This window comes from Arthrobacter sp. AOP36-A1-22 (assembly GCF_052377615.1).
Lineage (GTDB): Bacteria > Actinomycetota > Actinomycetes > Actinomycetales > Micrococcaceae > Arthrobacter_H.
In genome coordinates, this window is the sequence record NZ_JBQSWX010000008.1 from 56409 (window position 1) to 111562 (window position 55154).

General features: G+C 66.9%; 57 protein-coding genes (2 of these 57 cut by a window edge). 29 read left to right on the forward strand and 28 right to left on the reverse strand.

All coding sequences use genetic code 11. The annotated features are described in order from the left end of the window. The 3 genes from ACT3S2_RS06905 to ACT3S2_RS06915 form a co-directional block, all read right to left on the reverse strand. Positions 1–347: the 5' portion of a BRCT domain-containing protein gene (locus tag ACT3S2_RS06905; protein WP_444554552.1), read on the reverse strand. Its footprint begins 340 nt before the window's first position; only the first 347 of its 687 coding nucleotides appear in the window; the start codon lies at positions 345–347; its stop codon lies off the left edge, out of view. Between the two features lie 36 nt (positions 348–383). Continuing rightward, the gene (locus tag ACT3S2_RS06910) at positions 384–1316 is read right to left on the reverse strand and encodes an NAD(P)-dependent oxidoreductase (RefSeq protein ID WP_444554553.1); all 933 of its coding nucleotides are present in this window, start codon (positions 1314–1316) and stop codon (positions 384–386) included. Between the two features lie 114 nt (positions 1317–1430). Beyond that, positions 1431–2039 carry a phosphatase PAP2 family protein gene (locus tag ACT3S2_RS06915; protein ID WP_444554554.1) on the reverse strand — a complete coding sequence of 203 codons (609 nt, stop codon included), beginning with the start codon at positions 2037–2039 and terminating at the stop codon, positions 1431–1433. A 120-nt stretch (positions 2040–2159) separates the two neighbouring features. On the opposite strand from ACT3S2_RS06915, the gene ACT3S2_RS06920 reads away from it, so the two are divergent. Then, entirely contained in the window at positions 2160–2477 is a 318-nt protein-coding gene (locus tag ACT3S2_RS06920) for an XRE family transcriptional regulator (protein WP_444554555.1), read from the forward strand. A gap of 129 nt (positions 2478–2606) precedes the next feature. Here ACT3S2_RS06920 and aceB read toward each other — a convergent pair whose 3' ends face one another. Then, positions 2607–4244: a malate synthase A gene (aceB, locus tag ACT3S2_RS06925; RefSeq protein WP_444554556.1), complete on the reverse strand. Its 1638-nt coding sequence runs from the start codon at positions 4242–4244 to the stop codon at positions 2607–2609. 78 nt (positions 4245–4322) lie between these two features. Further along, the gene (gene aceA, locus ACT3S2_RS06930) at positions 4323–5627 is read right to left on the reverse strand and encodes an isocitrate lyase (protein WP_444554557.1); all 1305 of its coding nucleotides are present in this window, start codon (positions 5625–5627) and stop codon (positions 4323–4325) included. A 151-nt stretch (positions 5628–5778) separates the two neighbouring features. On the opposite strand from aceA, the gene ACT3S2_RS06935 reads away from it, so the two are divergent. Continuing rightward, positions 5779–7302 (forward strand): helix-turn-helix domain-containing protein, encoded by a 1524-nt coding sequence (locus ACT3S2_RS06935; protein ID WP_444554563.1) that lies wholly within the window; start codon positions 5779–5781, stop codon positions 7300–7302. Positions 7303–7390: 88 nt separating this feature from the next. Here ACT3S2_RS06935 and ACT3S2_RS06940 read toward each other — a convergent pair whose 3' ends face one another. Continuing rightward, positions 7391–8815 (reverse strand): nucleobase:cation symporter-2 family protein, encoded by a 1425-nt coding sequence (locus tag ACT3S2_RS06940; protein WP_444554558.1) that lies wholly within the window; start codon positions 8813–8815, stop codon positions 7391–7393. Between the two features lie 463 nt (positions 8816–9278). On the opposite strand from ACT3S2_RS06940, the gene ACT3S2_RS06945 reads away from it, so the two are divergent. Together ACT3S2_RS06945 and ACT3S2_RS06950 are read left to right on the forward strand one after the other, a co-directional pair. Further along, the gene (locus tag ACT3S2_RS06945; RefSeq protein WP_444554559.1) at positions 9279–10535 is read left to right on the forward strand and encodes an NAD(P)/FAD-dependent oxidoreductase; all 1257 of its coding nucleotides are present in this window, start codon (positions 9279–9281) and stop codon (positions 10533–10535) included. A 140-nt stretch (positions 10536–10675) separates the two neighbouring features. Then, complete coding sequence (locus ACT3S2_RS06950) at positions 10676–10891, forward strand: PLDc N-terminal domain-containing protein (RefSeq protein WP_443382036.1); 216 nt, start codon at positions 10676–10678, stop codon at positions 10889–10891. Between the two features lie 16 nt (positions 10892–10907). On the opposite strand, the gene ACT3S2_RS06955 is transcribed toward ACT3S2_RS06950, so the two are convergent. Beyond that, on the reverse strand, positions 10908–11420 hold the full coding sequence (locus ACT3S2_RS06955; protein WP_444554560.1) for a metallophosphoesterase family protein: 513 nt from the start codon (positions 11418–11420) through the stop codon (positions 10908–10910). A gap of 149 nt (positions 11421–11569) precedes the next feature. Between ACT3S2_RS06955 and ACT3S2_RS06960 the strand changes: the two genes are divergently transcribed. Together ACT3S2_RS06960 and ACT3S2_RS06965 are read left to right on the forward strand one after the other, a co-directional pair. After that, complete coding sequence (locus tag ACT3S2_RS06960) at positions 11570–12160, forward strand: TetR/AcrR family transcriptional regulator (RefSeq protein WP_443382040.1); 591 nt, start codon at positions 11570–11572, stop codon at positions 12158–12160. Between the two features lie 95 nt (positions 12161–12255). Then, a complete protein-coding gene (locus ACT3S2_RS06965; RefSeq protein WP_443382042.1) occupies positions 12256–13203 on the forward strand; it encodes an AraC-like ligand-binding domain-containing protein in 948 nt (315 codons plus the stop codon). Positions 13204–13297: 94 nt separating this feature from the next. Here ACT3S2_RS06965 and ACT3S2_RS06970 read toward each other — a convergent pair whose 3' ends face one another. Together ACT3S2_RS06970 and ACT3S2_RS06975 are read right to left on the reverse strand one after the other, a co-directional pair. Next, positions 13298–14644 (reverse strand): NAD(P)/FAD-dependent oxidoreductase, encoded by a 1347-nt coding sequence (locus ACT3S2_RS06970; protein WP_443382044.1) that lies wholly within the window; start codon positions 14642–14644, stop codon positions 13298–13300. Positions 14645–14891: 247 nt separating this feature from the next. Further along, the gene (locus ACT3S2_RS06975) at positions 14892–15881 is read right to left on the reverse strand and encodes a TIGR00730 family Rossman fold protein (RefSeq protein WP_444554134.1); all 990 of its coding nucleotides are present in this window, start codon (positions 15879–15881) and stop codon (positions 14892–14894) included. 145 nt (positions 15882–16026) lie between these two features. On the opposite strand from ACT3S2_RS06975, the gene ACT3S2_RS06980 reads away from it, so the two are divergent. Both ACT3S2_RS06980 and ACT3S2_RS06985 read left to right on the forward strand, forming a co-directional pair. Further along, positions 16027–17529: an APC family permease gene (locus ACT3S2_RS06980; protein WP_443382048.1), complete on the forward strand. Its 1503-nt coding sequence runs from the start codon at positions 16027–16029 to the stop codon at positions 17527–17529. 95 nt (positions 17530–17624) lie between these two features. Beyond that, positions 17625–17879, forward strand: coding sequence for a hypothetical protein (locus ACT3S2_RS06985; RefSeq protein WP_444554133.1), 255 nt, complete (start codon positions 17625–17627; stop codon positions 17877–17879). A 96-nt stretch (positions 17880–17975) separates the two neighbouring features. Here ACT3S2_RS06985 and ACT3S2_RS06990 read toward each other — a convergent pair whose 3' ends face one another. After that, complete coding sequence (locus ACT3S2_RS06990) at positions 17976–20564, reverse strand: ATP-dependent Clp protease ATP-binding subunit (protein ID WP_444554132.1); 2589 nt, start codon at positions 20562–20564, stop codon at positions 17976–17978. 185 nt (positions 20565–20749) lie between these two features. Between ACT3S2_RS06990 and ACT3S2_RS06995 the strand changes: the two genes are divergently transcribed. Together ACT3S2_RS06995 and ACT3S2_RS07000 are read left to right on the forward strand one after the other, a co-directional pair. Next, positions 20750–21130, forward strand: a complete 381-nt coding sequence (locus tag ACT3S2_RS06995) for a YidH family protein (protein WP_443382054.1) — start codon at positions 20750–20752, stop codon at positions 21128–21130. Positions 21131–21138: 8 nt separating this feature from the next. Continuing rightward, a complete protein-coding gene (locus ACT3S2_RS07000) occupies positions 21139–21471 on the forward strand; it encodes a DUF202 domain-containing protein (RefSeq protein WP_443382056.1) in 333 nt (110 codons plus the stop codon). Here the strand turns inward: ACT3S2_RS07000 and ACT3S2_RS07005 are convergent. Together ACT3S2_RS07005 and ACT3S2_RS07010 are read right to left on the reverse strand one after the other, a co-directional pair. Further along, positions 21461–22939 carry an aldehyde dehydrogenase gene (locus ACT3S2_RS07005; protein ID WP_444561452.1) on the reverse strand — a complete coding sequence of 493 codons (1479 nt, stop codon included), beginning with the start codon at positions 22937–22939 and terminating at the stop codon, positions 21461–21463. The two genes, ACT3S2_RS07000 and ACT3S2_RS07005, sit on opposite strands and share 11 nt — an antisense overlap. Positions 22940–23005: 66 nt before the next feature. Further along, entirely contained in the window at positions 23006–23824 is an 819-nt protein-coding gene (locus tag ACT3S2_RS07010) for an MOSC domain-containing protein (protein WP_443382060.1), read from the reverse strand. Positions 23825–23863: 39 nt separating this feature from the next. Here ACT3S2_RS07010 and ACT3S2_RS07015 point away from each other — a divergent pair, with 39 nt between their 5' ends. Both ACT3S2_RS07015 and ACT3S2_RS07020 read left to right on the forward strand, forming a co-directional pair. Further along, a complete protein-coding gene (locus ACT3S2_RS07015) occupies positions 23864–24868 on the forward strand; it encodes a YdcF family protein (protein WP_443382062.1) in 1005 nt (334 codons plus the stop codon). A gap of 92 nt (positions 24869–24960) precedes the next feature. Then, complete coding sequence (locus ACT3S2_RS07020; protein WP_444554131.1) at positions 24961–26205, forward strand: glycoside hydrolase family 3 N-terminal domain-containing protein; 1245 nt, start codon at positions 24961–24963, stop codon at positions 26203–26205. On the opposite strand, the gene ACT3S2_RS07025 is transcribed toward ACT3S2_RS07020, so the two are convergent. The 3 genes from ACT3S2_RS07025 to ACT3S2_RS07035 are packed head-to-tail and all read right to left on the reverse strand — an operon-like array spanning position 26189 to position 28753. After that, complete coding sequence (locus ACT3S2_RS07025; RefSeq protein WP_444554130.1) at positions 26189–27433, reverse strand: alpha-hydroxy acid oxidase; 1245 nt, start codon at positions 27431–27433, stop codon at positions 26189–26191. The genes ACT3S2_RS07020 and ACT3S2_RS07025 overlap by 17 nt on opposite strands. Before the next feature lie 18 nt (positions 27434–27451). Continuing rightward, positions 27452–28501, reverse strand: coding sequence for a glucose 1-dehydrogenase (locus ACT3S2_RS07030; RefSeq protein WP_443382068.1), 1050 nt, complete (start codon positions 28499–28501; stop codon positions 27452–27454). Positions 28502–28546: 45 nt separating this feature from the next. Beyond that, a complete protein-coding gene (locus ACT3S2_RS07035; RefSeq protein ID WP_443382070.1) occupies positions 28547–28753 on the reverse strand; it encodes a hypothetical protein in 207 nt (68 codons plus the stop codon). A 208-nt stretch (positions 28754–28961) separates the two neighbouring features. Here ACT3S2_RS07035 and ACT3S2_RS07040 point away from each other — a divergent pair, with 208 nt between their 5' ends. Together ACT3S2_RS07040 and ACT3S2_RS07045 are read left to right on the forward strand one after the other, a co-directional pair. Then, positions 28962–30230, forward strand: a complete 1269-nt coding sequence (locus tag ACT3S2_RS07040) for a glycerophosphodiester phosphodiesterase family protein (protein ID WP_444554129.1) — start codon at positions 28962–28964, stop codon at positions 30228–30230. A gap of 109 nt (positions 30231–30339) precedes the next feature. Next, the gene (locus tag ACT3S2_RS07045) at positions 30340–30891 is read left to right on the forward strand and encodes a dihydrofolate reductase family protein (protein WP_443382074.1); all 552 of its coding nucleotides are present in this window, start codon (positions 30340–30342) and stop codon (positions 30889–30891) included. Positions 30892–30911: 20 nt separating this feature from the next. On the opposite strand, the gene ACT3S2_RS07050 is transcribed toward ACT3S2_RS07045, so the two are convergent. Then, complete coding sequence (locus ACT3S2_RS07050) at positions 30912–31685, reverse strand: VOC family protein (RefSeq protein WP_443382076.1); 774 nt, start codon at positions 31683–31685, stop codon at positions 30912–30914. Positions 31686–31715: 30 nt separating this feature from the next. On the opposite strand from ACT3S2_RS07050, the gene ACT3S2_RS07055 reads away from it, so the two are divergent. Genes ACT3S2_RS07055 through ACT3S2_RS07065 form a run of 3 tightly spaced genes read left to right on the forward strand, consistent with a single transcriptional unit; the run spans position 31716 to position 34115 of the window. Next, a complete protein-coding gene (locus ACT3S2_RS07055; RefSeq protein WP_443382078.1) occupies positions 31716–32498 on the forward strand; it encodes a CG0192-related protein in 783 nt (260 codons plus the stop codon). A 48-nt stretch (positions 32499–32546) separates the two neighbouring features. Beyond that, positions 32547–33626, forward strand: coding sequence for an NYN domain-containing protein (locus tag ACT3S2_RS07060; RefSeq protein ID WP_444554128.1), 1080 nt, complete (start codon positions 32547–32549; stop codon positions 33624–33626). 48 nt (positions 33627–33674) lie between these two features. Next, positions 33675–34115, forward strand: a complete 441-nt coding sequence (locus ACT3S2_RS07065) for a hypothetical protein (RefSeq protein WP_444554127.1) — start codon at positions 33675–33677, stop codon at positions 34113–34115. Between the two features lie 6 nt (positions 34116–34121). Here ACT3S2_RS07065 and ACT3S2_RS07070 read toward each other — a convergent pair whose 3' ends face one another. Beyond that, complete coding sequence (locus ACT3S2_RS07070; RefSeq protein WP_444554126.1) at positions 34122–35213, reverse strand: alpha/beta hydrolase; 1092 nt, start codon at positions 35211–35213, stop codon at positions 34122–34124. A gap of 61 nt (positions 35214–35274) precedes the next feature. Here ACT3S2_RS07070 and ACT3S2_RS07075 point away from each other — a divergent pair, with 61 nt between their 5' ends. Then, complete coding sequence (locus ACT3S2_RS07075; RefSeq protein WP_444554125.1) at positions 35275–37095, forward strand: gamma-glutamyltransferase family protein; 1821 nt, start codon at positions 35275–35277, stop codon at positions 37093–37095. Between the two features lie 74 nt (positions 37096–37169). On the opposite strand, the gene ACT3S2_RS07080 is transcribed toward ACT3S2_RS07075, so the two are convergent. Next, complete coding sequence (locus ACT3S2_RS07080; RefSeq protein ID WP_443382088.1) at positions 37170–37595, reverse strand: hypothetical protein; 426 nt, start codon at positions 37593–37595, stop codon at positions 37170–37172. Between the two features lie 91 nt (positions 37596–37686). Here ACT3S2_RS07080 and ACT3S2_RS07085 point away from each other — a divergent pair, with 91 nt between their 5' ends. Further along, a complete protein-coding gene (locus tag ACT3S2_RS07085) occupies positions 37687–38352 on the forward strand; it encodes a helix-turn-helix transcriptional regulator (RefSeq protein WP_443382090.1) in 666 nt (221 codons plus the stop codon). Positions 38353–38364: 12 nt separating this feature from the next. Here the strand turns inward: ACT3S2_RS07085 and ACT3S2_RS07090 are convergent, their stop codons facing one another. Then, a complete protein-coding gene (locus ACT3S2_RS07090) occupies positions 38365–38802 on the reverse strand; it encodes a hypothetical protein (protein ID WP_444554124.1) in 438 nt (145 codons plus the stop codon). Between the two features lie 239 nt (positions 38803–39041). On the opposite strand from ACT3S2_RS07090, the gene ACT3S2_RS07095 reads away from it, so the two are divergent. From ACT3S2_RS07095 to ACT3S2_RS07105, 3 genes are all read left to right on the forward strand, one after another. Then, a complete protein-coding gene (locus ACT3S2_RS07095; protein WP_444554123.1) occupies positions 39042–40565 on the forward strand; it encodes a sialidase family protein in 1524 nt (507 codons plus the stop codon). A gap of 99 nt (positions 40566–40664) precedes the next feature. Then, positions 40665–41306 (forward strand): hypothetical protein, encoded by a 642-nt coding sequence (locus ACT3S2_RS07100; RefSeq protein WP_444554122.1) that lies wholly within the window; start codon positions 40665–40667, stop codon positions 41304–41306. Then, the gene (locus ACT3S2_RS07105; RefSeq protein WP_444554121.1) at positions 41257–41562 is read left to right on the forward strand and encodes a hypothetical protein; all 306 of its coding nucleotides are present in this window, start codon (positions 41257–41259) and stop codon (positions 41560–41562) included. Before ACT3S2_RS07100 ends, ACT3S2_RS07105 begins: the two co-directional genes overlap by 50 nt. Before the next feature lie 22 nt (positions 41563–41584). Here the strand turns inward: ACT3S2_RS07105 and ACT3S2_RS07110 are convergent, their stop codons facing one another. The 4 genes from ACT3S2_RS07110 to ACT3S2_RS07125 are packed head-to-tail and all read right to left on the reverse strand — an operon-like array spanning position 41585 to position 45465. Continuing rightward, a complete protein-coding gene (locus ACT3S2_RS07110; RefSeq protein ID WP_444554120.1) occupies positions 41585–42505 on the reverse strand; it encodes a macrolide 2'-phosphotransferase in 921 nt (306 codons plus the stop codon). Positions 42506–42518: 13 nt separating this feature from the next. Further along, a complete protein-coding gene (locus ACT3S2_RS07115; RefSeq protein WP_443382120.1) occupies positions 42519–43157 on the reverse strand; it encodes a LutC/YkgG family protein in 639 nt (212 codons plus the stop codon). After that, a complete protein-coding gene (locus ACT3S2_RS07120; RefSeq protein ID WP_444561453.1) occupies positions 43157–44668 on the reverse strand; it encodes a lactate utilization protein B in 1512 nt (503 codons plus the stop codon). The genes ACT3S2_RS07115 and ACT3S2_RS07120 overlap by 1 nt, the downstream gene beginning before the upstream one ends. After that, the gene (locus ACT3S2_RS07125; protein WP_444554118.1) at positions 44665–45465 is read right to left on the reverse strand and encodes a (Fe-S)-binding protein; all 801 of its coding nucleotides are present in this window, start codon (positions 45463–45465) and stop codon (positions 44665–44667) included. Before ACT3S2_RS07125 ends, ACT3S2_RS07120 begins: the two co-directional genes overlap by 4 nt. 124 nt (positions 45466–45589) lie before the next feature. Between ACT3S2_RS07125 and ACT3S2_RS07130 the strand changes: the two genes are divergently transcribed. Next, positions 45590–46333: a FadR/GntR family transcriptional regulator gene (locus ACT3S2_RS07130; protein ID WP_444554117.1), complete on the forward strand. Its 744-nt coding sequence runs from the start codon at positions 45590–45592 to the stop codon at positions 46331–46333. A 39-nt stretch (positions 46334–46372) separates the two neighbouring features. On the opposite strand, the gene ACT3S2_RS07135 is transcribed toward ACT3S2_RS07130, so the two are convergent. Together ACT3S2_RS07135 and ACT3S2_RS07140 are read right to left on the reverse strand one after the other, a co-directional pair. Further along, the gene (locus tag ACT3S2_RS07135; RefSeq protein ID WP_444554116.1) at positions 46373–47023 is read right to left on the reverse strand and encodes a response regulator; all 651 of its coding nucleotides are present in this window, start codon (positions 47021–47023) and stop codon (positions 46373–46375) included. Further along, entirely contained in the window at positions 47020–48168 is a 1149-nt protein-coding gene (locus ACT3S2_RS07140) for a sensor histidine kinase (protein WP_444554115.1), read from the reverse strand. Before ACT3S2_RS07140 ends, ACT3S2_RS07135 begins: the two co-directional genes overlap by 4 nt. 219 nt (positions 48169–48387) lie before the next feature. Between ACT3S2_RS07140 and ACT3S2_RS07145 the strand changes: the two genes are divergently transcribed. The 3 genes from ACT3S2_RS07145 to ACT3S2_RS07155 all read left to right on the forward strand — a co-directional run bounded on the left by ACT3S2_RS07145 (position 48388) and on the right by ACT3S2_RS07155 (position 51010). After that, positions 48388–48807 carry a DUF6326 family protein gene (locus tag ACT3S2_RS07145; protein ID WP_444561454.1) on the forward strand — a complete coding sequence of 140 codons (420 nt, stop codon included), beginning with the start codon at positions 48388–48390 and terminating at the stop codon, positions 48805–48807. 132 nt (positions 48808–48939) lie between these two features. Further along, entirely contained in the window at positions 48940–49161 is a 222-nt protein-coding gene (locus ACT3S2_RS07150) for a hypothetical protein (RefSeq protein WP_444554113.1), read from the forward strand. Positions 49162–49822: 661 nt separating this feature from the next. Continuing rightward, positions 49823–51010: a hypothetical protein gene (locus ACT3S2_RS07155; protein WP_443382114.1), complete on the forward strand. Its 1188-nt coding sequence runs from the start codon at positions 49823–49825 to the stop codon at positions 51008–51010. 144 nt (positions 51011–51154) lie between these two features. Here ACT3S2_RS07155 and ACT3S2_RS07160 read toward each other — a convergent pair whose 3' ends face one another. After that, positions 51155–51901: a relaxase/mobilization nuclease domain-containing protein gene (locus ACT3S2_RS07160; RefSeq protein WP_444554112.1), complete on the reverse strand. Its 747-nt coding sequence runs from the start codon at positions 51899–51901 to the stop codon at positions 51155–51157. 280 nt (positions 51902–52181) lie between these two features. Beyond that, complete coding sequence (locus tag ACT3S2_RS07165; RefSeq protein WP_443383026.1) at positions 52182–52322, reverse strand: hypothetical protein; 141 nt, start codon at positions 52320–52322, stop codon at positions 52182–52184. Between the two features lie 44 nt (positions 52323–52366). On the opposite strand from ACT3S2_RS07165, the gene ACT3S2_RS07170 reads away from it, so the two are divergent. After that, on the forward strand, positions 52367–52546 hold the full coding sequence (locus ACT3S2_RS07170; RefSeq protein ID WP_443383029.1) for a hypothetical protein: 180 nt from the start codon (positions 52367–52369) through the stop codon (positions 52544–52546). Between the two features lie 13 nt (positions 52547–52559). On the opposite strand, the gene ACT3S2_RS07175 is transcribed toward ACT3S2_RS07170, so the two are convergent. Further along, positions 52560–53012, reverse strand: coding sequence for a hypothetical protein (locus tag ACT3S2_RS07175; RefSeq protein ID WP_443383032.1), 453 nt, complete (start codon positions 53010–53012; stop codon positions 52560–52562). Positions 53013–53301: 289 nt separating this feature from the next. On the opposite strand from ACT3S2_RS07175, the gene ACT3S2_RS07180 reads away from it, so the two are divergent. Both ACT3S2_RS07180 and ACT3S2_RS07185 read left to right on the forward strand, forming a co-directional pair. Then, positions 53302–54939 (forward strand): peptide ABC transporter substrate-binding protein, encoded by a 1638-nt coding sequence (locus ACT3S2_RS07180; protein WP_443383035.1) that lies wholly within the window; start codon positions 53302–53304, stop codon positions 54937–54939. 147 nt (positions 54940–55086) lie between these two features. Next, positions 55087–55154, forward strand: partial view of an ABC transporter permease gene (locus tag ACT3S2_RS07185; RefSeq protein WP_443383038.1) — the 5' portion only. Its footprint extends 859 nt past the window's final position; the window shows 68 of its 927 coding nt (coding positions 1–68); the start codon lies at positions 55087–55089; the stop codon falls past the right edge of the window.

A 55154-nucleotide genomic window follows, 5' to 3' on the forward strand; every position in this document is an offset into this window, starting at 1 on the left:
GCGAGCTTCACGGCGGGAAGATCACGTTTGGCATTCGGGGGCAGGTCGTCCAGCGAGGCCGGGGCCGAGAGCTCGGGGGCCTCCGCCGTGGCCGGGAGGACCCCGCCGAGGAAGCGTTGAACGAAGTCGTGCTCGCCGATGACGGGGATGCCGTAGTCGCGGGCCTTGCGCGACTTGGTTGAATCCACGTCGGGGTCCCCGGCCACCAGCAGGGCGGTCTTCTTCGAGACCCCGGGACCCACGAGGTAGCCGGCGTCCGTGACTGCCTGGGCGAGATCGTTCTTATCGAGTGCTTCCAGGGAGGTGAAGACGACCTGGTCGCCGGGCTTGAGCGTGATGTTCTCCATGGTTCCCCAGAGTACCGGGCGGGGACCGTCGAGGGGCTACCCGGCCCCCGGTCCGGCCACGAGGTGGATCGGGGCCCGGCCCTGCGCCAGACGCTGGACCTGCTCCACGGCGCCCTCGGTGGACAGGCGGATGAATTCGTTGGTGTTCCCGGCCATATGCGGGGTCAGCAGGCAGCCGGGGGCCTCCCAGAGCCGGTGGCCGGCCGGGAGCGGTTCCGGGTCGACGACATCCAGGGCGGCCCGTAGCCGTCCGGACTGCAACTCGGCGACCAGTGCCTCGGTGTCCACGACCGCGCCGCGACCGATGTTCACCAGCAGGGCCCCGTCGGCCATGGCGGCCAGGAAGGCGCCATCCACGAGCCGTTCGGTGCCCGCCGCGTGGGGCAGGGTGACGATGACGACGTCGGCCCGGGGCAGGAGCCCGGGCAGCTCCTGGACCCCGTGGACGTGGACCCCGCTCTCGGTGGTGCGTTCCCGGCGGGCCACGGGGAGCACGGCTGCCGGACGGAAGGGCGCCAACCGGGCGGCCACTTCCCGGCCCACCCCGCCATGGCCCAGGAGGACGACCACCGAACCATGCAGGGACGTGGTCCACAGCGGTGTCCAGTCGTGGCGGTGCTGTTGGGTGGCGGCGACCGGCAGATCGCGCAGTGCCGCCAGGGTCAGGGCGAGCCCGTGTTCGGCGGTGGCATCCTCGACGGCGCCCCGCGAATTGCTCAGCGTGGCCCCGGGCGGCAGATGGTCCAGGACCCATTCGTAGCCGATGGACAGCAGATGGACGTGGCGCAGGCCGGGGATGCTGTTCACCCGGGAACGGTGGGCCTGGACGCGGGGACGCTCGGTGATCAGGACATCGGCTGCCGGGGCCGGGGAGGCCTCGGAATCGATATGCCAGATGATGGCTTCGATCCCCGGACCGCTGATGGCGTGGGCCAACGCGGGGGAAGGGACCAGAACACGAAGTGCCATGGGTGCTCCGTTCGCAGGTGTCGGGGGCGGGCCTGGGCCCTCGCCGGTGGTCCCCGCCATCCTATAAGCGGTCGACGGGCAGGAACCGCGGGAGCCCCTGGCCGGACGAGCGGTTCAGGGCAGGGCCAGCCCGCCGGCGAACACGATGCAGCCCACCAGCGCACCGGCGAGCACCTGGCCCGGGGTATGCCGTCGCAGCTCCAGACGCGACCAGCCGACCAGCAAGGTCAGGAAGAGGGCGGCGGCCGCACCCCAGTCCGGGTCGGAGAAGACCTCGAGCCAGATGAAGGCGGCGACCGCCGTATGCACGGAGATCTTCCACCGCAGGTTCACCACCAGGCAGATCAGCAGTCCGGCCAGGATCAACCCCAGCGCGCTGAAGACCGCCGCCGGGGCCCGCAGCAGCACCAACGCGCCGCCACCGATCAGCAGGGATGCCCCGGCGAGGACGAACACGGGCCGGCGCTGCGACCGCTCACGGACATGCAGATCGGTGACCCGGCCCCGATGCTTCATCCACACCACGCCCAGCCAGGGCAGTCCCGTGGTGAAGACCAGGGCCACGATGGCCTGCAGCCAGGTGGTGTCCGGACTCCGCAGCGGCAGCACCAGCAGGTAGGCGCTGACCAGGACCACGGGGGAGAGGAGGGTGGTGACGGTCCGGGCCGCCGGCGATCCCCGGCGAGGGGCCGTGTCGACGTCGTTCCCCGGATCGATGTCCATCGGTTTGCTCCCCGCCGTCTCCACTCATCCGGGCCCTCCGGAACCGGTATCCAGCCTACTGGTGCACCCGTCCCGGTCGGGTCGCCTGACTTCGCGCGCGAAGACTGGGATGATCAAGGCATGAAGAACCCATCAACATTCATACCCGCCGATCTGGCCCGGGCCGCCCGCGCCATCACCCAGGTCTCGAGCAAGGTCATTGGTCGGGCCGCCGGACTGGAGAAACAGCAGATCCGGGCCTTCGAAAAAGGCAACCACGATCTGACCGTCGAGCAGAACGCCATGCTGCGCCACGCCCTGGAACAGTACGGCGCCGTCTTCGTCGAGGAGGACGAGGATGCCGGCCGCGGGGTCCGCCGCAAATACAACGCCTCCAAGGTCCGCCGGCTGGAGACCTGGGAGGGCGAGGGCGGCCCCGCCTACGAGGACGACATCTAGACCCCGACCTCAAAAAGACGACGGACCCCGGCAGCTCTGCCAGATGGGGTCCGTCGTGGTGTGGGGGCCGACCGCCCCGGCCCGGGATCCAATGGAGGAAGAACCCCCGGCGGGGCGGTCGGTGGCTGGTCAGGCGTCGATCATCTGCCGCGCCTTGGACTGGCAGAGGAACCGCGTGTAGGACGGCACGGTCAGGAAGGCCGGGTAGTCATCCTGCAGGGCACACTCATCGAAGATCTCCCGGGCATCGGCGAACCGGTCCCCCTCGAAGCGTTCCATCTTCGCGTACTCCTCCTCCACGATCTCCTCGACGAACTCGGCGGTGATCAGCTCACCGTCGTCGGTCACCGCACCCTGGTGGATCCACTGCCAGATCTGCGAGCGGGAGATCTCGGCGGTGGAGGCGTCCTCCATCATGTTCTTCAGGACCACGGCCCCGTTGCCCCGCAACCAGGACTCGATGTAGCGCAGCCCGATGACCACGTTCATCCGGACCCCGCCCTCGGTGATCAGCCCCGGGGTTCCGGCGATGTCCAGCAAGGCCCGGTCATCGACGGCGACGTCTTCGCGCAGACGGTCGATCTGGTTCGGTTTTCCGCCCATCTCCCGATCGAAGATCCGCTGCACCACCGGGACCAGATCCGGGTGGGCCACCCAGGCGCCGTCGAAACCGTCGGCGGCTTCGCGGGATTTCTCGACCCCGACGGTCTCGAAGGCCACCGCGTTGGCGGCCTCGTCGCGCCGGTTCGGGATGAAGGCGCTCATGGAACCGATGGCCGTGGCCCCGCGGCGGTGGCAGGCCCGCACCAGCTGTTCGGTGAAGGACCGCATGAAGGGGGCGGTCATGGTCACCATCGCCCGGTCCGGCAGCACGAACCGCGGTCCGCGGGTGCGGAAGTTCTTGATCACTGAGAAGATGTAGTCCCACCGGCCGGCGTTCAGGCCCGCGGAGTGCTCCCGCAGTTCGTAGAGGATCTCCTCGAGTTCGAAGGCCGCGGTGATGGTCTCGATGAAGACCGTGGCGCGGATGGTCCCCCGGGGGATGTCCAGCAACTCCTGGGCCCTGATGAACACGTCGTTCCAGAGGCGGGCCTCCAGATGGTTCTCGATCTTGGGCAGGTAGAAGTAGGGGCCACGTCCGCCGGAGATCAACCGCTGCGCGTTGTGGAAGAAGTAGAGGCCGAAGTCGACCAGCGCCCCCGAGGTGGACTTGCCGCCGATGGTCAGGTGCCGCTCGGGCAGGTGCCAGCCGCGCGGCCGGACCATGATGGTCGGCAGCTCGGTCAGCGTCCGTCCGGTGACCGTGTACTCCTGGCCCTCCTCGGAGGTGAAGTCGAGGTCGTTCTCGAGCGCGGCCCGCAGGGTCAGCTGCCCGTTGATGACGTTCTGCCAGGTGGGGGTGGTGCAGTCCTCCAGATCCGCCAGCCAGACGTTGGCACCGGAGTTCAGCGCGTTGACGGCCATCTTGCGTTCCGGCGGTCCGGTGATCTCCACCCGGCGGTCCTCCAGGCCGGGGGCGATGGGGGCGACCGTCCAGGAGTCGTCTTCACGGATGGGCCGGGTCTCTTCCAGGAAGTGCGGATCCTGGCCGCCGGCGATCTCGCGGCGGCGCGTTTCGCGCAGGGCCAGCAGTTCCTTCCGGCGCGGCTCGAACTCGTGATGCAGCTGCGCCAGGAAGTCCATGGCCCGGGGGGTGAGGATCTGCTCCTGGCCGCGGACCGGCGAAGCATTCGGCGTGGTGCCGTTCAGGGTGATGGGGTCGTTCATGGCGGATCTCCTTAAAAATGGTGGGGGACGACGCCGGTGCCCGGGTGGGTGGGCCCCGGCACCGGCGTCGTGTGGTGCCTAGTGGAACTGGCCGGCTTCGGTGGATCCCACCAGAGCCAGGGTGGATGCTTCGGGGTTCAGGGTCGTGGCGATCTGGTCGAAGTAGCCGGTGCCGACCTCGCGCTGGTGCTTGGTGGCGGTGTAGCCGGCGGCCTCGGAGGCGAATTCGCGTTCCTGGAGTTCGACGTAGGCGCTCATGCCGTTCCGGGCGTAGCCGGAGGCCAGATCGAACATCGAGTGGTTCAGGGCGTGGAACCCGGCCAGGGTGATGAACTGGAAGGTGAATCCCATGGCGCCGAGTTCGCGCTGGAACTTGGCGATCGTGGCGTCGTCGAGGTGCTTCTTCCAGTTGAAGGACGGCGAGCAGTTGTATGCGAGCATCTGGTCGGGGTGTTCGGCCTTGACTGCTTCGGCGAACTTCTTGGCCATCTCCAGGTCAGGGGTCCCGGTCTCCATCCAGATGAGGTCGGAATAGGGGGCGTAGGCCTTGGCCCGGGCGATGCAGGGTTCGATCCCGTTGCGGACCTTGTAGAAGCCTTCGGCGGTGCGCTCGCCGGTGACGAACTGCGCGTCACGCTCATCGACGTCGGAGGTGATCAGGGTGGCGGCCTCGGCATCGGTGCGGGCGATGATCACGCTGGGGGTATCGGAAACGTCGGCGGCCAGGCGGGCGGCATTGAGGGTGCGGATGTGCTGGCCGGTGGGGATGAGGACCTTGCCGCCGAGGTGGCCGCACTTCTTCTCCGAGGCGAGCTGGTCTTCCCAGTGCACCCCCGAGGCGCCGGCGGTGATCATCGACTTCATCAGTTCGTAGGCGTTCAACGGGCCACCGAAGCCGGCCTCGGCGTCGGCGACGATCGGGACCAGCCAGTCCTCGACGGAATGGATGTCCTCGGCGAATTCGATCTGGTCGGCGCGCTGGAGGGCGTTGTTGATGCGGCGCACCACCTGGGGGACCGAGTTGGCCGGGTAGAGCGACTGGTCGGGGTAGGTCTGGCCGGCGAGGTTGGCGTCGGCGGCAACCTGCCAACCGGAGAGGTAGATGGCCCGCAGGCCTGCCTTGACCTGCTGGACCGCCTGGTTGCCGGTCAGGGCGCCCAGGGAGTTGGTGTAGGCGCCGGTCGTGGCTTCGGTGGTGAGCTGGTCCCAGAGCTTTTCGGAACCGCGACGGGCCAACGTGTTCTCTTCGACGACGCGTCCCTGCAGCCGAACGACCTCCGCCGCCGTGTATTCGCGGGTGATGCCTGCCCAGCGGGGGTTGGCGCTCCACTCCATCTCCAGGGCCTGTTCGCGCTCTGCGGCGGAATTCTGCTTCTGCGTCATGGCATTCTCCTTGGTGTCGCTCCGGGTGTCCCGGGGATCCGACGACGTTCCCGGCGCCTCTGCCGGTCGGTCGATGTTTCCGTGTTTTTGTTCGTAGTCATGACTCTTCGCGATCCGCAAGGGGTTTTCTAGGGGGTTGGGGTGGAAAGATTTGCACTTCTTGAGCTATTCTCAAGAAGTGACGACTCCCACATGGAACCGGCCCTCCGGCGGACAGTCCCCGCAGGGCGCCTCGACCCACGACGACCCCGAACTGGATGCCATTGCCCTGGGCCGCCGGGTGCGCCACCTACGCAAGGGCAAGGCGCTGACCCTGGATGGGTTGGGTGCCCTGGTCTCGGTGGCCCCCTCGCAGCTGAGCCTGATCGAGAACGGAAAACGCGAGCCCAAGGTGGGGCTGTTGCGGCAACTGGCCGCCGCCCTGGATACCGGCGTGGACGACCTGCTCGGATCCGAGCCTCCGAGCCGGCGGGCCGGGCTGGAAATCGAGTTGGAAAGGGCCCAGCGCGGACCGCTCTACGGATCCTTGGGGCTGCCCAAGGTCCGGGTGTCCTCACGGTTGCCGATGGATGTGCTTGAATCCATGGTCGGCCTGCAGCATGAGCTCGAACGGCGGCTCGAGGAGCAGGCGGCGACCCCCGAGGAAGCGCGTCGGGCCAATACCGAGATCCGCACCGAAATGCGTGAATGCAACAACCACTACCCCGAGCTGGAGAAGCAGGCCCAGGGTCTGCTCGACGCCGTCGGGCACACCTCGGGACCGTTGTCCCACCATGTCGCCGCCGATCTGGCCGAGCATCTGGGATTCGGGCTGCGCTTCGTCGGGGACCTGCCGCATTCGACCCGGTCGGTGACCGATCTGAAGAACCGCAGAATTTATCTGGTGCAGGGGACCCGAAGCGATCATGACGCCCGGTCGGTGCTGCTGCAGGCGCTGGGCCACTACGTCCTGGGTCATGAGGCCCCCCGGAACTACAGCGAGTTCCTCCGTCAGCGGGTCTACACCAACTACTTCGCCGCGGCCCTGCTGATGCCGCAGAAGACCACCGTGGGTTTCCTCGAGGAGGCCAAGAAGTCCAAGTCGTTGGCGATCGAGGACCTGCGTGATGCCTATGCGGTCTCCTACGAATCGGCGGCCCACCGCTTCACGAACCTGGCCACCGAACACCTGGGCATCACCTGCCACTTCCAGAAGGTCCACGAGTCGGGCATCCTGCACAAGGCCTACGAGAACGACGACGTGAACTTCCCCGCCGACCACACCGGCGCCATCGAGGGGCAGTCGATCTGCCGGTACTGGACCAGCCGCGAGGTCTTCGAGGTCCCGGATAAGTTCCGGGCCTTCGAGCAATACACCGACACCGTGGTGGGGACCTTCTGGTGCACCGCCCGCACCGAACGCCACTCCTCGGGGATGTACTCGCTGAGCATCGGGGTCCCCTACGAACACGTGAAGTGGTTCCGCGGCCGTGACACCACCGAACGGTCCAAATCACGCTGCCCGGATGAGTCGTGTTGCAAGCGTCCGCCGGAGGCGCTGGCCCGCTCCTGGGCCGGTCAGGCCTGGCCGGCGGCCCGGGCGAACTCCCACCTGTTGGCCGCCATGCCTTCGGGGGCGTTCCCCGGGGTCGACGAAACCGAGGTGTACGAGTTCCTGCAGGCACACGGGGGCTGAGACCCGGTCACGAAATGCGAGGGAGCAGCCCCGGTGTCCCGGAGCTGCTCCCTCGCTTTTCTACTGGTGTCGGTCTGGTGTCCGGGGCCTAGACCTCGGAGACTTCGTGGGTCTCGAAGTCCTTTTCGGTGGCCGGCCGGACCGGGGCCTTGGCGAAGACCGAGGGGTCCGTCGGGGTTCCGACCTTGATGTGGTTGAACAGGATGTTCAGCAGGATCGCGGCGACCGCGGCCGAGCTGATGCCCGAGTGGAAGATCGTGCCGACCCAGGTCGGGAACTCGTTCCAGAAGGCCGGGGCGGCGATCGGGATGATGCCGAAGCCGACGCCGGTGGCCACGATGATCAGGTTCATGTTGTCCTTGTAGTTGACCTTGGCCAACGTGCGGATGCCACTGGCGGCCACGGTGCCGAAGAGCACGATGCCGGCTCCGCCGAGGACCGCGGTAGGCACCGCCGCGACGATGCGTCCCATGACCGGCAGCAGGCCCAGCAGCACGAGGATCAGGCCGCCGGCGCTGACCACGAAACGGCTCTTGATGCCGGTGATGGCCACCAGCCCGACGTTCTGGGCGAAGGCGCTCTGGGTGAAGGAGTTGAACACCGGCGAGATCAGGCTGGAGATCATGTCGGCGCGCAGACCGTTGCCGATGCGCTTGGAATCGACCTCGGTTTCGACGATTTCACCGACGGCCAGGATATCCGCCGTGGTTTCGGTCAGGATGACCAGCGTGACGATCAGCATCGAGATGATGGCCGGCAGTTCGAAGGTCGGCCAGCCGAAGGCGAAGGGGGCCGGGAAGGCGAAGACCGGGCCGTTGCCGACCCCGGAGAAGTCGGCCATGCCGGTGAAGACGGCGACCAGCGTACCGATGACGATGGCCAGCAGGATGGACAGGCGGGAGATCGTCGCATTGCCGAGCTTGCTCAGCAGCAGGACGATCAGCAGGGTCGCGCCGGCCAGACCGATGTTGGCCATGGAGCCGTAGTCGTCGGCCTTGTCATTGCCGCCCATGGCCCAGTTGGCGGCCACCGGCATCAGCGACAAGCCGATGACGGTGATCACCACGCCGTTGACGACCGGTGGGAAGAATCTGATCACCTTGGAGAACACCGGGGTGATCAGCAGCCCGACGGCTGCGGAGACCATCACCGCTCCGAAGACCGCTTGGATGCCACCGCCGCCACCGATGATGGCCGTCATGGTGGCCACGCCGGCGAAGGAGACGCCCTGGACCAGCGGCAGCTGGGACCCGAAGAACGGAATGCCGATGGTCTGGAGCAGGGTGGCCAGGCCGCCGACGAACAGGCAGGCGGCAATGAGCAGGCCGACGTCGGAGGAGCTCATGCCCGCTGCGGTGCCGACGATCAGTGGCGGGGCGATGATTCCGCCGTACATGGTCAAAACGTGCTGGAAGCCGTAAGCGAAGGTGCTACCGATGGGCAGACGCTCGTCTTCGGGACGTGCAGGCGCGGTGCGGCGGCCTGCCGCGGCGCTTGATGCGTTCTTGTTCATGGAGTTTCCCTTGTGTGCGGATGATCGGAAGCAGGTCCGGGCGACAGCTGTTCCTTGTACTGGGGTCCGGATCCCTGGCTGATCACCTGGGATTCCGTATAGCGGAAACTGAATTCCGTTATGCAATATAGGGAACTGGGTCACACGGGCAATGTCAAGGGTTGTGTCGAGGCCCTGTCATGGCGGCGATGGGTCGGCGGTCGAAGATCCCCGGGTCCGGACCGCGTCGGACCTGGGCCTGGGGGAGCCCGGTGGTCGCGGCTGTGACATAGTCCCGGTGGACCAAGGAATAAAGTAGGGCAAAGACCGAAGTAAATGCTGAATTACCGTCTGTGCCCGTGATTAATTCATGATTTGGCCTCCGGGTGCCAGCGCTACCGTGGAAACCTCCCGAGGGGTTGAGGTTGGCGGCGGGCTCGGGCATCCTTACGGTGCGAGTCTGATCGAGCCAACGGGAGAAACCATGGGCATGCAACATCCTGAACACGTCGTCGTCGTCGGCGCGGGCATCGTCGGTCTGTCGACCGCCTGGCACCTGCAGGAGCGGGGGGTCCGGGTCACCATCGTCGACCGGACCGGAGTCTCCGCCGGCTCCTCCTGGGGCAATGCCGGCTGGCTGACCCCGGCCCTGACCCTGCCATTGAGCGAACCCTCCGTGTTCGCCACCGGAGCCAAGGCCATGCTGGACCCTGCCTCGCCCCTCTACATCCCGTTGACCACCGATCCTTCGTTGATCAGGTTCCTGGCCGGATTCGCCCGGCACTGCACCCCGGGCAAATGGCGCGAAGCCATGAAGGTGTTCAGTGAGATCGGCAGCACCGGTCTGGATGCCTTCGCCGAGCTGGCCGAGGGCAGCAACGCGGTCACCGAACCCACCAAACCGGCCGAGCCCTTCCTGGCCGCCTTCGCCACCGAGAAGGACCGCGAGGGACTGGTGCACGAGTTCGAGGGCATCCGCGAAGCCGGAGGATCCGTGGACTTCGATCTGATGACCGGCGCGGAGATCCGCGCACTGGAGCCCACCTTGGGTTCGGGGGTCACCGCCGGCGTGAAGATCCACGACCAGCGTTTCCTCAACCCGCCGAACTTCATGGAATCGCTCGCCGAGTCGGTACGCCAGCGCGGCGGGGAGATCATTGACGGCTTCGCCGTCTCCGACGTCCGTGACTCCGGGAACTCCGTGACGGTGATCGGTTCCAGCGGCAGGAGCATGACCGCCGATTCGGTGGTCCTGGCCACCGGAGCCTGGTTGAACTCGCTGACCCGCAAATTCGGCGTCCGCCAGATCGTCCAGGCAGGGCGTGGCTACAGCTTCACCGTCAAGCCCGAGTCCATGCCGACCCACCCCATCTACTTCCCCGCCCAGCGGGTCGCCTGCACGCCGCTGGGGGATCGCTTCCGGGTCGCCGGCATGATGGAATTCCGCGACGCCGATGCGCCGTTGGACGAACGCCGGATCCAGGCGATCATCAAGGCCGCCTCCCCGATGTACACCGGCATCGATTGGGAGGACCGCCAGGAGGAATGGGTGGGAGCCCGTCCCTGCACCGCCGATGGCCTGCCGTTGATCGGCGCCACCAAGTCCCCGCGCGTGCACGTCGCCGGCGGCCATGGCATGTGGGGCGTCGCCCTCGGCCCGCTGACCGGCAAGATGCTGGCCGCCGAGATGACCGGCCAGGGCACGGCCCCGCTGATGCGCCACTTCAGCCCGCTGCGCTAGTAGGAAGCAGGCAGGGCACTGCCACCGGCAGCACGACGGCGGCACCCCCTGCGGGTGCCGCCGTTTCCTTGTTCTGGCGGTGTGTCGGGCGGGCTACTCGTCTAGGCTGGTCCCATCAACGAACGTCGGGAGTGATGATGATGGCCAGGAAGCATTTCAAGGACCTCAGCACGGGACGCAAGTTCTGGGTCATGCTGCTGGGAGCGGCCCAGGTCGCATTGCAGGGGGCGGCCCTGAAGGACCTCGCGACGCGGCCCTCGGCCGAGGTCAACGGGCCCAAGACCGCATGGTTCTTCGCGAGCTTCTTCAATTTCATCGGCCCGCTCAGTTATTTCGCGGTCGGACGCAAGAAGTAGTCCAGTCCGGGCCTCGTCAGGCCCCGACCCGCTCCACTGGAATGACGGATACCTCGCCCAGGACGCCGTCGTCCACCACTGCGCTCATGTAGGTGCACACCGGCTGGCGCCGCCGATCCGTCGGTGATCCGGGATTGAGCAATCGCAGGCCATTGGCCGCCGTGGTGTCCCATGGGATGTGGCTGTGCCCGAAGACCAGCACGTCGGTGTCCGGGAACTGCTGGGCGCACCGTTTTTCCCGGCCCGCGGAGGCCCCGGTTTCGTGGATGATCGAAAAGCGCAGTCCCTCGATCTCCACGTGGGCGATCTCGGGGAGCCGGGAACGCAATTCCTCGCCGTCGTTGTTCCCGTGGACGGCGACCAATGTCCGGCAGCGCCGCTCCAGCTCGTCCAACAGCTCCGGTTCCACCCAGTCCCCGGCGTGGAAGACGATATCGGCCGCCTCGATCTGCTCCCACAGGCTCGGGTGCAGTCCGCGGGCCCGTTTGGGCAGATGGGTATCGGCGATCAGGATCAGGCGCGTGCTCATGGGGGCATCCTTTCATGAACCGCCTGGTCATCTGGGCGGGGTGCCGCCAGGCCGCGTAGCACCCTGGCTCCAGGGCTGGAGGGTTGCCGGTCGCCTAAGCTGGTGGCAGGACCCTCGGATCGGGAGGGATGGCAGAAAGGTGCCGGTACATGCCCAAGATCGTCGATCACGAACGACGACGGATCGAGCTGGTGGAAGCAACCTGGCGGATCATCGCCAGACTCGGCCTGCAGCGCGCCACCATGCGTGAGGTGGCCGAGGAGGCCGGCTTTTCCAACGGTGCGCTCAAACCGTATTTCCCCACCAAGGATGCCCTGCTCCAGGCGACCTTCGAGCACGTCTTCCACCGGACCAGCGAGCGGATTGCCGAGGCGGCGGCCTCGCTGGAGGGACTCGACGCGCTGCGGGCCTTCGGCCGGGAGGTGCTGCCGTTGGATGCGACCCGCCTGGATGAGGCGCGGACGGTGGTGCCGTTCTGGCATGTGGCGATCCACGACCGCGAGAAGGCGGCGCTCAATGACGATTCGATGGTCATCTGGCGTGGGTGGATCCTGCAATGGCTCGCCCAGGCCCGGGAGTCCGGCGAATTGCGTGCGGGGGTCGAGGTCGGCCCGGCCGCCGAAGGGCTGTTGACCTTCCTGCTGGGCGCCCAGGTGGCGGCCACCCTGGATCCGGGGCATGCCGGCCCGGAGCAGTTGACCCGTCAACTCGACGTTCATTTGGGCTTGCTGTCCGCCTGAGGTTTTTCGACACTCGGAGAAAATAGTGACTTCCGCGGGGAACTGGCGTATTTTGACTGGTGTGTGACAGCTGTCACCAGAGGAGGAGGGGATCGATGACCATCGCGATGAGCCACCCGGCAGCCCAGCGGGCGGAGACCTTCACCAGATGGCGTGAACTCGTCTCCGCTTCCTTCGTTCCGCTCGAGGCCGATCCGGTGGCCCCGGGGCCTTTTGCCGGGCAGGTCTCCGGACATGGGCTCCAGGACCTGGCGGTCTTCGAAGTCGATGCCATGGCCCACCGTGTGCGCCGTACCCCGGCGCTGATCAACCCCGCGGACCCCGGCTACTACAAGGTGAGCCTGCAGATGAGCGGTCACGGGATCCTCATCCAGGATGGGCGCGAAGCCGTTCTGTCCCCCGGTGACCTGGCCATCTACGACACCCAACGCCCCTATACGCTGAGTTTCCATGAGGACTTCTCCACGCTGGTGCTCATGTTCCCCAAGCAGCTGATCGGGCTCGATGATGCCGACATGTCGATGTTGACCGCCCGTCGGCTGGGGTCCTCCGACGCCGTGGGCCGGGCCGTGGTCCCCTGCATCGCGCGCATCGGGGACCTGGTGCCCGAGGTCGGGGACGGGCTCGGCTACCTGCTGGCCCGCAATGCCGTGGATCTGCTGGGCACCGTGCTGGCGGCGGAGGTGCAGGTGGGGCCGCGGGCCGCCGATGCCGAGCAGGTGTTGCAGCTGAACAGGATCAAGCAGCACGTCGAGGCCCATCTGGCCGATCCCGCGTTGACGCCCGGCTCGATCGCCGCCGCCCACTACATCTCGCCCCGCACCCTGCATAAGCTCTTCGAGCCCACGGGAACCACCGTGTCGGCCTGGATCAGGGCGCGCAGACTGGATCGGTCCCATCGGGAGCTGTTGGACCCGCTGTTGGCGCATCTGCCCGTCGGGGTCATCGGGGCCCGCAACGGGTTGCCCGACGCCGCCCACTTCAGCCGGTGCTTCCGCGCCGCCTATGGTTCCGCCCCCAGCGCCCTGCGCGCGCGGAGCTGACGGCAGGGCCCCCGGGAGCCCTGGCGCCGGGTTTCCCACGGGCCGGCCGGTCGCCGGAGCGCGGCGTCGACACCTCGACGCCGCGCTCCGTATCTCAGGCGTGCCCGGTGGGCCCGGCCTCCAGCTCCTGCAGGATGGTCCGGGCCGTGGTGATCCCGGACTCGATGGCGCCATCGACCACGACACCGTTCCAGCCCTTGGCCCAATCCGCGCCGGCGAAGTGCAGCCGGGTGCCCGTGGAGCGGAAGTGGTGCCAGCCGTCGGTGAACTGCTCGGAGGCAATGGTGGACCAGGTCTGCCCGCTCCACTTATCGGCCACCCAGTCGTGCCCGGTGGTTTCGAGCACCTCCAGATCCGGCCGCCACCGGCGGATGATCTCCTGCACCTGCTCCGCATCCTGCAGGTCGATCCGCGTGTGGTCCGGCCCGAATCCCACCAGGACGGTCGTGCCGTCCTCCAGGAAGTACTCGCTCTTCATCATCGCCAACGGATTCCCCGACGGGGCGGTGGCCAGGAAGTTGTGGTGGCCCTTGACCTTGATCCAGATCTTGAACCCGGTGGAATTCGATCCTTGGCCCACCAGCCGCTGCTGGTCGGCCGAAAGCCCGGGGGAGAAGTCGAGGTTCTTCAGTGCGCCCCACGGCACGGTGACGATGCCCGCGTCCGCCGCGTGCACCGCACCGTCGGCGGTCGTCAGGCGGACGCCGGCGCCGTCATGGACGATCTGCTCCACAGCCGTCTCCAGGTGGATGGGGCAGCGCAAATCCGCGGCCAGAGGCTCGTAGATCCCACGCATGCCGTTCTTGAGCTTGAACTTCAGCGTCTGCTCATCGAGCAGGGACAGACGGTGATCGCTGAGTGCGGCCCAGTGCTTGGCCATGAGCGGAGAGGCGGTGGCCGTATGGCCGTTGTAGCCGGCGGACCAGTAGGCGTCGGCCAGATCGATTTCCTCCTGGCTGAAGTCCCCGTCGCGCAGGGTATCGAGGACACTGCCCCGATCGGCCTGGCGGAAGCGTTCAGCCACCTCGGGGGAGCCGTCGTAGTCCGGGCTGAGCACGTGCAGGGGCTCATGCGGGTACGGGAAGAACTCCTGCGAGCCCTCGAAGATCCGTGCCTGGGGGCGCTGCAGTTTGGCATCCAACTCCGCCTCGGTCCCCTCGTGGACCGTTCCGCAGGTCAACCAGTAGGCACGATCGTAGTCCGGGCTGGGATAGATCTCCTGGCCGTAGCGGATGATCTCGGTCCAGACGAACGGTTGCATCCAATGGACCCAGGTCGCGCCGATCTCCAGGGGGAGGCCCATGCGCTCCTCGGTCCAGGCCCGGCCGCCGATCCGGTCCCGGGCCTCGAAGATCTCCACCTCCACACCCGCGGTTTGCAGTTCGCGTGCAGCGACCAGGCCGGCGAAACCGGCTCCGACAATCAAGACCTTGGCAGACATGGGGACCGCTTTCTGGAGGCAGGGTGGGGCAGCGGCAACGCGGAGGCCCTGGGTGGGCCCGTCAGGGCCGGAGCCCCGGGCGCTGCCGAGCGATGATGCCGTGCTGTGGAGCACGTCACACCTTTTTTCTATGTCTGTAGAATATACGGTCGGCATCGCGTTGTGGCAAGCCCCTGCTGCCCGGGCTCGGCTGCGGGAAGGGTCGCGGACCCGGGAGCACGGACCGGTCAGAGGGCGGCGGGACCGGCTATTCGGACCATTTGGGGGTCGGGGGTCGCCAGGTGCCGAGCTGGTCCAGCAGGTCGTCGGGATCGTCGCTGACGATCAACGTGTCCCGGTACAGCGGAGCCAGGAACCCGCGCTCGACCATGGTCTCGATCATGGCCAGGAGTGGATCCCAGAACCCCGCGACGTTGTACAGGGCCACGGGCTTGGCATGGATGCCCAGATGCTGCCAGGTCCAGGCTTCGAAGAACTCCTCGAGCGTTCCCGCCCCGCCGGGCAATGCGACGAAGGCGTCGCAGAGGTCGGCCATGCGTTGCTTGCGCTCATGCATGGTGGCCACGACCTCCAACCGCGTCAACGACGCATGGGCCGTCTCGCCCTCGAAAAGCGCTTCCGTCGTGATGCCGGTGACCGTTCCGCCGCGGGCCAGGGCGGCGTCGGCGAGGACCCCCATGAGCCCCACCTGCCCGCCGCCGTAGACGATGCCGACACCGGTTTCGGCCAGCCGGGAGCCCAGCGTGGAGGTGGCCTCGAGGTAGGTGCCTCCGTGGCCGGTCCGGGAACCGGTGAATAAGGCGATCCGGCCGATGGGCCTCCGGCCCCGGTCCTGCAGGGCGGGGATGACCTGCTCGGCCAGCAGCGGGGCCAGGTCCCCGGGCAGGGGGACCGCCGTGGGGTCCAGCCAGCGCAATTCGGCGATCTCGGCGGCGGGGTATGCCGCGACCAGTTCCGGATGTTCGAAGACGGTCGCCTGGACCTCGTGGCCCGGCTCGTTGGCGGCGCGGCAGCGGAAGACCCCGAGTTCACGAAGGTCCGCGGGGTCCAGCTCCACGCCCAGCTCCTCGGAACATTCACGCAATGCCGTGATTGCGGGACTCTCGCCCGCCTCGGGCTTGCCTCCGGGGAGCATGAACCGGCTGGTGCCTCCCTTGCGCACGGTCAGCAGCGCCCCGGAGGAATCCCTGAGGACGACGGCGCTGACATGGATGACGGGGGTATTCGATGGCTTCACGCTGATCACGCTACTCCGTTGCGTCCTGCCTGCGCCCGGGGACAAGGGGGCGTCGCGCAAAGCCAAGCCCACCGGCTGTGATCCGGGGCACAGTGGTCTGTAATGCCGGTCCCATCACGCCGTGCTGTCATCACCAGGAGGAACCATGACCACCACCAAGACCCAGCAACAGGCCGGACGGGACCCGTCCGCCGGAACCGGGTTGGGGCAACGCCGACTCGGGATCCCGGCCCTGGTCTTCATGATCATCGCCGCCTCCGCCCCGTTGACCGTCGTCGCCGGCGGGGTGACCAGCAACTTCGCGGTCACCGGTCTGCTGGGGGTCCCGCTGTCCTTCATCCTGCTCGGTGCGGTCCTGGTCATCTTTGCCGTCGGCTATCTGGCGATGAGCCGACACGTCCGCAACGCCGGGGCGTTCTACGCCTATATCTCCCGCGGGCTGGGCAAGCCGGCGGGAGTCGGATCCGCCTGGGTGGCCCTGCTGTCCTACAACGCCATGCAGATCGGCATCAACGGCCTGTTCGGCTTCGCCTTGTCCTCGTTCCTGGCAGGGTCGATGGGGCTGGAAATCCCCTGGTGGGTCTGCTCGCTGGCCGGATGGCTCATCGTGGGCATCCTGGGGGTGAACAAGGTCGACCTCTCGGCCAAGGTGCTGGGCGTGCTGGTCGCGCTCGAATTCGTCGTGGTCATCATCTACGACGTGTTCGCCTTCGGCACCGCCCCGGAAGGAATCAGCACCGCCTCGCTGGAACCGGGATCGCTGTTCACCACCGGTGTCGGGGCGGCCCTGGCCTTCAGCGTCGCGGCCTTCATGGGCTTCGAATCAGGGGCCATCTACAACGAAGAGGTCAAGGATCCGCGCAACACCGCCCGCCGGGCGACCTATATCGCCGTCGTCGTCATTGCCGCCTTCTACGCCTTCTCCGCCTGGGCGATGACCATTGCCGAAGGCGAGAGCCAGGTGATCGGCCGGTCGGAGGAATTCGGGCCGGACCTGATGTTCGTGTACTTCGCCGACCACGCAGCCGTCTGGTTCGTCGATCTGGCCAACCTGCTGTTCATCACCAGCCTGCTGGCCGCCCTGGTGGCCTTCCACAACGTCGTGGCCCGCTACATCTTCTCGCTGGGACGCGAAAACGTCCTGCCGGCGAAACTGGCCGCGGTGTCCGCCCGGACCCGGGCCCCCTTGGCCGGTTCGATCGCACAGTCGGTGCTCGCACTGGTCGTCCTGGTGGTCTTCGCCGTGGCCGGAACCGGCCACGAATACGGGGAGCTGTTCCCGGTCCTGACCCTGTTCACCTGGCTGACCAACACCGGCGCGTTCGGTCTGGTGCTGCTGATGGCCCTGACGTCCTTCGCCGTCATCGGCTTCTTCCGCCGCCAGCCCACCAGACCCGGGGCCTGGACGACGATGGTCGCACCGCTGCTGGCCGGGGTATCGCTGACCGCGGTGTTCGGAATGATCGTCGCGAACTTCGATGTGCTCATCGGGTTGGAGGAACCCGGGATGCTCAGCTGGCTGCTTCCGGCCATCATCGTGGTCCCGGGGCTCCTCGGCGTCCTCGGTGCCTACTGGTTGCGATCGGCCCGGCCGGGCGTCTATGCCGGCATCGGCCGCGGTGGTCTGGACCCGGAGGAACTGGACTAATACCGTCACGGTCGTAGGCTGGAAGAAGAGCCCGAAACGTCGTCACGGGGGCAGGTGGCACCGCGGGCCCGGACCGATATGTCGAGGAGGACACGATGGGTACCCACGAACACCACCACCAGGACGCCGTCTCGCAAGCCGGGATGGGCATGGACGGGACACAGCTGCCCCAGCCGGAGGCCACCGAGCACGAGAGGCGCCGCGACGTCGACGGCCCCACCGAGATCGACTCCGGGTCCATTCCCGTCCACGGTGACGAAGACACCGCCGACGAGCTGGCGATGGAGGCCTACGGCGATGAGGACGAGGACGGGAATCCCTACATCCCCAACGCGCCGTTCCCCGGCTGAGCCCCCGGACAGGACCTGTCACGACAACGCCCCCGGACCATGGAAGCCATGGTCCGGGGGCGTTCGTCGTCCCGGCGGGAGCCCGGGGATACCTACCTAGGCGGCCAGCGCCGGGCGGGTGGAGGAGGCCGCGACGCGCAGTGCGCCCTCCTCGACCCGGAGGGTGATCCTGCCACCGTCCCGGACCGCTTCGGCGACCAGCAGGTCGGCGATCGGGTCATCGACCTCGCACTGGATCACCCGACGCAGCGGACGGGCCCCGTATTCGGGCTCGTAACCGTGCTCGGCAATCCACCCGATGGCCGCATCCTCCACGTCCAGGCCGATTCCCTGGGCTTCGAGCCGGGCTTCGGTGTCACGCAGTTGGATGGACACGATCTGGCGCAGCTGCTCCTGCTCGAGCTTGCGGAACAACACGATCTCGTCGATGCGGTTCAGGAATTCCGGACGCATGGTCTCGCGCAGCCGGCCCATGACCCGATCGCGGAGCGCCTTCTCGGAGCCGAAACCGCCGGCCCCCTCGCCGGACTGGGCGTTGAAGCCCAGGGCGCCGGTCTTGCTGGCCAGGAACGCGGAGCCCAGGTTGGAGGTCATGATGACCACCGTGTTGCGGAAGTCCACGGTCCGGCCCTGCCCGTCGGTGAGCCGGCCGTCGTCGAGCACCTGCAGCAACAGGTTGAACACGTCGGGGTGCGCCTTTTCGATCTCGTCGAGCAGCAGCACCGAATACGGGTTGCGGCGCACCCGTTCGGTCAGCTGTCCAGCCTCGCCGTAGCCGACGTAGCCCGGAGGGGCCCCGACCAACCGCGAGACGGTATGCCGTTCACCGAATTCGCTCATATCGAAGCGCAGCAGCGCCTCCTCGCGGCCGAACAGCGACTGGGCCAGCGACTTCGCCAACTCGGTCTTGCCGACCCCGGTGGGCCCCAGGAACATGAAGCTGCCCACGGGACGGGAGGCATCGCCCATGCCCGTGCGGTTGCGCCGTACGGATTTGGCGATGACGCCCACCGCATCGTCCTGCCCGATGACGCGCTCATGCAGTTCCTCCTCCAGCTTCGCCAGCCGGGCCCGATCGCCCTCGGTCAACCGGGCTGCGGGGATGCCGGTGGCCCGGGCGATGATCTGGGCGATCTGCTCCTCGTCCACCACGCTGGTGCCGTCGGTGTCGTCGTCGGTGCCGTCGGATTGCGTCCCGGCAATCAGCTCGTCGAGGTGCTCGGCCAGTGCGGCGATCTCATCGCGCAGCCATCCGGCGTCCTCGAAGCGTTCGGCCGCGATGGCGTCGTTCTTGCGTTCGCGCAGGGTCTCCAGCTCGCGGCGCAGCGCCTGGACGTCGACGGTCGGGCCGCGCCGCAGGCTCAGACGCGCCCCGGCCTGGTCGATCAGGTCGATCGCCTTATCGGGCAGGAAACGGTCGGTGAGATAGCGGGAGGAGAGGTCGACGGCGGCCCGCAGGGCACCTTCGGTATAGGTCACCTGGTGGTGTTCGGCGTAGCGGCCGGCCAGACCGGTGAGGATCTTCACGGAATCCTCCTGGGAGGGTTCGCCGACCGTGACGGGCTGGAAGCGGCGCTCCAATGCCGGGTCCTTCTCCACGCTGCGGTACTCGGCCAACGTGGTGGCGCCGATGAGCCGCAGTTCCCCGCGGGCCAGCCGCGGCTTGAGGATGTTCCCGGCGTCCATGCCGCCTTCCCCGGAGCCGCCGGCGCCGACCACGTTGTGCAGCTCGTCGATGAAGACGATGTACTCGCCGTCCCCGGCCGCGATTTCGTCCATGGTCTGGGTCAGGCGTTCCTCGAAGTCCCCGCGGTAGCGGGTGCCGGCGAGCATGCCCGGCAGGTCCAGGGAGATGACGCGTTTGCCCTGCAGCTGGGCGGGGATCGAATCGGCGGTGATGGCCTGGGCCAGGCCCTCGACGACGGCGGTCTTGCCGACGCCGGCTTCGCCGATGAGCACCGGGTTGTTCTTCATGCGACGGGCCAGGATCTCGATGGTCTGCTCGATCTCCTCCTGCCGGCCGATCACGGGGTCCAGTTTCTCCTCGAGGGCCAGTGCGGTCAGATCCGTGCCGTAGGTGTCCAGCATCGGGGTCGGTGAATCGGTCGGGGCCCCGGTCTGCGCGGGGCCGTCCTGGGGGCCGGAGGCTTCCTGCTGGGCGGCGGCCCCGATGTTCTGCAACGTTTCGGGGGTCACCCCGGAGGCGGCGAGGACCTGCCCGGCGGGGGAGTCCTGGTTGACGACGAAGGCGACGAAGAGGTGCTCGGGGTCGATGTAGGTCGAGCCGAAGGCGCGGGCGACCTGGCGGGCGTCGAGCAGGGCCCGTTGGGTCGAAGCCGTCAGTGCCGGGGCCCCGCCGGTGGGGCGGTCGGAGGATTGCGGCAGACGCTGTTCCGCGTTGCGGGCGATGGCCTCCACGTCGATGCCGCCGGCCCGCAACTGGGCGGCCGGCCCGTCCTGGGCCACGAGGACCCGCAGCAGGTGCAGGGCGTCGACCTCGGCATGGCCGTGTTCGGCGGCGAAGGCCGCCGCCTGCCCGAGCAGTTCGTGCGTGCGCCGGCTGAGCAGCCGGGTGATGTCGATGGGGCGGCCTGCGGCTGCGGCTCGCTGGCCCTGCAGGTAGCGGGCCAGGAAGTCATCAAACGAGCCGCTTCCCGATCCGGTGGGTCCGAAGAACGCTGGCATTTTCCCTCCAAGGAACTTGAGTGTCTTACGCTCAAGTATAGACCTGAGTGTATGTCACTCAAGTTAACGTGATGCGGTCGTCATTATTCCCCGCACGGTTTCCACCCGGCGGGCGAGGCCTGTGACCGGTAGGATTTCCAGCGAGAGCAGCCGGTGGCGGCTGGGGCAACAGCGGGAGGACGACGGTGGCCGACGAAGGCGAACGCGGATGGCTGGCACGCAAGGCGCTACCCAGCGGCAACGAACCCGACCCGCGGTTCACCCTGGCCAACGAACGCACGTTCCTGGCTTGGATCCGCACTTCGCTGGCCTTCCTGGCCGGTGGAATCGCCTTGGAGGCCTTCGCCTTCGACGCCTTTCCCACCGACCTGCGCAAGGCCATCTCGATCCTGGTCATCTGCCTGGGCCTGCTGATCAGTGCCGGGGCGGTGTTCCGCTGGCTGCGGATCGAGTCGAGCATGCGCAACCACCGTCCGTTGCCGTTCCCGGCGATCGTGCCGCTGCTGGGCATCGGCGGGGCACTGGCCGCGGCGGTCATCGTCGTCGTCCTCGTCGTCTCCGGATAGGTCCCTCGATGACCATCCCCATCACGCGCGGCCACCAGGACCCAGGACTGCAACCCGAACGCACCGTCATGTCCTGGGGCCGGACCACGTTGTCGCTGTTCGTGGTCAGCGCCGTGTTCATGCGCTGGATGCACCATTACGGCCCCTCGATCCTGATCCTGGTGGCCGTGGGGGGCCTGGGGGCGCTGTCCATCTACGTGACGCAGCGCCGCCGTTACTCCGCCCGCACCCGTGGCATCGCCGAGGGGCGCCTGGAGGCCGATGTGGCCGCCATCTTCTGGACCGCCGGCGCCGTCATGATCCTGGGCGTGCTGGCCCTGATCGTGGTCATCACGACCTGACGGTCACCCAGATCGTCTTGAGCTGGGTGTACTGTTCCAAGGCTTCCAACCCGTTGTCGCGCCCCCCGAAGCCCGAGGCCCGGTAGCCACCGAACGGGGTGGTGATGTTGCCTTCGCTGTAGCCGTTGACGGCCACGGTGCCGGCCCGCACCCCACGGGCCAGCCGGATGGCCCGATCGATGTCGTGGGACCAGATGGTCGCGGCCAACCCGTAGGTGGTGTCGTTGGCCAGGGCCAACGCCTCGGCCTCGTCCTGGAACCCGATCACCGCGACGACGGGGCCGAAGACCTCCTCACGGGCGATCGCCATCCCGGCGGTGACCTCGTCGATGACGGTCGGGCCGAGATACCAGCCGCCGCTGTCTTCGAACAGGGCCCGTCCTCCGGCGGCGATCCGGGCCCCGGCCGTGCGGGCATCTTCGATGAAACGCAGGGCCCTGGCCAGCGCGTCGGCCTCGATCAGCGGACCGAGGATCGTCTCGGGTTCGGCGGGGTCCCCGACGATCCGCTGGCCGGCCTGGCGCACCAGCTCGGCCACGAAGTCGGCCCTGAGCGATTCATGCACCAGGATCCGTGAACCCGCCGAACAGTTCTGCCCAGAAGCCCAGAACGCGGCCTCGGCCAGATCGGCGGCCACCTGGGGCAGGCGGTCGGCGTTATCCGCCAGCACGATCTGCGGCGACTTGCCCCCGCATTCCAAGGTGATGTTCTTCAGGTTGCTCTCGGCGGCGTAACGCAGGAATTCCCGGCCGGTCCGGGTGGAACCGGTGAAGGAGATCATATCGACGTCCATATGCAGGCCCAGGGCCTTCCCGGCAACGGGCCCGAGCCCGGGAACCACGTTGAACACCCCGTCGGGTACGCCTGCCTCGGTGGCCAGTTCTGCGATCCGCAAGGTGGACAGGGAAGCCAACTCGGGGGGTTTGACCACCAACGAATTCCCGGCGGCCAGGGCCGGGGCCATCTTCCAGGCGAGCATGGCGGCCGGGAAGTTCCAGGGCAGGACCGCCCCGACCACACCGATCGGCTCGCGGACGATGAGTCCCAGCGCCCCGGGCCCGGTGGGGGCGACCTTGCCGAAGACCTTGTCGATGGCTTCGGCATACCAGCGGATGGTGCCGATCGTGTCGGGGAGGTCGAACTCGTGGCAGTCGGCCAGCGGACGGCCCGCATCCACCGATTCCAGCCCGGCCAGCTCGGCGGTGGCCGCCTCGATGAGATCGGCCAGGCGCAGCAGCACCTGCTGGCGTTCGATGGGGTCGGCATCGGACCAGACGCCGGAATCGAAGGCGGTGCGGGCGCTGGCCACGGCGGCATCGACGTCCGCGGGCCCGCAGGCGGCCACCCGGGCAATCGGCTGACCGGTGGCGGGGGAGAGCGCCGTGAACGTGGCCCCGCCGGCGGCGGGACGGAACCGGCCGTCGATATAGGCCTCCGTGCGCAGGGAACCGGTGGAGGGATCGGTCATTGCTGCCTCCATCCGGGGGGTCGACGTGGTTTGATCGTAGTCCTGCCCACCCGGTCCCGGCCATGGTTATTCCCGAACGACGGCAGTGCCCCGGGTGAGCGTTCCATCGGTCCGCACGTGGGCGTAGACGCCCATGATGGTGTGCCCGAAGGCGTCGTGGAGCAATTGCAGGACCGGCAGATCACGTTTCGAGCTCACCGGATCCACTTCGGTGGCCGGGCACCTGCCGATCTCCTGGAAGACCTCCAGCCGGGCACCTCCGGCCAGCAGCGAACGGCCCGGCAGGTGCCGTTCGGCCCAGGGCGGCAATCCGTCGAGGTAGATGTTGGCGCGGAAACGCAGCGGGTCCACCGGGACGCCGGCGATCCGGGCCAGTTCACGGACGGAGGCCAGGTTGATGATGGACACGGCTTGGGCTTCCTCATCGCCCTTGGAGAGCAGATCAGGGAAACGCCGGCCGGATTCGTGGGCGATGACCGGCGCGGCGTCCCCGGCCAGACCCAGCAGTTCGGCCACCATCGACGCCAACCGGTCGCGGCCGGTGGAGGTGGACAGATCGGCGTGTACCGCCTCTGCGTCATCACCCTGCGGGCGGGTGAGAGAGATCGTCCGTGAGGAGGAGTCGTAGTGGCTGCGCAATCCGGCCAGCGCGAAGTCACGGGCCAGGACGTGGAAGTTTTGTTTGCCCAGGTTCTGCGCCGTGTCCGGGACGTACTTCCCCCCGGCCCGGGCGAGTGCGTAGATCCGGTCGTCGGGGAAGCCGTGCCCGGCGTGGAGCCCGACCTCGGAGAGCGGCTGCGGGGACAGGCCCTTGACTGGATAGTGGTAGAGAGCGGCGATGGAGGCATCGGTACTGCCCGGCGGGGATTTTGGACTCTGCTGCACGGCTCCAGTCTAGTCAGGCTGCCTTGCTAGTCTGGCCGGGTGAGTTTCCTGATCATTGCCGCCCTGTTGGGCCTGCTCTACGTCTGGCTGCGCCGCAAGGACCGGCGCATGCTGCGCAACGGCGTCGTCCTGGTCGCAGCCATCTGGTTCGCACTCACCGGGGCCACGGCCCTGTTGAGCAGCTGGTCCCCGGTCTTCGACTACATCACCCTGGGCATCCTCGCCCTGGTGCCGTTGGCGGTGATCGTCCTGGCCGGATTCCTCATCGCCAACGGGCTGACCATGATGCGCAGCGAGGGCCGCCGGCTGGGGAACCTGCTGACCCTGGTGCTGGGCATCGCGATGCTCGTGCTGCCGGTCCTCGCCCTGCTGCTGGTGCTCACGCTCCAGCCCCTGCTGGTGGGACTGGCGTTCCTGCTCTTCTTCCTCTGCGGCTATCTCGGGGTCGTCTTCGTCATCTTCCTCGCCTACGCCGTGGCCTACGGCCGCATGGAGCACGACATCCACCCCGAAGCCATCACGATCCTGGGCTCGCGGTTGATCGGCGGAAAGGTCCCCCCGCTGTTGGCCAGCCGGCTGGACAAGGCGGTTGAACTCCATCGGCAGGCACCGGATCCGAAACCGGTGCTGATCCCCTCGGGAGGCCAGGGCCACGACGAGTCGCGGACCGAAGGGGAGGGGATGGCCGAATACCTGTACGAGGCAGGAATTCCCGCGGCCGACGTCGTCCCGGAGAACCAGGCGAAGACGACCCGGGAGAATCTGCGCTTCTCCCGCGAGGTCCAGAACGCCGCGGGGCGTCCCGGACCGTTGCTGGTGGTGACCAATAATTATCATGTGCTGCGGGCAGCCTTGTTGGCCCGCAAATACGACGTCGATGCCCAGGTGGTCGGGTCCCCGACCGCCCGCTACTACGTCCCCAGCGCCTTCCTGCGGGAGTTCGTGGCGATCATCAACGAGCATCGGGTCCTCAATGCCGTGTTGTGCCTGCCGTTCTTCGCGATTTCCGGGTTCATCGTCCTGGGCGTGCTGGCGGGGCAGTAGCCACGAGGCCAGAGCGGACCCCAACTACACTGGAGCCTCAGGTCTGCCTGCGAACCCGCCGAAAGGGCATGATGAAAAGACATTTGAGGAACGTGGCCACGGCCGCGTTGATCTGCGCCGCCCTGCCGTTGGCCGCCTGCACGACGCCGGGGGCCGGGACCGCTTCCAGCGGATCCGCCGGTGCTGCTTCGTCCGGTGCCAGTTCGTCCGGGACCGGGTCCCCGACAGCGACGCAAACCCCGGGCCATGCGGGTTCCACCCCGGCCTCGGCGGATGCGGCCTCGCCCGGGACTCCCGCGGCGGAAACCGCCGCGCAGGAGCGCCTCGACACCCTGAGTCTGGAACAACGCGTGGGGCAGGTCCTCATGATGGGGGTCCCCGCCACGAGAGCCACCGCCTCGGACCTGGGGATCCTGCAGAAGAACCATGTGGGCAACGTCTTCCTCAAGGGCCGCAGCACCGTGGGGCTGAAGGGCACCGCCGCGGCGGTGAAGAAGATCAAGGCGACCGTCTCGAAGAAGACCACCGGTGGGGTCGGGCAGTTCATCTCCACCGACCAGGAGGGCGGCAAGGTCCAGGTCCTGAAGGGCCCCGGCTATTCCACCATCCCCGCCGGACTGACCCAGGGTTCCTGGGATCCGAAGACCCTGGAACGCCGGGCCACCGGCTGGGGGAAGGAACTGGCGCAATCGGGCATCAACGTCAACCTGGCCCCGGTCGCCGATACCGTTCCTGCCTCCATCGGTGCCGCCAACGCCCCGATCGGCGCGTTCGGGCGGGAATACGGAAAGACCCCGGGCAGCGCCCAGGCCGGGTCCTCGGCCTTTGCCGCGGGAATGGAATCCGCGGGAGTCGCCCCGGTCATGAAGCACTATCCCGGGCTGGGGCGGGTCAGCCGGAACACCGACGTCTCCCACGGGGTCACCGACACCGTCACGACCCGCGAGGACGCGACGCTCGAGCCGTTCCAGGCAGGGATCGACGACGGGGCGGACTTCATCATGCTCTCCAGCGCCTACTACTCCCGGATCGACGCGAAGAACCCGGCGGCCTTCTCCGATACCGTCATCAACAAGATGCTGCGCGACGACCAGGGCTTCGACGGGATCGTCATCTCCGACGACATGTGCGATGCCACCCAGTTCCGTGATTGGAAATACGCGACCCGGGCGAAGAAGTTCTTCGACGCCGGAGGCACCATGATGCTCTGCGTTAATCAGGCCGCCATCGGACCCATCACCGCTGGGCTCGTCGCCGAGGCGAAGGCGGACCCCGACTTCAAGGCCAGGATCGACGAGGCCGCCTTGCGCGTGCTGAAGGTCAAGGACGGGCTGTAGGCCGGGCCTGCGGGCCCCGCCAGTGCATCCGTAGATGCTGCGGGCCGAGTTCGGCGACGGAGGAGACACCCAGCAAGGTGGTGGCCACCCGCAGCTCCTCGGCGAGGATGTCCAACGCCCGCTGCACTCCTTCACGCCCCCCGGCCATCAGCCCATACATGTAGGCCCTGCCGATCAGCGTGAAATCGGCGCCGGCGCAGAGTGCGGCGGCGATGTCCCCTCCAGACATGAGGCCCGAATCGAGGATGAGTTCCACGTCGGGGCCCACGGCCTCGCGGACCTCGCGCAGTGCCTGCAGGCTCGCGGGGGCGCGGTCGAGTTGGCGGCCACCATGGTTGGAGACGATCAGGCCATCGGCACCGGCATCCAGGGCCTTGGACGCGTCCTGCGCGGTGAGGATCCCCTTGACGAAGAGTTGGCCCGGCCACACCGAACGCAGCCAGGACAGGTCCTGCAGCGACAGCGTCGGGTCGAACATCGAGTTGATCAGTTCGGGCAGTGAATGCGAGGTGCCGCTGAGCGAGGCGAACTTCAGCGAGTCGGTGGTCAGGAAGTTGAACCACCACTCGGGACGGTAGGAGGCGTCGAGCACCGTCTTGAGGTTCAATTTCGGCGGGATGGTCATGCCGTTGCGCACATCGCGCAGGCGTTGACCGGCAATGGCGGTGTCCACGGTGACCATCAGGGTGTCGTAGCCGGCGGCCGCGGCCCGGTTGACCAGGTCGAGCGAGGCCTCGTGGTCGTTCCAGAGGTAGAGCTGGAACCAACGACGGGCTGCGGGCTGGAAGGCGGCGACCTCCTCGATGGACCGGGTGCCCATCGTCGAGAGCGTATAGGGGATGCCGGTATCCGCAGCGGCCCCGACCCCGGCCTCCTCGCCTTCGGCGTGCATGAAACGGGTGAAGCCCGTCGGGGCGATGCCCACCGGCAGGGAGGACCGTGCCCCGGCGATCGTCGTGGACAGATCGACTGCGGGGTGCCCGCCGAGGATCCCGGGAACCAGCTCCACATCGGAGAAGGCCTGCCGGTTGCGGCGCAGCGTCTCCTCGTTCCCGGCGCCACCATCCACGTAGTCGAAAGCGGGTTTGGGGGTCCGTCGCCGGGCGATCCGGCGCAGGTCCCAGAGGTCGGCCGCCTTCGCCAGTCGGTGGGCCCGGAAGTCCAGGCTCGGGCGTTCGAACTGCATGAGCGGACGCAGCTCGGAGAGCTGGGGGAAATTGCGTTGCATGGGTCCCTTCGGGGCTCGCTAGGGCTTGGCGATGTCGATGACTACCTTCACGTCACCGTCACGATGCTCTAAGGCCCCAGCGTAGTCCGCCATCGGGTGGCGGCGGCTGATCAACCGGGCCAACCACTCGGAGTCCGCCTTCGCCAGGGCATCGGCGCCCTGCTCGTAATGGCGTCGGTTGGCGTTGACGGAACCGAAGACGACGTCGTTCTCCAGCACCGCGGTACGGTTCATCTGCCCGACATCGAGCGGGGTCTTCCCGCCGACACTCGAAACCCCCGTCAGGCAGACGACCGCGTTCTTGCCGTTGTTGGCGATGGCGTCCACGATCACCGGGGCCACCCCGGTGCATTCGATGACGATATCGGGTTCCAGTCCCGATTCCGGCAGTGAGTCGGTATGGAAGTGCGCCCCCAGATCGGCCACCAGCCGGGGTTTCGGCCCGTCGGTGACGATGTCGTAGACGTGGACCTCGTATCCGCGCTGCACCCCCAGCAACGCCGCCAGCAGGCCGACCGGTCCCGCGCCGGTGACGGCGACGACCCTCGGGTCGAAGAAGGCGCGGGATCCGATGCGTTCGATCTGTTCCCAGGCCTTGGCCACGATCGTCGTGGGTTCCAGCAGGACCCCGACCTCGGCCAGGGCGGCATCGAGCGTGACCAGATGTCCCGGCTCCTCGCGCCACTGTTCGCGGCCGAAGCCGTCCAAGGAGGCGATGCCGTGTTCGGTGTACTTCCCGTTCAAGCACATATCCCATTCACCCGCGGCGCAGGCAGCGCACGGGACGGGATCGGGGCGACGGACGATGCCGACGACCAGGTCACCGGCGGAGAAGCCGGAACCCGCGGGAGCCTCACGGACCCGGCCGAGGTTCTCATGGCCGATGACCAGCACGTCCTTGCCCTCGGGGGCGGTGCCGTACTCGGCGTTGATGATCTCCCGGTCGGTCCCGCATAGCCCGATGGCCAGCGCATCGACCAGGATGCTGCCTTCGGATGGGTCGGGAGGCCCCACCTCCTGCAGGGTCAGCGAATCCTTGCTTCCCGGCGTGACGGTGAGGGCCTTCATGAACACTCCTTGGTAGGTGGCGCGGGTCGATGGGGTCGAGGTCGGCTATCCGCTGAGCGGCATCCGCGGGATGTTCGGTTTGCCGTCGCCCCCCGCGCCATACGCCTTCAGGGCGATCCGGGTGGCCAGTTCCTCGTCGACCCGATATTTGTAGATCGGGGAAACCGGTGTCTGTTCCGCCGTCGCCTTTGCGGCATGTGCAGCGGGCGCAATGACCTTCTCGTGGATCCGGTGCCTTCTGAACAGGCTCATGATGACCTCCTCGTCAACCCGGCAGAAGCTGCTGGTTCCTTCAGGATACGCCGAATATCCCCCGAATCCAGAGGATGAACGGAACCGTTTGGCCGTTGCCGTGGGGGCCTTCATGACGAGTTCACCGGCCGTTGATCCGGCCGTTGTCCGGGGTGGCCAACATGGACGTGGAGCACCCGCACCCCGAACGCCGAAGGAACCGAAACCCATGGCATTTTGCCTCACGTCCTCTCCGAAACCCCGCCGACCGCTGACAGTCCTCATCCTCCTCGTCGCGGTTCTGGTGATCCCGGCCGCGATGGTCCCTGCCGCCGCCGCCCCGGCGCATGCCGTGGCACCGGAGGCCACGAAACTGCGACCTTCGTCGGCGGGTCCGCTATTGATCGGGCACCGTGGAGCCGCCGGGGTGGCACCGGAAAACACGGTGGCCGCCTTCAGGGCGGGCCGGGCTGCCGGCGTCGACTTCATCGAAACCGATGTGCAGCTCAGCGCCGATGGGGTGCCCTTCCTCTTCCATGACAACACTCCGGCACGCACGACCAATGTCGAGGAGGTCTATCCCGGTCGGGAGAAGGATCCGATCACCTCATTCACCTGGAAGGAACTGCGGGCTCTGGAGGTCGGCTCCTCCTTCGGCCGACGGTTCACCGGGGCGCGGATCCCGCATCTGGATGACCTGGCCCGTATCGCGAACCGCCGGACCGGGGTGTACCTGGAGATCAAGTCGCCGAAGAACTCCCCGGGCATCGAAGCGCTCGTGGCACGAAAGCTGTCCGGGCATCCGGCATGGAAACGGCTGGTGGACGCCGGGAAGGTCCACGTGCTGGGTTTCGACGCCTCCTCCAACCGCCGGTTTGCTGCCTTGGCACCACGAATTGACTTGCAACAACTGGTCGGCACCGTGCCGAATGAACAAACCCTGGCCGATTGGTCCGGCTTCGCCGACTCGGTGGGCACCAACTACCGCACCCTGACCCCCGGCGCGGTCGACCGGGTCCACGCGGCAGGCCTGGGTCTGGGGGTCTATACGGCGAACTCACCCGAAGCCATCACCATCGCCGTCGACCTGGGAGTGGACATAGTGACCGGGGACTTCCCGCAACAAAGCGTGCGACTCCAGGCCGGGAGGCCCCCGTTCCCGCGGGCTCGTGGCCTGCAGATCTCCGAGGCGGTGAATGATCCGCCCGGGGACGACGTGGCATTCGACGCGGGGGAGCATGTCGTGATCCGCAACGCCTCCGACCATGCGATCGACGCCTCCGGGGTGCTGCTCCGCGACGCCGCGAACAACACCCTGCGGGTCGGCGCCGGCTACCGGATCCCTCCGGGCGGGGAACTGCGGGTCCATACCGGCCCCGGAACCAACACCGCCACGGCCTACTTCAACGGCGGCTCGGCATCGATCCTGAATAAGGGCGGGGACTCGGTGGCCCTATGGGACAAGTGGGGGCGACTGCAGGACGTCTTCGCCAACTGAACGGTCCGAGGAGGCTCGGGCATCCGGGCCTCTCCCTTGACGCCCGCCGATGGGCGGCAGATGATCGAGCCAGGGACGGAGGAGGACCGAAAGAGATGACGGAGGCAGCATGCGCGAGGTCAAGGTAGGACTGTTCCAATCGGTTGACGGCGTCGTCGAATCGCCCCATCTGTGGCAGTTCGACCGTTTCGACGAGGAACTCGGTGCGGGGATGAACTCCATGATGGAGCAGACGGACACCGTCCTGCTCGGGCGGCACAGCTACCAGGAATGGGCGGGACATTGGCCGAAGGCCGGGCAGGACGACCCGTTTGCTGCCTTCATCAACCCCGTGGAGAAGTTCGTGGCCTCCCGGACGCTGGGCGGTGAGCTCGAATGGCAGAACTCGACGCTGATCCAGGACCCGTTGGAGGACTTCGTCCGCGACCTGCGCCAATCCGACGGCGGGGACGTTTCCGTATGCGGCAGCATCTCGGTCGTCCGCCAGCTCCTCTTCGCCGGCTTGCTGGACTCCTTGCAGTTGATGGTCCACCCGGTCATCGCCGGGGCGGGGAAGCATCTGTTCGAAGCCAGCGACCCGGTCACCCGACTGGTGCTGCAGGATTCCCGCCGGACCAGCAAGGGCAACATGGTCCTCAGCTACGGCCGCCACAGCGAGTGAGGACCCCGCAGAGACCGGCTTCACGGCGACGGCTGGGCGATCTTGAACAGTGCACCGGTCGGATCCGATAAGGCGGCGACCCGGCCGAACGTCGTGTCGACGGGCGGTTCGATCACGCTGGCTCCCAGGCCCAGCGCGCGGGTGATCGTTGCCTCGGTGTCCACGACCTGGAAGTAGACCTGCCAGGCGGAGGGGTGGCCCGTGCGCAGATAGGGGGCCGCATCGATGATTCCGGCGCTGGCCTCCGGCCCCTGGCCCAGCGTCGTGTAGCGGAAGTCGTCGGTGTAGGAGACGACGGTGGTCTGCCAGCTGAAGACCTGCTGGTAGAACTGCACGGTCTTCACGTAGTTGCGGGCGTGGAGTTCATGCCAGTAGGGGGCGCCCGGTTCGCCATGGAGGCGGAATCCGCGGTGCTCGGCGATTTCCCAGAGGCCCACCGAAGCCCCGGAGGGATCCAGCGCCCGGGCCACCCGGCCACGGGGAACGATCTCGGTGGTCTGGGCCATGATCTTTCCGCCCTGGCTGACGGCAACGGCGAGCGTGGCCTCGATGTCCTCCACGCGCAGGTACGTGCTCCAGGTGTCGGGGAGACCGGCTTCGCCGTCGTTGCCCACGATCCCGGCGACGGGGAGGCCGTCCTTGAAAGCGGTGAAGTACCGGCCAGACTGCGCCGGGTCGGCGGTGTCGAAGGTCCAGCCGAACACGGCTGCATAGAAGCCGCGGGCCCGTTCGGGTTGGGAGGACATCAAATCGATCCAGCAGGGGGCACCGGGGCTGGGGACGGGCATGGGCATGACGACCTCCTGGGTGGCGCGGATGGAACCGTGCGGAGAGTCTATGCCCGCGGCATCGGCTGCGCCCATGGGGCAGGACGTGCGGGATTCCCGAACCATCCCGGCTGCGGGGGCCGATCGGTCGCCCCGGTCCCTGATCTGGCCTACGGTGAAGCCATGGCCATCGTCTATCGTGCTGAGCTCACCCCCGGAAAACAAGAAATCGTCACCGCCTGGCTGGCCCGCCAACCCTGGTCGGGAGTCGACGACGGCGACTCCGTCGAAATGATCGGCGCCTACCGGTTCGATGACCCGGACGAAAGGATCGGCATCGAAACCCATCTGGTCCGCCGCTCCGACGGCACCGTCCTGCAGGTGCCGTTGACCTACCGGGGGGCCGAACTGTCCGGGGCCGAAGAACATCTGGCCGGGGAAATGGAACATTCGGTGCTCGGGCATCGCTGGATCTACGACGCCACCGGTGATCCCGTCTACGCCGCGGCACTGGCCCGGACCATCGTCCGGGGCCAGGCGGGGGCCGACCAGTTCCGTGACATCGACGGAACCTTGGTGCTCCAGCCCAGCACCGTCGTCGTCCACGGGTTCGGCGATCACGCGGCGCCGGCGCCGGACATCACGAGGGCTGCCCCGTCCACGAGCGAGGAACCGGGGGCCGGGCACGTCACGACGATCACCACCGACGGTCCGGCGCTCGCCGTCTACCGCACCCCGCACGCGGCGTCCGGGCATGACGGACACGACGGACGTGACGGACAGCTCACCGGCCGCTGGGACGGCCTGGGGGATTCACTGCTGCTGGCCGCCCTGACCTGAACGGGTAGGCCGGGAGGGCCCGGGGCCGCTGCCCGTAGGATATGGCCCATGACGACTCAAAGTGCGATCTTCGTGGATGCCGGGTTCCTGTTGGCCGTCGGCGGGCAGCATACGGCGGGCACTTCGCTGCGTTCGGCCTTCCGGGTGGACTACGAACGACTCGTGGAGGGCATTGCCGGCATTGCCCGGGAAGACAGTGCCCTGCCGGTGCTGCGCACCTATTGGTATGACGCCTCCCGGGACGGGCTGTTCACCGATCAGCATAAGCGCATCGGCATGGTCGACGGCGTGAAGGTGCGGCTGGGCCGGATCTCCTACAGCGGTGAGCAGAAGGGCGTGGACCTGCGGCTGGCCCTGGACCTGGTGGGGCTGGCCCGCAGCGGAGCCGTTTCGGTGGTCTACCTCGTCTCCGGGGACGACGACCTGGCCGAAGCCGTCGAAGAGGCCCAGGACATGGGCGTGCAGGTCAAGCTCATCGGACTGCGCAAACCCGAGACCCGGATCGGGCTGGCCTCGGTGGCCGAGCACCTGGCCCTGTGCGTCGACGGCATCACCGAGCTGCCCGCCGAGTTGCTCGAGGCGATGTTCACCCGGTCGGTGACCAAGGGGTCCATGCCCGGTCCCGGGGTCCATGCCACCGCTGATCCGACGCCGGAAGACACCCCGGGTGAAGCATCCGGGGCCGCGCTGGAAACCGACCCGGTCCAGGCGGTGAAGCCCGGGGCCCCTGCGGTGCGCCCGCAGCGACCTGTGCCCGGTCCGTCCCCGGTGCGCATCCCGCCGAACACCGGGCCGCTGCCCCACGTGCCATCGGCAGGACCGCAGCTGGTCCACTCCTCCACGCGAGAGAACGCCGCGGCCACGGCCGGGGCCCCCGAGGCCAGCGATAGCGCCCTTTTGCGGGCCGTCGGTGAAGTCGGGGCCAGCGTCGCGGACAACTGGTACGTCAACACCACCCAGCGCGAACTCACCGAGCTGCAGGCCGACCGTCCGCTGTTGCCACCGGAGATCGATCGGGTGCTGCTGAAGGATTGCGCCCAGCAGATCGGTGAATGGAAGACCGATATCCAGGTGGTCCGCCGGACCTTGCGCGCTTCCTTCTGGGACCGTCTCGATGAGCTGACCTGACCCGCTCGAAGGTTAACCTTCTACTTCCTCGGCAGTAGGGTCGACGGCATGAGTGAACACCCAGCCACCTCGACGTCGGACGTGACGGAACAGGGACCACGGACCGGGGCCTCCTGGATCAGCAGCAACCGGCCGGCAAGCATGTATGCGGCGGTGATGATGGCCATCTCCGGGGGAATCGTCTGGTCCATGGCCGGCGCCCCCGAGGAAGCGGCCAAGAACTGGCTGATCCTGGCGTGGATCCTGCTGACCTCCACCTACACGGCGTTCGCCCTGGCCCCGAGGCCCCTGCCCCGTGTCGTGCACTTCGCGCTGGCCGTCGTCGTGGTGGCCGTCGTCGTGTGGGCGTGGTCGCCCGGTGTGCAGGAAAGTAGCCTGGCCATACCCTTCATCCCCCTGGCCATCGGAGCCGTGGGAATGGCCTTTTCCACGGGCCGGTTCCGGCCCGAAGGCGCGGAGCCCGAAGGGAACCCGCAGCAGCACGATTGAGACGTCTCAGCGCCGCCCGGTGCCGGCATCGCGGACCAGCTCGCGAAGGCCGGCGACAAAATCCTTCCACGCGGAACGACAAGGGACCCGGGGCTCCTCGGCCCCTTGGATGCGGGCGGCCCACAACTCATCGGTGGTGCTGTCCAGTGCCTCCTGCGCCCAACCGCCCATGAGCCCATAGGCCGGCGCACGGACGGGCGCGGGGGAGAGGAAGATGTCGTGGAAGGCGTCCTGGATGCGTCGGATGGTGACATCGCTGCCCAGGGACGACGCGCGTTCGGCCACGACGTCGACGTTCAGGGCGACGTCGGCGGTGGTGGCCTCGACGGACCAGCGCGGCTGCAGGTAGCTCCTGGATGAAAGCAGGACCAGGACCGGGATCTCCAGGTCCAGGCCGTCGGCCACGGTGGCCTGGCCCTCAAAGACGGCATTGAGGAAGGCCCAGGTCAGCGGGAACCCGCGTTCGGGCCGCCATTGAAGGTTGTAGTCCCATTCGCCGTCGAACTGGCTGGAGACGGCCCGGGTGTAGATCCCCGGATCGATGGTCGGCAAAGAGGCCGCCGGGCGCAGCCACGACCCGGCGTGCATCAACGGGGCCATCATGGCCCGGCCGATATCCCGTCCCTGGAACTCCAGCCACGGGGAATTCAGGACCAGGGCGTCGACCTGCTGCGGATGGCGGGCGGCCCACAGCGTGGCCGTCAGGCCACCGGTGGAATGACCCATCAACAACAACGGGGTCGTGGACGCCGAATCGCGACCCATGGCCTCCAGCGCGGCGGCGATCTCCTCGTCGTATTCGTCGAGGCTGGTGATGTACCCCGGGGTGGAGCCCGGGCGGAGGCTGCGCCCGTAGTGGCGTAGATCGATGGCGAAGAAGCGGGCGCCGGCCCGATGCCAGAACTCCGCGAGCTCACGTTGGAAGAAGTAGTCGGACCACCCGTGGATGTACAGGACGTCGACTCCGGATAGTTCCGGGACGTTCCAGTCCTGGATGCCCCCGCCATACCTCACCAGGGTGGCCACCTCGCCCGAGGGCAGCTCCAGGGTGAGCTGCTCGAACCCCGGCCCCAACACATCGGGAACCCACGTCGTCATGTCCGCAGCCTACAACGACTGACCGGGCCTCCCTCCAGCTGCGGGAACCTACAGTAGGGGTGTGACCTACACCGCACCGGAATCCTTCACCACCCGCCCGACCCTGTACGGCAGCTTCGGCATGAGCGCCTCCACCCACTGGCTGGCGACCGGCTGCGCCCAATCGGTCCTCGAACGCGGGGGCAACGCCTTCGATGCCGCCGTGGCCGCCGGCTTCGTGCTCCACGTCGTCGAACCGCATTTGAACGGCCCCGGCGGCGATATGACCGCGCTCTTCGCCACTGCTGAACGGCCGGCCGAGCCAGTGATCCTGATGGGCCAGGGGCCGGCACCGGCGGCGGCCACCGTGGAGCATTACCGTGCCGAAGGCCTGGATCTGGTGCCCGGGGCCGGCGCGCTGGCGGCGGCGGTCCCCGGGGCGGTGGACGCCTGGTTGCTGCTGCTGCGTGACCACGGCAGCTGGGACCTGGCCGACGTGCTGGCCTATGCCATCGACCAGGCCCGGGACGGGCACCGGATCCTGCCGCGCGTGTGCGACACCATCGCCACGGTCGCCGACCTGTTCACCGACCATTGGCCCAGCTCGGCCCGGCAGTGGCTCCCGGAGGGGAAGCCGCCGGCCGAAGGGTCGATGCTCTACAACCCGACGTATGCGCAGCTGCTCGGATCCCTGGCTCGGACGGCGACAACTACCGCAGCGGACGGCGGCCGGGCCGCTGGAATCGATGCCGCCCGTGGGCTCTGGGCGCATACCGTCGGCACCGAGGCGGAGGCCTTCCTCGCGACACCCCACCGGCATTCCTCCGGGACCGACCATGCCGCGGTGATGACGGCCGCCGACGTCGACGGGTTCCGGGCCGGCTACGAACCGGCGGCCACCGTCGTCTTTCGCGGACACACCATCGCCAAGACCGGACCCTGGGGGCAGGGCCCGGCACTGCTGTTGGCCCTGGCCATCCTCGAGGGGTACGACGACGACTACCTGGACCCGTCCACCGAACTCGGCGCCCACACCATCCTGGAGGCCCTGAAGCTGGCGATGGCCGACCGGGAAGCCTATTTCGGGGACACCGATGTCCCGCTGGAGTACCTGCTGGGTGCCGACTATGCTGCCGAACGCCGCGGCTTGATCACCGAACGGGCCAGCCATGACTTCCGACCGGGAACCGTCCCCGGGCACACGCCGTTTCGGCCCGACCTGCGCACCGAGGAACCGTCCCCGGCCCGGGCCGACGGCGCCAAGACCGGTTTCGCCGGCGTCGGGGAACCGACGGTCCGCCCCAGCGGGGAAACCCGAGGGGACACCTGTCATCTGGATGTGGTGGACCGGTGGGGGAACATGGTGTCGGCTACCCCCTCGGGTGGCTGGCTGCAATCCTCGCCGAACGTCCCCGCGCTGGGATTCTGCCTGGGCACCCGGCTGCAAATGACCTGGCTACAGGCAGGCTCTCCGTCCACCCTGTCTCCCGGGAAACGCCCGCGCACCACGTTGACCCCCACCCTGGTCTTCAAGGGCGGTCAGCCGGTGGCGGCAGTGGGCTCGCCGGGAGGGGACCAGCAGGATCAGTGGCAGCTGCTCTACCTATTGCGCACCATCGTCGGTGGGTACACCCCGCAGCAGGCGATCGACGCCCCGGCGCTGCACACCACCTCAATTCCCGGTTCTTTTTGGCCGCGGACCTGGGCTCCGGGTGGGGCCGTGGTGGAGGACCGGCTGGGCGAAGCGGTGATCGCCGGGCTTGAAGCCCGTGGCCATGTGGTGACCCGGGCCGGTGACTGGGCGCTGGGACGGCTGTCCGTCGTCGTCCGGGATCCAGCGACAGGTCAACTCGCGGCGGCAGCGAATCCCCGTGGGGCCCAGGGCTACGCCGCAGGACGCTGATCGGCAGGTGTGGGTGCCGGACCGCGTCCAGCGCGGTTCCCGCCGTGGAGCCGGGCCCCGCGCTGGTTTCGGCGTTATGCCTTCCTCGGATGGGCCACGGCCTCGCTACTGGCCAGGCGGTTTAGCGCCAAGGCGGCCACCAGAAGGCCGAAGTCCCGCAGCCCCACATCGAAGAACCCGGGGAGCAGCAGGAGGTTCACGATGATGCCGGCCAGCCAGGCGACGATGACCAGCGAACCGATGCGTGGCCGCAGTGCGACCAGAATGCCTGCGGCGATCTCCACGATGCCGACCCCGTACATGAAGACCTCCGGGCTGACCGGGACGATGTCGGTGGCGATGGGGGCCAGGTAATGCGTCCAATCGGTGAGCACGTTGGTGAACTTGTCGATACCGAAGATGATCGGCGCGATGGTGAAGATGGTCCGCAGCAGGAGGAAGGCCTGATGCGTGGCACGGCTGTGTTGCCGGGTGCCCTCCGGGGCGAGATGGGTGGTCATGATGGGAACCTTTCTAAAGTAGAGATAACTCACATTAGAACCGTCGGTACTCTAAATCAATACATATTCGTTTTAGAAGTAGACTGACGTCATGAGACCCGTATCGCGCCATCGTTCCCTGCAGGACATCGCCACCGTCGCGGACCCCCTACGCGCTTCGATTTACGAGTTGGTGTCGCGCAGCCGGGAATCAGTGGGGCGCGACGAGGTCGCCCGGGAACTGGGCTTGGCCCGCCATGCTGCGGCCTTCCAATTGGATCGGCTCGCCGAACAGGGGCTGCTCACGGTGGAATTCCGTCGGTTGAATGGGGCCACGGGCCCCGGTTCCGGCAGGCCCTCCAAGGTCTACCGGGCGACCCGGACTGAGGTGTCCGCCAGTGTCCCGCAGCGCGAATATACCGTCGCCGCCGACATCATGGCCGAGGCGATCGACGCCTCCCGTGCCGACGGCCGGTCGTTGGACGAGCACCTGCCCGAAGCCGCGCGCGCGGCGGGGCGCCGCCTGGCGGCCGGCCAAGCGGATGTGCAGGCTTTTCTCGCCGCGAACGGCTACCGGCCAGAGGATCGTCAAGACGGGACCACGGATCTGACCAACTGTCCGTTTCACTCCCTGGCCAACCGGCATACCGACACGGTGTGCGGAATCAACCAGGAGCTGATCTGCGGGGCCTTGGAGACGCTGGAATCGGATCGGCGCACCGAACGGGTGGAACCCAGCGCGCCCTGCGGATGCTGCGTCAGATTGGCTGCGGAGTAGCGCCCGGCAGGTCTACGGGGCGCACGTCAGCTCATCCGGCACAGCGATCGTCTTCACGACGTCGCCGCTGGCGGGATCGATGAAGACCACGGAATCCTTCGGCCATTCGGGGTTCGGCTCCACCCGGTCGGGGTACTCGGCTGAGGGTGAAGAAGCATCGGGATCCTGGGCGGCCTCCGACGTGAGCGGGCCGTCTTGGAGGATCGTCCCGCTGGTGGTCTCGACGACCCGCACGCCCTGATCCACGCCGTCATAGAATTCCTGCGGGAGATCCCCGGCAATAAATTGGTCCTGCAACGCCGAACAGTCCTCCGAAGCCACGGCCGAAGAAGAGCCGGCGGCGGACTCCGGCGGCGCCGAGGCATCCGGCGCCGTTGTCCCCGTGCCGCAGCCGGCCAGCAAGGCGCCGACCGCGATCAGCGGCAGGATCGTTTTGGTCTTCACTGGCATGCGTCCTCCGACGTTGTGGTTTTGCCCACCGTATCGCAGGGGGTGAGCAACAAAAACGCTTAGCGGTGCGGGAGAGGTCATCATTGGCCGTTGTTCTTCACACCGTGTAGTTCTGGGGTGTGCTTCCTCCGAATCCCCCCGCGCCCCCGGTGGCCACGCCCAGCCCAGAAACCCCTGGACACGTCGTGGCGGCCCGGGGCCATGATGGGTATCGGCAGTACCGGATCCCCGCGCTCGCCGTGAGTACCTCGGGAACGGTACTGGCCGCCTATGACGGCCGACCCAATCTCGATGACCTACCCAACACCATCGACCTGCTCGTGCGCCGCAGCTTCGACCACGGTACGACGTGGGGACCACAACAGCTGATCCGCACCGGGGAAGGCCTGACCGGATACGGTGATCCCAGCCTGCTCGTGGACCGGCAGACCGGACGCATCTTCTGCTTCCATGCGGCCGGCACCCATGCCGGGTTCTTCGAAGCCGTCGAAGGGCTCGAACCGGACGACGACGTCCAGCACGTGGATCTGTCCATCTCGGACGACGACGGGGCCACCTGGTCCCACCGGCGGCTGACCGGGGAACTCAAGCGCGAGGGCGTGACCGGGATCTTCGCCGCCGCCGGGAACGGGATCCAACTCGACGCCGGCCCCTATGCCGGCCGACTCATCCAACAGATGGTCCTGCTGTTCAACGGCTTCATCCGCGCCGCCAGCGCCTACTCCGACGACCACGGAGACACCTGGACCCTGGGTGAGCCCGCCCCGGGGGAAGCGAATGAAAACAAGACCCTCTGCCTGCCCGACGGCACCGTGCTGCTGAACTCACGGGCGCCCGGGGCCCGCCGGGGAGCCATCTCGCGCGACGGCGGCCACAGCTACACGGCCCTGGAACCGATCCCCACCCTCCCCGATCCGGGGGACAACGGATCCATCCTGCGCCTGCGCACCACCGCAGACGGAGGGTCCGTCCTGCTGGCGACCAATAACCGGGACACCGCACTGCGGCGTCAGACCGTGCTCAGTGCCTCCTACGACGCCGGGGCCAGCTGGGTGCCGGTGCGTACCCTCTGCTTAGGAAGCTCGGCCTATTCCACGGCCGCCGTGCTGGCCGACGGCTCACTCGGGGTCTTCTACGAACGCTGCGGGTACACCGAGCTGGTGTTCACCCGCATCGACGCCGACCAGTTGGGTGATGAGGCACTCGCCGCCGCGGCGGCGACCTTCACCGAGGACGACGGCGGAGCGCTGACCTGGGTGCTGCGCTCCATCACCCCCGGGCGGCCCACCGAATGGGTCACGGTCGGGGCCACGCATTCGATCCCGGCGGAAGCGGGGCAGTGGGGTGTGCACACCTGGAAGGAAATCGGGCACGGTTACGCGGAGGAGGGGCAGATCCTGGGCACCCGCGAGGCCCAGATCGCCAACTACGGGCCCCCGGCCCCCGGGGTGAAGGTCGGGGACCTCCTCGCCTTCACCGGGCGGTTCAGGAACCTTCGGGATGAAACGGTGACGGCCGAACTCTCCGGGACCTTCGATGGGGAGGTGGCCGGCGACTTCCCGCCGGTTGAACTCGAGCCGGGCGCCGAGACACTGTATTTCACCCCGACCCAGACGGTGAGCGCAGCAGATCTGGCAGCCGGAGCCGTCGTCGTGCACTGTGCGGTCGCCGCCGGAGGGGAGTACTTCGAGCAGACCTTCACCGTGGACACGAAGACCGGAACCGGGGAACCGGTGGGCAGTAACGGTCGGACGACAATATAGACCAGCCGAGTGGACGTCTCTTCGAGTGCTGTAGCGTGGCCGGAAACGCCCGTCGCGAGGTCGCCGGGCCGGACCACTGGCACCGTGGGGAGAGGCACCATGATCGGTCAAAACGCAGTGGGGCCAAGGATCGCGGTCTGCGCCGCGGTGACGCTCCTCGCCGCTGCCGGGCTGAGCGGCTGCACCTCATCGACCGGATCGTCGGCTGCCACCTCCACGGCAGCGGCGGCCCAGCAGGGGCTGGAATACGACGCCGACCTCGGGGCCATGTATGCCGGCGTCCCGGTCCTGTTCAACCCGGCGGAACTCGCCGGCGGGGCGGCCGTGGAGGATCATGAACGACTGGAGTTCGACGCCGGGCAGGAGGTGCCGAAGGGACTGGAGATCGCCACCCCCGGCGTGGCCGAGCTGCCGCGGCTTTGCGAGGAAGCAGAGCCTTGCCGGGACGGCGAAGAACCGAAGTTCGCCCCGGAAGAGGCGGTCGTGGTCAAGGCCTCCGAAGGGTATGACGGGGCACCCTTCACGCTGACCGGGCAGGCGATCGATGCCGACGGAAAATCCACCGACGTCAGCATGGTCGTGACCCCCGAATCGGTCGGCAGGGCCCCCCGGGGATACCACGGTGTCCGCAGCCAACCGCATGACCGCGGGATAGGGGGACAGCAAGCTGACCATCGACTTCTCCGAGGCGATGATGGTCAACCATGCGGGCGGCAAAAGCTACGTCACCGGCACCTATGAGGCCGAGTTCCCGGCGATGGCCGTTCCCCCCGGTGGCGTCCTGGACAGCACCCACGCCGGCGACTTCACGGCTGATGAGATCTTCAGCACGGTCGTCGACCAGAAGAAACCGCAGCTCTCCGGCGAACAAGGCGTCCTGGCGGTCCTCATCGACGATACCGCCGGCGGGGTGACCTACTCCCTCGCCGCCGGCGCCGTCCTGTCGTTCCCATACGCCGAGGTCGTGGCTTCGCTGCCCCACACCACAGACGAATAGGCGCCGGCACCTTCTCCTGCGGTTAGTGGTCCGGGGCCTGCGGGTTGAGCATGCTGGCTGCGGCGGCCCGATGCTCCTCCAGCCCGGTGGCCAGTGCGTAGAGCGCATGACTTAGTGGGCTGGCCGCCAACAACGAGGCGCAGCGTTCGGCCAGCCGGGGCTCCTCCCGCCCGGTGAGCTCGGTATAGCGGGCCACGGTCCGCTCGAAGATATCGGCACTGGAGATCATGCAGTGGAACGTGAAATCGACCACCGGATCGCTGACCTTCGCCGTGGTCCAGTCCAGCACCGAAACGATCTGCTCATGCTCATCGAGCAGCAGATGGGCCGGGTAGAGCTCCCCGTGGGTGAACACGGTGGACCGTGGCCATAATCCGTCATCGGCCAGCCAGGCCTCCCAACCGCCGACCAGGTCGTCGGAGACCTCGAACTCGGCCCGCACCCGCTCCAGGTCCGCCCGCCAGCGGGCTCTGACCTGCTCGGGGTCCTCATGCGGAACGCCTGCTGTTTGGGCCCGGTCCGTGTCCAGGGTGTGCAGTTCGGCGATGACCCGGGCCAGGGAATCGGCGTAGGCCTCTGATTCGGTGTCGAAGTTCCACAGCGGCTCACCGGCGCCGTCCAGGGTCAGCCCGGGGAAACCGGGCAACAACGGATAGGCGATGAGTTCGGCGGTGCTGATCCGCCAGTCGGGGACGGCCACCGACAGCCGGGGGCGCACGAAATCAAGGATCGCCCGTTCCTCGCCGAGCGTGGCGGAGACCTCGTCGCGGCGCGGGATCCGTAGCACCCACTGCTGGGCCACCTCGGAGTCCTCGTGGCCGAACGCGACCCGGTAGTCCAGCCCCGATTCGTTGAACGTGATGCCCTCTTCGGTCAGGTCCAGATCGTGGCGGGCGGCCAGGGCGCGGACGGCTTCGGGGGTTTCCGGCAGGTCGGTGCTCATGGATGGCATTGTCTCAGAGGTCGGTGACGATGACGACGTCCAGACGCCGGGGCCCGTGAACCCCTTCCACCCGTTCGAGCTCGATATCGCTGGTGGCGCTGGGGCCGGAGATCCAGGTCAACGGCCGGGTGATCTCCAGCCGCGACATGGCCTCGGGCAGGATCTGGACGATGGACGACGCCGGGACGATGCACACATGCTGATCGGGCACCAGGCTGATCGCCCGCCGCCCCTGGTCGGGCGAGCCGTCCAACACGATCGTGGCCGATTCGGCGATGGAGACCGTCGAGGAAGTGACCACGGAGGAGAGCGCGTCGAGTTCGGGCACGCTCAACCGGTGGCCCGGGGCGTCGGTGATCCGCCGGTCATCGACGCGCAGATCGTCAACGTCGAACCAGGCCTCGGGCAGCCCGTGGGGGACCACGTACCCGGAGGCCTCCTTCAGCAGGGTGGCGATGGTCCCCGGGAGTCCTGCCGCAGTCACGACGTCGACGTGGGCCTTATAGTCCTCGAGACGTTCGACCAGCATCTCCTCGATGTCCTGTTCCGATAGATCGGCGGACCGGCGGTAGGTGCGCGGGACCTCGGGGATCGCGGGTTCGTCGGCCAGGGCCGAGGTGATGCGTTCGAGGATCTCTTCGCGGGCGCCCATCATTTTCCGTCCTTCGTGGTGCCGGTGTCCCCAGCGTCGTGCTCGGAGGCCCACCAGTCGCGGAAGGACTTCTTCGGTGGCGCCGGGATGTCACGGGAGGCGGTCCACCCGCCGGCCAGGCGGCCGGGAAGACGTTTGATCTTCTTATCCCGTCCGGCAGCCAACCGGCCCAAGGGCAGGGCCTTCTCCAACAGGTTCAGGTGCGTCCCGGAGGAGAACGCCCATTGGGCGCCCTTCATCATCAGGTCCATTTCCGAGGGCATCCGGGGTTTTCCGCGCCGGGAGTCGACGTCCTCGCCGCGCAGGTGCACCAGGATCTCGGGGATGTTGATCTTCACCGGGCAGGCGTCGAAGCAGGCCCCGCACAGGCTGGAGGCATAGGGCAGGGAATTATTCTCCTCCGCCTTGATGTCGGTCATCAGCGGGGAGAGGATCGCCCCGATCGGTCCCGGGTAGGTCGAGCCGTAGGCGTGGCCGCCGGTGCGTTCGTAGACCGGGCAGACGTTCATGCAGGCCGAGCACCGGATGCAGTGCAACGCCGAACGTCCGTACCGATCCGACAGGGCGGCGGTGCGCCCGTTGTCCACCATCACCAGGTGCACGTTCTGTGGTCCGTCGTCCTCGGTGACCCCGGTCCAGAAGGAGGTGTACGGGTTCATCCGTTCCCCGGTGGAGGAGCGGGGGAGCAGCTGCATGAAGACCTCGAGGTCGTCGGCCTGGGGCAGCAGCTTCTCGATGCCCATCACGGTGATCAGCGTTTGTGGCAGCGTCAGGCACATCCGGCCATTGCCTTCGGATTCGACGACGCCCAGGGTGCCGGTATCGGCCAGCGCGAAGTTGGCCCCGGAGATGGCGACCTTGGCCGAGAGGAACTTGCGCCGCAGGTGGGCCCGGGCGGCCATGGCCAGCTGGCGCGGGTCATCGGTCAGCTCCGGGTCGACATCGGGCATTTCGCGCAGGAAGATCTCGCGGACCTCGGAGCGGTTCTTGTGGATGGCCGGGACCAGGATGTGGCTGGGCTTATCGTGGCCGAGCTGGACGATCAGTTCGGCCAGATCGGTTTCGAAGGCCTCGATCCCCTCGGCCGCGAGGTGGTCGTTCAGACCGATCTCCTCGGTGGCCATCGACTTGACCTTCACGACCTCCTCGGTGTCCTGCTCACGGACGAGGGAGGCGACGATCCGGTTGGCCTCCTCGGCGTCCCGGGCCCAGTGGATGATCCCGCCGCGGGCGGTGAAGTTCGCCTCGAACTGTTCCAGCAGGGCCGGAAGGTCGGCCATGGCCGCTTCCTTCGTCGCCGATCCGGCGGAGCGCAGGTCCTCCCAGTCGGGCAGCTCCCCGACGACCTTCAGCCGCTTATCGCGGATGGAGTGGGTGGCATGGCGCAGGTTGGTGCGCATTTGGTCGTTGGCCAGCTCGTGGTGGGCTGCGTCGGGGAAGGACTCGGTGGCATGCAGGTTCCCGATCCCGTAGGCGGGCAGGGACGGCATGCCGACGAAGACGGCGCTCATCGGGCCACCTTCGCCTTCGCGCCGTGCCCGGTCCCGGCGTCATACGGGTTCTCCCGGGTGCTGGCGAGGATCTCGGCGAAGTGCAGGGTGCCCGCCGCGGCGCCGGAGCGGGAGAGCCCACCGCCGATATGCAGCAGGCAGGAGGCGTCGCCCCCGGTGCACAGCGAGGCGCCGGTGGAGGTGATGTTCTCCGCCTTGTCCTCGAGCATGGCCGAGGAGACCTCGGCGTTCTTCATCGAGAACGTCCCGCCGAAGCCGCAGCACTGGTCGGCCTCGGGCAGATCGGCCACCGTGATGCCCTCGACGGTGCGCAGCAGATCCAGTTGGCGGTCCTGCAGGCGCAACAGCCGCATCCCGTGGCAGGAGGGATGGTAGGTCACCGAGGTCGGGAACCAGCTGCCCAGTTCTGCGGCGGCGTCGGTGATGCCCAGGACGTCGGTGAGCAGTTGGGAGAGCTCGTAGGTGCGCGTCCCCACCGACTCGGCCCGGCTCTTGAGCCCGGCATCGCCGGCCCGTTCGGCGATCATCGGGTGCTGGTGCTTCACCGAGGCGACGCAGGAGGCCGAAGGGGCCACGGCGACGTCGTAGTCGGGGGTGTCGAAGGCCTCGACGTGATTGGCGATGACCGGCACGGCCTCGGCGAAGTAGCCGGAGTTGATGTGCATCTGACCGCAGCAGGCCTGGCCGGTCGGGAACACGACTTCGTGCCCGAGCCGTTCCAGGATCGAGACGGTGGCCCGGGCGGTGCTCGGGTACATGCCATCGACGATGCAGGTGGCAAATAGGGCGATTTTCATTCAGGGCCTTCCGGTGGCGTCGTCGAGCGAGCCATGGGCTATGTGGTCAGACCACTATAGGGTTACTGCTCCCCTCCGTCCAGCACCCGCGCCGAGGGTGGTCGGACCATGGAAGGATGGACGGGTGACCACCGAGAACCAGGCCGGAGCTCCGGCACCGAAGGCCTACCAGACCGTCCTTGACGCCATCGAGAACCAGCTGCGTCATGGGCAGCTGAAGGTCGGGGACCAACTGCCCGGCGAACGGCTGCTGGCCGAAACACATGGCATCTCCCGGGCCTCGGTCCGGGACGCCATCCGGATCCTGGACGTCATGGGCGTGGTGCGCACCGCCACCGGATCCGGGCCCGGCGCCGGGGCCGTGGTGATTTCCGAACCGGCCACCGGGATCGCCACCGCCTTGCGGATGCACGTCGCCTCGGCTCGGCTCAGTGTCGAGGAGATCGTCCAGACCCGCATCCTGTTGGAGACCTGGGCCGCGAACACCGCGGACCTCCAAGCCGACCCCGAACGCTCCGATCGCCTCCTGGCCGCGGCACGGGAGCTGCTGGACGCCATGGACGATCCGCAGCTGGACCGTGCCGGCTTCCATGCCATGGACGCCCGTTTCCACGTGCTGCTCTCCGGGCTGGCCGGTAACGCCGTGATCGAGGCCATGATGGAGTCCCTGCGGCTGTCCATCGGCGACTACGTGCGCGAATCGGTGCGCAGCGACGCCGCCTGGGAACCCATCGCCGAGGTCCTGCGGGCCCAGCACCATGGCATTCTGGCGGCCGTATCCGCCGGCCACGGGGCCGAGGCCGCCCGGTTGCTGCGCGAACACATCGAATGGTTCCACCAGGAATCAACGGAGACCCAGGGGGACTGACCCTGCGGTGCGGAACGCGTTCGACAGGGCCTCGACGGTTCACTCCATGCGCCCGGTCTCGTAGGCCCAGATGGCCAACTCGACCCGATTCCGTGCCTGGAGTTTGGCCATGAGACTGCCGAGGTGGAACTTCACGGTGCTTATGGCGATGTGGAGGTCCTGGCCGATTTCCGCGTTGGTCCGCCCTGCGGCCACGCTGAGCAGCACCGCTTCCTCACGGGTGGTGAGCGGATCGAGGGGCTGGGCAGGGCGGGTCGGGATGCGACGGGTGAAGTCGGCCAGGAGTCGGGCCGTCACCCCGGGATCGATGAGCGCCCCGCCCCGGACGGCGGCCTGGACGGCCCGGACCAGTTCTTCGGGGGAGGCGCCCTTGAGGAGGAACCCCCGCGCGCCCGCCTTCAGCGCCCCGTAGACATGTTCGTCGGTGTCGAAGGTGGTGATCACGACGACGGCCAAGGGGTTCTCCACGCCGGGCCCGGCCAACAGGCGGGTTGCTTCGATGCCATCGAGGTTCGGCATCCGGATATCCAGCAAACAGACATCGGGGCGCAGGCGCAGGGCCATGTCCACGGCCTCCCTCCCGTCGGCAGCCTGGCCGATGACGTTCAGGCCGGGCTGGTGGTCCAGGATCGTGGTCAGCCCGGCCCGGATGATGCTTTGATCATCGGCGATGAGTACCCGCAAGGTCATGATGAGGCCCCCGGGCGGGGGAGGACCGCGGTGACCAGCCAGCCGTGTCCGGTTCCCGGTCCGGCATGGAACGTCCCCCCGAGCAACCGGACCCGCTCGGCCATGCCGATCAGCCCATAGCCGGGGACCCCACCGGTGGTGGCTGCCCCGTCGTCCATGACGCTGAGCCTCACCTCGGTGCCACCGCCCACGACGGTGACATCGATCAAGGTGGCGTGGCGTGCATGCCGCCGGGCGTTCGTGACGGCCTCTTGTGCCACGCGGTACAAGGAAGTCTGCACGCCCGCAGGCAGGCCTGCCAGCTCGCCCCGCAGCCGGACCTCGACCCGCGGAAGGCCGGTTCCCGGGGAGGCCAGGTTCTTCAGATCGGCCAGCTGGCTCGTTGGACCGGCCGCTTCCCGATCGCCGGTGCCGCGCAGCGTGCCCACCATGGCCCGCATTTCCTCCAGCGTGGTGGCGGCCTCCCGCTCGATGACTTCCAGCGCGTCAACGGCGCCGCCCGGCGAGGTGGAACGAGCCAGGACCAGACCTGCTTGGGCTTGAATGGCCATGGCGGAGACATGATGGGCGACCGTGTCGTGGAGATCCCTGGCCAGTTGCTCCCGCTCCTGGAGCCTCGTGTGCTCGATCAACTGACCCCGGACGAGAACCCGATAGCGGCCGGCCGTTCCCACGGCGGCGGCTGACACCAGGACCGCCGTCCCCCCGATCGCATCCGCCGGCCCGCTGAAGTCCGTCAGGATGCTGAGCAGGAGTCCGATCACGATCACCCCGGCGCCCAGGGCCACGTCCCGTCCGGCGGCCCGCCGGAAGAGGGAATGGACCAGCAGGAGCACGGCGGCCCCGCCATGGAGCACCACCGGGCCGGTGCCGGAGACGAGGGCGCCCAGATCCACGAGGATGAACATCCCGAACGCAAGAACGACGGCGGCCAGAGCATGCGCTCGCCGGATCAACACCGCCACCGTCACGAGCAGTCCCATCGGTACGATGAGCCACGCGGAGTCGGGCCGGACGGCCGCCTCGAGGACCACCGCCACGGCCACGACCGCAGCCAGGACGCCGTCGTGCCAGCGGATACCGGCCGACGCACCCCTGACGGGTGGCTCGACCCACAGCGACCGGGCGACACTCCACATGGTCATCAGCATAGAAGAGCGGTGCCGGCAACGGAACGGCCGAAGGACCAGCCCCCGCCCGGCCGATGGGCCAGATCGATCCAGGCCTGCGGACCGGTGTGGTGCCGGGGGTGCCGGACCCACACTGGAAGCCAGGAACCAGTGCCCACCCTCGATGAAAGTGAAACCGTGATGCGTAGGAATCCAACGACGGACCGTTCGGACCCCCGACTCGACGAAAGGATCGTGCTTAGCGGCCTGTGGACCAGCGTCTTGTTCGTCTTCGCCTATGTCGATCTCTTCGGATTCTGGAGGGCAGACATCGTCCAGGGCGCGCTCGCCGGCCAGGTCTCCGGCACGGGCGTGGCGATCAACCAGACCTTCCTGGCGTTGGCGACCGCCTACATCCTGGTTCCCAGCCTCATGATCGTGGTGTCGCTTCTGGCCCGGGCCAGGGTGAATCGGACCGCCAACATCGTCATCGGTGTGCTCTACTTCGTCACCATCGTGGTGACGGCCCTGAGCGAGAGGTGGATCTACTACCTTCTCGGTAGCGCCGTCGAGCTGGTTCTTCTGCTGATGATCATGCGGACCGCGTGGACCTGGCGGCACTGTTCCCGCCGGACGCTGCCGTTGGCTGGTTCCAGCGCAAAACCAGCCACCTGAGCCAGGGCCACGGCGCCACGAGGGGGGAGGACCTCATGGCTGCCGGATCCCGCACGGACCCCACCGCCGACCTGCTGGTCGACGTCCGCGCATTCCACCCCGGGACCACCGATCTGCGTCACCGGCTTTACCATGACCCCCACGTCGGGCTCGATCTTCCCGGCACACAGCAAAAGGTCCTGGACTTGGCTCGACGGAGCGCGCTTCGAGATCTCCACGGGGGCCCGCACCACCTCGGTGTCCGCAGTGCTGTTGCTCGGGGACATGGACGCCTTGCCGATCCAGGAGAAGATCGGGCTTGGCTATGCGTCATGGGTCGAGGGCTCGAAAATAGAACCGCATCTAACGCAGTAGGCCTCGACGTGGATGCGGCCCACCCCCAGCAGGTCCAGCGCGGAGCGGTTCAGACACTCCAGAAGGGGAGGCCGTGCCCATAGGTGAGACGGGTGTGCTCCGCCGGCAGGGATAGCGCCCATTTGGCGATCAAGACGGCTTAACGGCCTGCCTTGCTTGAAGTTGGGCCGACGGTACCGAGGGCTGACGTCACTTCCACTCGATAACCGACATTATCGTGTGTATTCTGTGCGAAAATTTCTGCTTCCGGGGCTGCTACACGGATCCCCCGAAGTCGGTTGCAAAATAGTTCCGTTTCCGTCCGGGGATCCAATCGAACAGAACATAGATGGCGACTAGGCCTGTTGTTGAATAGTTCCGAAAGACACGGAAAATTCCGTCCGCGATCTTGGAGAACGCTAACGCCCTGCTCAGCAACTTAGCCAGTGACCAGGCAAAACGTGCGTTGTAATACCACTGCCGAACAGCCCCTTGTTCTACTCATCGCTGGTTACCTAACCGGATGTTGCAATAGCATCTCAGGTACAGGATCGAACGTAGCAGTCAATTAAATGCAAACGACCCGCAACACTGGCGGGTCGGAGCAGATAAACAGCGAGCATTTTTGCTGCGCTTCGTGGACAATTGTCTTACCAATTAGCGAATAAGTCAAGGAGACCCAATGACGAAGCCTGCTTTCGCTTCATCCATATTGTCCGTTTTAGTTGAAGTTATCGCTGGCATCGCCATGATTGTGATTGGCGTTATTTTGCAAGTAAGTGGTTCAAGCGGAAAAGTACCTAACCCCACGCTCACAGTAACTGGTGGTGTGCTTGTTGCCTTAGGCGGCGTGCTCTTATCGTGGTTGGCTTCCCGGATACTAAGCGAACGCCAGCGCGAAGAATCACGAAAAAACGCAAAAGATGAGTCAGCGAACGCTGTAGAAGTCGCGCGTGCTGAGATCGACGAAAAACTCAATAACCTTAGTCGTGTTCTCGGGCAGGCTGCAGGCCAAATTAGCCAGACCGTCGAAAAGTTCGAAATGAAAGTATTTTCCGCCGACACGGGGTTCGAACTAATTTCACAAGCAAACAGGACGATTTATGGGCAAGTAAATGAAATTGCGGTTATGCGAAAATCTAAGTTTGACTCGGCATCCTTGCTTGATACCGCGCACTCGCTGGACAAGCTCGGTCGGGAACTAGCTTCACGATCAGACGCCGACAACAGCCAACAAGACTCAACTGGCTTAGCCCAGTTACAAAACAAAATTAACGAGGTCATTGAGGAGCTAGCAGATAGCAACGGGAGCGTGCCTCGGGCTTCAGGGAAAGTACGCACCACATGCCCATACTGTGACTTCGGGGTAAATGTACTGGTAGGAGCGACACCTGGAGATACCTCTATAGAAACTTGTCCTAATTGCGGTGAGGTTTTCAACGTACATCGAAACTCAGCCGGTGCTGGGTTCACTAGAAAATTTGGTCCCAAAGGTGCAGAAAATTCGTCGAAAGAGAAGCTTCCACGATGGAAATTCAGTTGTACCAATTGCAGCGTTGATCTTTTCGCATCCCAAAACGGCAAAGGCGAAAGAACGATGGTCTGTTCTTCATGTTTCTTCGCCTTCAACGTCGATCCAACTGCTGAGTCCGCTATTCAAATTGGCCAACTGGATAAAATGGAGGCGGTGGAACCATATAGAAGTGGATCTCGGCCTAAAGCTCCATGTCCTAAATGCAAAAATACAGTCAATATGGCCCTTCGGTATGACGATGGATTCTTCGGTTTCTGTCCAGAAGATATGGTTGCGCTCGTTGTTACAGATAAGAACTGGGATGACCTCAATCGCCAAATGCTTTCCGAGACATGAGCACGTTTCTATGGAAAATCACCGCATTTGCTAAAACATCACTCATAACCCTCATCGCAGCTTCCCCCCGTCGCGTCAAGGAAAGGGATGGATTAGAAACCTAGGAGTCTCTTTGGAGATGCTGCCGGTCTTCCCTTTGAACGATTAACGCCCAATTCCTTTATCGTGGCCGTACTGGCGTTGCGCGGCACTGCGGGGTCTGGCGACCGGCGTGCTTTCCGGGGCTCTGGGGCTGAATGGGTGGGGGGAATTCGCTTTCTGTAGCCGGCGGCTCTCCGCCATGGCCTTCGCCATCTGGAGCCGCTCCCGTTCCTGCACCGCCCGACCTGCCTCCACCGTCCGGGCTTTGCCCTTGAACTCCTCACGCTCGGCCCCCACCGAAACCTTGGCCTGCACACGACGCCTGGGTGCCTGCTCCAGGCCGTGCTCTTGTTCTAGGCGGGTGCAGGCACTCTGTGCGGCACGCCGGTCGTTTCTCCCATGCCAGACCTCTCCCAGGTCGCTTACCCGGGAGACCACCACATGCACATGGTCAGAACCGTGGCGGACCATCACCCAGGGATGATCGGCAAAGCCCATGTCCTCGGCGAAGGACTGGCCCATATCCGCCCACGCATCATCTGTCAGGATCGGATCCGTCGCGGTGTTGCGTAGCGAGGCATGCCAGACCGGGTTCCTGATCTCCGGCCGGCTATGCATGGCCTTGCGCAGCTCGCCGGCCCACTGGGACGGGTCCAGGTGTCCTTCCACGCCGATGTTCGAGGCGATCACCACCCCGCCAGGAACCAGCTTCCCGTTGGCCGGATGGACGTGCTCGTTCGCCTTCCCCGGACCATGCAGGTAGGCCCCGATGTCCCCGGGGTTCTTGCCCCGGGTGATCTTCGCGATCACGCCAGCTCACCCCGCAGACGGGCCAACTCCTGGCGCGTGGCCTCCACCGTCTCCAGCAGCTCACCATGGGCAAGAACCTGGCCGGAATTCACCGCGCGCGTCGGCTGGTTCAAGTTCGACCCCATCCGGCCCAGGTCAGCACGCAACCGCGCAACCTCCTTGCCGTCATCCCCGCGACGGCACCGGGAGCAACGTCATCTTGGAGTGGGCCCGCTTCGAAGCCATCGTCGGTTCATATTCGGTCCGGGCCAACGACAGACTCCGCGCCGCAGTGCCCCGGTTACTCCACGGTGTTGCCGAGGCCTATGGCGTGGATGTGGCGGTGGAGTACAGCCCGCAGCACCCGGTCAACGTCAACGACCTGACCGAGACCGCTGCCGTGCATGGCGTCATCGAGGAGCTGTTCGGTCCCGAGAGCCATCTTCGGATCCCCGTCAGTCGGTTGGTTCGGAGGACTTCCCCCGCATGCTGGATTGGGTGCCCGGCTTCTTCGTGCTCCTGCCCGTGGGGCCCGAGGGCGTGGAGTCGGCCACCGCCCCCGCCAACCGTTCGGCGCACGCAGTTTTCGCCGATGTGATCCGGTCCGACGGGGCGGTGCCCCAAGTGGGGCTGGTCAGCAGGCGGCCGGCCCGCGGCAGGAGCTGAGTCGCCGGACTACTCAGGGCCGGGCCTCGTGATGGCGTTTGCCGTGGGTCCGGCGCTCCTCCTTCATCCTGGCCTCGTGCAGATGCCTTTTGCCCTCGGCGAGTTCGTGGCGGGCCGCAGCTTCCTGGCGGCGGAATTCGGTGTAGTAGCCGTCGTCGTAGTCCTCGATGATCTGGAACGTCCAGCGTCCCTCGACGACGTTGCGCCCCACCAGTTCCTCCTCCAGGCGGGCGGCCACGGCCCCGTGGCCGGCGGAACGGAGCATCTCCACCGCCTCCCCGAGGGCCAGATCGGCACCTCCGGTCTTGCGGTGGAAGTTGTAGAGGCTTCCGCGGGCGTCCTCGACCATTTCCAGCGCCTCGGAGAGCTTGCCCAGCGCCTCCACGGTCGCGTCGTCGACTCCCTCGGGGACCCGGTGTTCCGGTGCGGGGCGGTCTCGATCCTCGGTGCTGTGGTTCTCGGTCATGACGGATCCTTTCCCCGGCGGCCGGGACGCCGGTGGATCCGAGCCTACGGGGCCGCGACCACTCTGTCAGCCGTCGGGCCCGGGGCCGCCGCGGCTGGGCGGGCCCGGGACCGTCGGGTGTGCTGAAACACCCGGGACGATGATTGGGGTCACAGTGAGTGGTCCATATGCCTTAGGCTACTTGTTAACAAGTGCTTCACAACACGATGAGGGCTTGAAAATACCGACCAGTAGCCGAAGCGGTGTCATGGGTAATCCTCCCCGCCGTCCGGCATCACAAGGAGCAAGAATGCGTTATTCGCGCACTTCAAAAATCCTCGGCGTCGCAGCAGCAGTTGCGTTGAGCCTGAGCGCCTGCGGTGGCGGAGGAGACAACGCCGCCGACGGTGGAGGAGACACGAGCCGGGTCATCGTCGTTGATGGCGCCGAGCCGCAGAACCCGTTGATCCCCACGAACACCAATGAGGTCGGCGGCGGGGCCGTCTTGGACCTCATCTTCGCCGGCTTGATCAGCTACGACGCCGATGGCAAGCCGCAGAACGAGATGGCCGAGTCGATCGACACCGACGATTCGCAGAACTACACCATCAAGCTCAAGGCCGACCAGAAGTTCACCAACGGTGACCCGGTCACGGCCGCGTCCTTCGTCGACGCCTGGAACTACGGTGCCGCCGCGAAGAACGCCCAGCTCAGCGGATACTTCTTCGAGAGCATCGAAGGCTACGACGAAGCCAGCGCCGAGGGCTCGAAGGTCGATGAGCTCTCCGGTCTGAAGGTCGTGGACGACACCACCTTCACGGTCAAGCTCAAGCAGCCCGAATCCGACTTCCCGCTGCGTCTGGGATACAGCGCGTTCTACCCGATGCCGGAAGAGGCGCTGAAGGACCCGAAGAAGTACGGCGAGAACCCGGTCGGCAACGGCCCGTATAAGTTCGACGGCGACGGCGCCTGGGAGCACGAGACCCAGATCAAGCTGGTCCCCAACGAGGACTACGAAGGCCCGCAGAAGCCGAAGAACGGCGGCGTGACGTTCAAGATCTACCAGAACGACACCACCGCCTACCAGGACCTGATCTCCGACAACCTGGATGTCCTCAAGACCATCCCGACCTCGGATATCAAGAACTTCAAGAACGACCTGGGCGACCGCTCCATCGAGTCCCCGTACGCCGGCAACCAGACGATTGCCATCCCGTACTACCTGGACAACTGGGACGGCGAAGCCGGTAAGCTGCGCCGCCAGGCCATCTCCATGGCCATCAACCGCGAGGAGATCACCGACGTGATCTTCAACGGTGGCCGCACCCCGGCGAAGGAATTCACCGCACCGGTGCTCGATGGCTACTCGGATTCGATCCCGGGCAGCGAGAACCTGGCCTACGATCCCGAAAAGGCCAAGGAACTGTGGGCCAAGGCCGAGAAGATCGAGCCGTACGACAAGTCGGAGAAGCTGACCATTGCGTACAACGCCGATAAGGGCGACCACAAGACCTGGGTCGAGGCCGTGGTGAACAACATCAAGAACAACCTCGACATCAAGGTCGCCGGCAAGCCGTACGCCACCTTCAAGGAGGTCCGCACGGATGCGACCGCGCAGAAGCTGACCGGTGCCATCCGCTCCGGTTGGCAGGCCGACTACCCGTCGCTGGCCAACTTCCTGGGCCCGATCTACACCACGGGTGCCGGCTCCAACGACGCCGTCTACGAGAACAAGAAGTTCGACGACGCCATCACCAAGGGCCTGTCCGCCGACAACGTCGAGGACGGTTCCAAGGCGATGAACGAGGCCCAGGAGATGCTCCTGGATGACCTGCCGGCCATCCCGCTGTGGTATCAGGTGGCCCAGGGCGGCTGGAGCGACAACGTGGAGAACGTCGAGTTCGGCTGGAACGGCGTGCCGCTGTACTACGCCATCACCGGCAAGTAGGGGACACCACACCCCTCAGTCACACGCGGGGCCCGCTTTCGTATCACGGGGGCGGGCCCCGCATTCCTGCCTCACCCAAAAGGTAAAAAGCATGTCAAACTCCCTACGCCCCGATCGGGCGTCTTCAGCACGAAAGGCCCACCGCTGATGGGCAGATTCCTCCTCCGCCGACTGTTGCAGCTGATCCCGGTCTTCCTGGGCGCGACGCTGCTGAT

Coding starts and splice junctions, on each gene's coding strand:
- ACT3S2_RS07165 (WP_443383026.1), bottom strand. CDS start 52,322: ATGGCTCTCGGGACCGAACAGCTCCTCGATGACGCCATGCACGGCAGC.
- ACT3S2_RS06965 (WP_443382042.1), top strand. CDS start 12,256: ATGACCATCGCGATGAGCCACCCGGCAGCCCAGCGGGCGGAGACCTTC.
- ACT3S2_RS07065 (WP_444554127.1), top strand. CDS start 33,675: ATGAGTGAACACCCAGCCACCTCGACGTCGGACGTGACGGAACAGGGA.
- ACT3S2_RS07155 (WP_443382114.1), top strand. CDS start 49,823: ATGACGAAGCCTGCTTTCGCTTCATCCATATTGTCCGTTTTAGTTGAA.
- ACT3S2_RS07170 (WP_443383029.1), top strand. CDS start 52,367: ATGCTGGATTGGGTGCCCGGCTTCTTCGTGCTCCTGCCCGTGGGGCCC.
- ACT3S2_RS07180 (WP_443383035.1), top strand. CDS start 53,302: ATGCGTTATTCGCGCACTTCAAAAATCCTCGGCGTCGCAGCAGCAGTT.
- ACT3S2_RS07115 (WP_443382120.1), bottom strand. CDS start 43,157: ATGGGCGCCCGCGAAGAGATCCTCGAACGCATCACCTCGGCCCTGGCC.
- ACT3S2_RS06985 (WP_444554133.1), top strand. CDS start 17,625: ATGGGTACCCACGAACACCACCACCAGGACGCCGTCTCGCAAGCCGGG.
- ACT3S2_RS07140 (WP_444554115.1), bottom strand. CDS start 48,168: ATGACCATGTGGAGTGTCGCCCGGTCGCTGTGGGTCGAGCCACCCGTC.
- ACT3S2_RS07150 (WP_444554113.1), top strand. CDS start 48,940: ATGACCCCCACGTCGGGCTCGATCTTCCCGGCACACAGCAAAAGGTCC.
- ACT3S2_RS07085 (WP_443382090.1), top strand. CDS start 37,687: ATGAGACCCGTATCGCGCCATCGTTCCCTGCAGGACATCGCCACCGTC.
- ACT3S2_RS07045 (WP_443382074.1), top strand. CDS start 30,340: ATGCGCGAGGTCAAGGTAGGACTGTTCCAATCGGTTGACGGCGTCGTC.
- ACT3S2_RS07090 (WP_444554124.1), bottom strand. CDS start 38,802: ATGCCAGTGAAGACCAAAACGATCCTGCCGCTGATCGCGGTCGGCGCC.
- ACT3S2_RS07105 (WP_444554121.1), top strand. CDS start 41,257: ATGATGGTCAACCATGCGGGCGGCAAAAGCTACGTCACCGGCACCTAT.
- ACT3S2_RS07030 (WP_443382068.1), bottom strand. CDS start 28,501: ATGAAGGCCCTCACCGTCACGCCGGGAAGCAAGGATTCGCTGACCCTG.
- ACT3S2_RS06960 (WP_443382040.1), top strand. CDS start 11,570: ATGCCCAAGATCGTCGATCACGAACGACGACGGATCGAGCTGGTGGAA.
- ACT3S2_RS07175 (WP_443383032.1), bottom strand. CDS start 53,012: ATGACCGAGAACCACAGCACCGAGGATCGAGACCGCCCCGCACCGGAA.
- ACT3S2_RS07125 (WP_444554118.1), bottom strand. CDS start 45,465: ATGAAAATCGCCCTATTTGCCACCTGCATCGTCGATGGCATGTACCCG.
- ACT3S2_RS07060 (WP_444554128.1), top strand. CDS start 32,547: ATGACGACTCAAAGTGCGATCTTCGTGGATGCCGGGTTCCTGTTGGCC.
- ACT3S2_RS06920 (WP_444554555.1), top strand. CDS start 2,160: ATGAAGAACCCATCAACATTCATACCCGCCGATCTGGCCCGGGCCGCC.
- ACT3S2_RS06945 (WP_444554559.1), top strand. CDS start 9,279: ATGGGCATGCAACATCCTGAACACGTCGTCGTCGTCGGCGCGGGCATC.
- ACT3S2_RS07025 (WP_444554130.1), bottom strand. CDS start 27,433: ATGCAACGCAATTTCCCCCAGCTCTCCGAGCTGCGTCCGCTCATGCAG.
- ACT3S2_RS06910 (WP_444554553.1), bottom strand. CDS start 1,316: ATGGCACTTCGTGTTCTGGTCCCTTCCCCCGCGTTGGCCCACGCCATC.
- ACT3S2_RS06990 (WP_444554132.1), bottom strand. CDS start 20,564: ATGCCAGCGTTCTTCGGACCCACCGGATCGGGAAGCGGCTCGTTTGAT.
- ACT3S2_RS06955 (WP_444554560.1), bottom strand. CDS start 11,420: ATGAGCACGCGCCTGATCCTGATCGCCGATACCCATCTGCCCAAACGG.
- ACT3S2_RS07035 (WP_443382070.1), bottom strand. CDS start 28,753: ATGAGCCTGTTCAGAAGGCACCGGATCCACGAGAAGGTCATTGCGCCC.
- ACT3S2_RS07050 (WP_443382076.1), bottom strand. CDS start 31,685: ATGCCCATGCCCGTCCCCAGCCCCGGTGCCCCCTGCTGGATCGATTTG.
- ACT3S2_RS07000 (WP_443382056.1), top strand. CDS start 21,139: ATGACCATCCCCATCACGCGCGGCCACCAGGACCCAGGACTGCAACCC.
- ACT3S2_RS06950 (WP_443382036.1), top strand. CDS start 10,676: ATGGCCAGGAAGCATTTCAAGGACCTCAGCACGGGACGCAAGTTCTGG.
- ACT3S2_RS07110 (WP_444554120.1), bottom strand. CDS start 42,505: ATGAGCACCGACCTGCCGGAAACCCCCGAAGCCGTCCGCGCCCTGGCC.
- ACT3S2_RS07080 (WP_443382088.1), bottom strand. CDS start 37,595: ATGACCACCCATCTCGCCCCGGAGGGCACCCGGCAACACAGCCGTGCC.
- ACT3S2_RS07120 (WP_444561453.1), bottom strand. CDS start 44,668: ATGAGCGCCGTCTTCGTCGGCATGCCGTCCCTGCCCGCCTACGGGATC.
- ACT3S2_RS07040 (WP_444554129.1), top strand. CDS start 28,962: ATGGCATTTTGCCTCACGTCCTCTCCGAAACCCCGCCGACCGCTGACA.
- ACT3S2_RS07135 (WP_444554116.1), bottom strand. CDS start 47,023: ATGACCTTGCGGGTACTCATCGCCGATGATCAAAGCATCATCCGGGCC.
- ACT3S2_RS07005 (WP_444561452.1), bottom strand. CDS start 22,939: ATGACCGATCCCTCCACCGGTTCCCTGCGCACGGAGGCCTATATCGAC.
- ACT3S2_RS07100 (WP_444554122.1), top strand. CDS start 40,665: ATGATCGGTCAAAACGCAGTGGGGCCAAGGATCGCGGTCTGCGCCGCG.
- ACT3S2_RS06980 (WP_443382048.1), top strand. CDS start 16,027: ATGACCACCACCAAGACCCAGCAACAGGCCGGACGGGACCCGTCCGCC.
- aceB (WP_444554556.1), bottom strand. CDS start 4,244: ATGAACGACCCCATCACCCTGAACGGCACCACGCCGAATGCTTCGCCG.
- ACT3S2_RS06915 (WP_444554554.1), bottom strand. CDS start 2,039: ATGGACATCGATCCGGGGAACGACGTCGACACGGCCCCTCGCCGGGGA.
- ACT3S2_RS06970 (WP_443382044.1), bottom strand. CDS start 14,644: ATGTCTGCCAAGGTCTTGATTGTCGGAGCCGGTTTCGCCGGCCTGGTC.
- aceA (WP_444554557.1), bottom strand. CDS start 5,627: ATGACGCAGAAGCAGAATTCCGCCGCAGAGCGCGAACAGGCCCTGGAG.
- ACT3S2_RS06940 (WP_444554558.1), bottom strand. CDS start 8,815: ATGAACAAGAACGCATCAAGCGCCGCGGCAGGCCGCCGCACCGCGCCT.
- ACT3S2_RS07070 (WP_444554126.1), bottom strand. CDS start 35,213: ATGACGACGTGGGTTCCCGATGTGTTGGGGCCGGGGTTCGAGCAGCTC.